Source organism: Nocardiopsis endophytica, from assembly GCF_027706725.1.
Classification (GTDB): domain Bacteria; phylum Actinomycetota; class Actinomycetes; order Streptosporangiales; family Streptosporangiaceae; genus Nocardiopsis_A; species Nocardiopsis_A endophytica.
The window spans coordinates 1-45927 of sequence record NZ_JAQFWQ010000053.1 but is presented as its reverse complement, the minus strand read 5'-3'; the positions used below and the strand labels follow the sequence as shown (position 1 = coordinate 45927).

The following is a 45927-nucleotide window of genomic DNA, read 5'->3' as shown; positions in this document are numbered from 1 at the left end:
GGTAGCCGGGTCGGCCGGGGTAGCCGGGTCGGCCGGGGTAGCCGGGTCGGCCGGGGTAGCCGGGTCGGCCGGGAAGGACGGTGGGGCACGATGACCGCCGTGACGCCTTCTCCCTCCTCCGCCCCCGCTGTCCCCTCCGTCCCCTCAGGGTCCGGCGGCGCGCTCGCCGAGGTGATCGCCGACCGCGCCGCGGGGCCCGACCCGGTCTGCCTGTTCGCCTACGACCTGGACGCCCTCGCCCGCCATGCCGAGCGGGTGGTGGCCCCGCTGCCCGAGCGGTGCCGGATGTTCTACGCGATGAAGGCCAACAGCGCCGCCCCGGTGCTGCGGGCCCTGGCCCCCGTCGTGGCCGGGTTCGAGGTGGCCTCCGGCGGCGAGGTGGCCAAGGCGCGGGAGGTGGACCCCGACATCCCGGTGATCTTCGGCGGACCGGCGAAGACCCCGGAGGAGATCGCCGACGCCCTGCGGCAGGGCGTCACCCGGCTGCACGCCGAGAGTGTGCTGGAGCTGCACCGCATCTCTCGGGCGGCGGTGGCGGCCGGTACCGAGGCGGAGGTGCTGCTGCGGGTGAACCTCGCCGGGCCGTTCCCGTCGGCGACGCTGGCGATGGCGGGGCGCCCCACCCAGTTCGGCATCGACGAGGCGGACCTGCTGGACGCGGTGGCCGCCGCCGTGGCGCTCCCGGGCGTCCGGCTCGCCGGGTTCCACCTGCACTCGATCTCCAACAACCTCTCCGCCGAGGCGCACCTGGACGTGATGCGCATGTACCGGGACAAGGCGGCGGCGTGGGAACGGGAGTTCGGCGTGCGGTGCGAGGTGCTCAACGTCGGCGGCGGCATCGGGGTCGACTACGTCGACCTCGACGCGCGGTTCGACTGGGAGGGGTTCACGCGCGGGCTGGCCGACCTGGTGGAGACGTTCCCGGACCACGTGCGGGAGATCGACTTCGAGTGCGGCCGGTTCCTGACCGCCGAATGCGGCCGGTACGCGGTGGAGGTGCTGGACGTGAAGCGCAACCACGGGACGTGGTACGCGCTGGTGCGGGGCGGGACGCACCAGTTCCGGCTGCCCGCGTCGTGGCAGCACAGCCACCCGTTCACGGTCTTCCCGGTGGAGGAGTGGGAACCGGGTCTCCCCCGGCCGGAGGTGTCCGGGGAGCCGGTGACGGTGGTGGGCGAGCTGTGCACCCCGAAGGACGTCCTGGCCCGGGAGGTGCGGGTACCCCGCGTCCGGGCGGGCGACGTCCTGGTGTTCAGCCACGCGGGCGCCTACGGCTGGGAGATCTCGCACCACGACTTCCTGTCGCACCCGCACCCGGAACAGCTGTTCCTGGGAGGCGGACAGGGGTGAGCGGCGGCCGTGTGGCCGGCGGCCGGGGCGGCCGGGCTGACCGGTGGCCGGGCGGCCGGCTGCCGGCGACGACGAAGGTCGGCGGCCCATCGGGTAGCGCTGTCGGCCGCGGCGCGTGTGCGTGGTCGCCGTCGATGGCGGCGACGGAACAAGCCGGGCGGTTCCCCGGCCCTGCCTGCCGGGCGGCGGGCCCCTCGCGGTGCGGGGAGGCGGCGCGACCGGGTGGGCGCATGGCCGCCCGCGTTCGTGGCGGCCGCCGGGCCGGTGCCCCCTGCCCGGCGATGATCTCGGGGAAAACGACGCTACCGGGCCGGTTTTAGCGTCCATTCCCCCGAGTTCAACAAGGGAACGGCGGTGCGGGGGCGCGCTGGTGTTGATCTCGGGGAAGTCGGGGTTGAACCGGACACGATAACCCCGACTTCCCCGAGATCATCGCGAAGGGGGCATATCTGACAGCCGGAGAGGGGTCCGGTCCTCCTGTGTCGTGGAATCGACGCTTTCAGGCCGATCAGGCGTCGATATCACCACGCAAGATGGCCCCGGAGCGCTGAGGGGCTGGCGCAGGGGGGGGCGGGCGGCGCTTCGCGCACCACCGCCGGGTGGGAGGCGGGGGCGGTACGAACGGGCGGTCCGGCGTCACCGTGCGGACAGACGCTCCAGCGCCGACCGGCTGTCATCGTCGGCGGGGCGGTAGACGACCAGCAGCTGGTCCGGGTCGTGGAGCGGTCTGAGCGTCTCGAAATGCACGGCGATCACTCCGGCATCGGGGTGCCGCATCTCCTTGGATCCGCGGCCGTCGGCCTTGACGTCGCCCTCGTCCCACAGGCGCGCGAATTCGTCGTCGTGAGCGATGCACTCGGTGATGAGGCCGGACAGCGCCGCATCCTCAGGGTGCGCGGCCCAGGCCGCGCGCAGGTGGGCGACCCCGTCGCGCACGACGGCTTCGCGGTCGACATAGACCTCGCGCATCCCCGGGTGCACCAGGCACAGCCACATGGCGTTGCGCCGCGAAGGCGGCAGGGTGTCGAAGTCCGGGAGCAGCACCGCCATCTCCCGGTTCCGGGCCAGGATGTCGTAGCGGCGGTTCATCAGCATGGCCGGAAGCGGCGCGAGGTCGGCGACCAGCCGGTCCAGTGGCGGCGACGCGGCGGTGGCGGGTCCGCCGGCGGTGCGGGGGCGCTGCCGGGCCAGGCCGTAGAGGTAGGCGCGTTCGCCGGGGTCCAGCCGCAGCGCCCGCGCCAGCGCCTCCACCACGTCCGCCGAGGGCCGCAGCCCGCGGGCCTGTTCCAGCCGCACGACGTAGTCGACGCTGATCCCGGCGAGCTCGGCGACCTCTTCGCGGCGCAGCCCCGGGGTCCGCCGGGACCGCCGGCGCCGCGGCAGGCCGGCCTCCCGCGGATCCAGCCGTTCGCGCCGGGTCCGCAGGAACGCGGCCAGCTCCTTCGTCGCGTCCACGGTTCCGGTTCTCGTCCCGTCCAGGGTTCCGGTGGTCATGGTCGGTCCAACAGCCGAGGGTGGGACCGGTCTTCCCAGGAAGCCCCTTCCCTTACCCCCGGCCCGCGGCGGCCGCAGGCTGGTGCCCGATGTCGTTCACGGGAACGGCACGAGCACAGGAGGACAGGATGCCGCTCACCCTCGACACCTACCGGACGCTGGGCCGCTCCGGACTGCGGGTCTCGCCCCTGGCCCTGGGCACGGCGACCTTCGGCACCGAATGGGGCTGGGGCGCCGGGCGGGACGACGCGCACAAGCTGTTCGACGCCTACGTCGAACGGGGCGGCAATCTCATCGACACCGCCGGCACCTATACCGAGGGCAGCTCCGAGCGCATGCTGGGCGGGTTCATCCGCGACCGCCGCGAGGAGCTGGTGATCGCGACGAAGTACTCGACGCTGCGCCGCCCCGGCGACCCCAACTCGGGGGGCGCCCACCGCAAGAGCATGTTCGGATCGGTGGAGGACAGCCTGCGGCGGCTGGGCACCGACCACATCGACCTGCTCTTCCTGCACGTGTGGGACTTCCTGACCCCGGTCGAGGAGGTCCTGCGCGGCCTGGACGACCTGGTCCGGCAGGGCAAGGTCCTGTACGTGGCGATGTCCAACGTCCCGGCCTGGCAGGTCTCGCGCATGCAGGCGATCGCCGACCTGCGCGGATGGTCGCCGCTGGTCGCTCTGCAGATCGAGTACAGCCTGATCAACCGTGGCGCAGAGCGCGACCTGATCCCGATGGCGCGGGCGATGGGCCTGGGGGTGACGCCCTACTCACCACTGGGCGGGGGCGTGCTCACCGGCAAGTACGGCCGCGCCGACCTGGCCGCGGAGGGGGCCGGCCCCGAGGAGAGCGGCCGCAAGCGCTTCAACGCCGGCCTCGGCATGGTCACCGAACGCACCCTCGCCATCGCCGACGCCGTGCGGGAGGTCGCCGCGGAGCTGGGGCGCACACCCGCCCAGGTCGCGCTGGCCTGGACGCTCCAGGCCCCCGGCGTGACGGCGCCCGTCGTCGGCGCGCGCACCCCCGAGCAGCTGAAGGGGAACCTGGACGCCCTGGAGGTCGACCTCACCGCCGACCAGGTGGCCCGTCTCGACGAGGTCAGCGCGATCGACCCCGGCTACCCGCACGACATGCTCGCCAGCGACCACATCCGCGCGGTGACCGCGGGCGCCATGAGGATCGAGTCCCACTGACCTGCGGGGGCCGCCGACCGCAGCCGGTCGGCGGCCCCCTGACGGTCAGGGGTCAAGGGTCAGGGCTCGTAGACGGTCACCGGGAACGACGCGCGGACGATGGTGCGCAGGTCCTCCAACGTCGCCTCGGGGGACACCAGCCCGGCGGCCCGGGCCTGCACCAGTAGGTTGCCGATGGCGGTCGCCTCCACCGGGCCGGCCACCACCCGGCGCCCCGTGCGGCGCGCGGTCAACCGGCACAGCAGCGCGTTCTGCGACCCGCCGCCGACCACGTGCACCGTCCGCGCCTTCCGGCCGGACAGCTCCTCGGCCGTGTCGATCGTGCGGGCGTAGGCCGCCGCCAGCGACTCCAGGATGCTCCGGACCACCTCGGCCCGCGACCCCGGCGGGCGCACCCCCCGCTCCTCGCACCAGTCGCGGATGCGCGCGGGCATGTCCCCCGGTGGGACGAACCGCTCGTCCGCCGCGTCGAAGACGGGGACCTCCCGCTCCACCTTCTCCGCCTCGTCGAGGAGTTCCTGCAGGTCGGCGCCGCCCCCGTCCGTGCCGGGGCGCCGGTCGGCGTCGCGCCAGGTGCGGACCGACTCGCTGAGCAGCCACAGCCCCGACACGTTGCGCAGGAACCGGACCCGCCCGTCCACGCCCCCCTCGTTGGTGAAGTTGGCCGCGCGCGCCTGGGCCGTCAGCACCGGCGCGTCGAGCTCCAGGCCCACCAGCGACCAGGTCCCCGAGGAGATGTAGGCCGCGTCGGGCGTCTCGAACGGCACGGCGGCCACGGCCGAGGCCGTGTCGTGCGACCCGACGGCCGTCACCTGTACCCGGTCCCGGTCGGCCCCGATCCGCCCGGCGACCCCGGCGGTGAGCGGGCCGATCCGCTCGCCCGGGTCGACCAGGTCGGCGAAGAGGCCGGGCGGGTACCCCAGCCGCTCCATCAGCTCCGTGTCCCAGGTGCGGTCGGCCACCGACAGCAGCCCGGTGGTCGAGGCGTTGGTGGCCTCGGTGCGGGCCCACCCGGTGAGCCAGTAGGCCAGCAGGTCCGGGAGGAGCAGCAGCCGGTCGGCCAGGTCCAGGAACCCGGACTCGCGCTCGGCGGCCAGCTGGAACACCGTGTTGAAGTCGAGGTGCTGCAGGCCGTTGCGGGCGAACAGCTCGGCCCCGTCGGCCACGGCGTGCACCAGCTCCACGCCGCGCGCCGACCGCGCGTCGCGGTAGTGGTAGGGCACCCCGAGCATGCGGCCGCCGCGCAGCAGCGCGTAGTCCACCGCCCAGGAGTCGATGCCCACGCTGCACAGCCCGGGGGCCGAGCGCAGGGCGGCGCCCAGCCCCTCCTCGACCGCGCCGTAGAGCGCCTGGATGTTCCAGTGCAGCCCTTCGGTGCCCTCTCCCTCGGTGCCGTGTCCCTCGGTGCTGCGCCTCTCAGTACTGCGCCTCTCAGTGAACTGGACAGGCGTGTTGGGGAACCGGGCGACCTGCTCCATGGTCAGCCGCCCGGACTCCAGGCGGCCGACGACCACCCGCCCGCTCGTCGCGCCCAGGTCGACGGCGGCCAGGGCCGGACCGCCGCCGGTGCGCTGCTCGGTCACCGGCATCACCGCAGGAAGGCCGCCGCGACCCCGGCGTCGACCGGGACGTGCAGGCCCGTCGTGTGCGAGAAGTCGTCCGTGCACAGCGCGAAGACCGCGTTGGCCACGTGCTCGGGCAGCACCTCGCGCTTGAGGATGGTGCGCTGGGCGTAGAACGCGCCCAGGTCCTCCTCCTCGATGCCGTAGGTCTTGGCCCGCTGGGCGCCCCACCCGCCGGCGAAGATGCCCGAGCCGCGCACGACGCCGTCGGGGTTGACGCCGTTGACCCGGACGCCGTGCGCGCCGAGCTCGGCGGCGAGCAGGCGCACCTGGTGGGCCTGGTCGGCCTTGGCCGCCGAGTAGGCCACGTTGTTCGGGCCCGCGAACACCGAGTTCTTGGAGGCGATGTAGACGATGTCGCCGCCGATGCCCTGGGCGGTGAGGATGCGCGCGGCGTTCTTGGACACCAGGAAGGAGCCCTTGGCCATCACGTCGTGCTGCAGGTCCCAGTCCTTCTCGGTGGTCTCCAGCAGCGGCTTGGACAGCGACAGCCCGGCGTTGTTGACGACCAGGTCGACGCCGCCGAAGGCGAGGACGGCCTCGTCCAGGGCGGCCCGCACGGCGGCCTCGTCCGAGACGTCCGCGGCCACGCCGACCGCGGTGTCGGGTCCGCCCAGCTCCTCGGCGGCGGCGCGGGCCTTGTCCAGGTCGAGGTCGGCCACGACGACGCAGGCGCCCTCGGCGGCCAGGCGCCCGGCGACGGCCTTGCCGATCCCGGAGGCCGCACCGGTCACGAAAGCGACCCGGGTGGCCAGCGGCTTGGGCGCCGGGCGGCGCTTGAGCTTGGCCTCCTCCAGCGCCCAGTACTCGATGCGGAACTTCTCCTCCTCCCCGATCGGCCGGTAGGAGGACAGCGCCTCGGCGCCGCGCATCACGTTGATCGCGTTGATGTAGAACTCGCCCGCCACCCGGGCGGTCTGCTTGTCGGCACCGTAGGTGAACATGCCGACGCCGGGGACGAGCACGACGGCCGGGTCGGCGCCGCGGATGGCCGGGGAGTCCGCGGTGGCGTAGCGCTCGTAGTAGGCGCGGTAGTCGGCCCGGTAGGCCTCGTGCAGCGCGGGCAGCGCTTCGAGGACCTCCTCGACGGGCGCGTCCGCGGGCAGGTCGACGACCAGCGGCTTGACCTTGGTGCGCAGGAAGTGGTCGGGGCAGCTGGTGCCCAGCTCGGCCAGCGCGGGCATCCTCTCCCGGGACAGGAAGTCGAGCACGGCGTCGCTGTCGTCGAAGTGGCCGACCACGGGCCGGTCCGCGGAGGCGATGCCGCGCAGGTGCGGGGCCAGCGCGGCGGCCTTGGCGCGGCGCTCGGCCTCGGGCAGCGGGGCGCGGCCGGGGCGGACGGCGCCGAACGGCTCGGGCGCGCCGTTCTCCTCGATGTACCGGGCGGCGGTCTCGATGATCCACCGCGAGTTGGCCTCGGCCTCCTCGGAGGTGTCCCCCCAGGCGGTGATGCCGTGCCCGCCGAGGACGGTGCCCACGGCCTGCGGGTTGGCCCGCTTGACCTCGGCGATGTCCAGGCCGAGCTGGAAGCCGGGGCGGCGCCAGGGCACCCACACCACCTTGCCGCCGAAGATCTCGGCGGTGAGCTTCTCGCCGTCGGCGGCGGTGGCGATGGCGATGCCGGAGTCGGGGTGCAGGTGGTCCACGTGCGCGGCGTCGACGAGCCCGTGCATGGCGGTGTCGATCGAGGGGGCGGCGCCGCCCTTGCCGTGCAGGCAGTAGTCGAACGCGGCGACCATCTCGTCCTCGCGCTCGACGCCCGGGTAGACGCCGGTGAGGGCGCGCATCCGGTCCAGCCGCAGCACGGCAAGGCCTTCCGGCTTGAGGGTGCCCAGGTCGCCGCCGGAGCCCTTGACCCAGAGCAGCTCGACGTCCTCCCCCGTCACCGGGTCGGTCCCGGTGCCCTTGGCCGAGGTGTTGCCGCCGGCGAAGTTGGTGTTGCGGGGGTCGGAGCCCAGCGCGTTCGACCGCGCGATGAGCTCGGCCACGGTCGGGTGGAGTTCAGGCATCGCTTTTCCGTTCTCTCCGTTCAGGGTGCACGTGCGGCGGGTGGGGTGTGGCGGGGGCGGGACCGGGGGCGCCCGGCGGGCTCAGGCGCCCCATCCGGCCTGGACGCCCCCGACGCGTTCGGCCTCGATCGCCTCCTGGTAGCCGGAGTCGAGGTAGGCCCGCATCGGGTCGGCCGGGAGCCCGCGGCCGGCGCGCCACTCGGCGAGCATGGGGCGCACGTCGGTCTGGAAGGCGTCCATGAACACCGCGTTGGCCTCCAGCACGTCCCCGGCGACCTGGGCGGCGCGCAGTGCCCCGGTGTCCAGGAGCAGCGCCCGCGCGGTCATCTCCTGCACGTTGAGCACCGAGCGGATCTGGCCGGGGATCTTCTTCTCCACGTTGTGGCACTGGTCGAGCATGAAGGCCACGTCCGGGCTGTTGAGCCCGCCGCCGCGGACCACCTCGACGAGGATGCGGAAGAGCTGGAAGGGGTCGGCCGCGCCGACGATGAGGTCGTCGTCGGCGTAGAAGCGCGAGTTGAAGTCGAACGAGCCGAGCTTGCCCAGCCGAAGCAGCTGCATGACGATGAACTCGATGTTGGTGCCCGGCGCGTGGTGGCCGGTGTCCAGGCACACCACCGCCTTGTCGCCCAGGGCGGCCACCTGGGCGTAGCTGGTCCCCCAGTCCGGCACGTCGGTGTGGTAGAAGGCCGGCTCGAAGAACTTGTACTCCAGCACGAGGCGCTGGTCGTCGCCGAGGCGCTCGTAGACGGTCCGCAGCGACTCGTGCAGGCGGTCCTGGCGGCCCCGCATGTCGGCCTGGCCGGGGTAGTTGGACCCCTCGGCCAGCCAGATCTTCAGGTCGCGCGACCCCGTCTGGTGCATGATGTCGATGCACTCGAAGTGGTGGTCGATCGCCTTCTTGCGGACGGCCGGGTCCTCGTGGGTGAGGGCGCCGAACTTGTAGTCGTCGTCCTGGAAGGTGTTGGAGTTGACGGTGCCCAGGCGCACCCCGTTCTCCTCGGCGTGCGCGCGCAGGGCGGCGAAGTCGCACCGGTCCCAGGGGATGTGCAGGGCGACGGTGGGGGCCAGGCCGGTGTGCCGGTGCACCTGGGCGGCGTCGGCGATCTTCTCGAAGGGGTCGCGCGGGGTCCCCGGGGTGCCGAACACCTTGAAGCGGGTCCCGGAGTTGCCGAACGCCCACGACGGCAGTTCGATCGCCTGGGCGGCGAGGTCGTCGGTGATCTCCTCGAAGGCGGTCACTGCGTGTTCCCTTCCGTGGTGGTGTCGGGGGCCGGGGCGCCTGCGGCCGGTGCCGCGAGCTGGTCCTCGAGGTTGAAGACCTCGCGCAGGCGGACGGGGCCCACCTCGAAGGAGCCGCCCTCGGCGAAGAAGGGCCGCATGGAGGCCTGCCACCGCGCGTTGATCTCGGTGGGCTCCATCCGGGCCCGGGCGGCCGCGTAGTCGTCGGTCTCCAGGTAGCCGATGACGGTGCCGTCGTCCTGGGCGAACAGGGAGTAGTTCGTCCATCCGGCCTCGTGCAGGGCCTGGAGCATCTCCGGCCACACGGCCCGGTGCCGTTCGATGTACTCGTCGAGCCGGTCGGGCCGCACCTGCATGCGGAAGCACACGCGCTCCACCGGTGCCTCCCTCCTCGTGTCGTGCGTCTCGTGGGTCGCGGGGTCACTGCCCGGCGCCGGCCTTGGCGGGTGCGTCCCCGGCGGGGTCGAGCACCCGGCCGTAGCGCTCGGTCTCGATCTGCTCGAGGCTCTTGCCCTGGGTCCTGGGCGCCCAGATGGTGCCGATGGCCAGGGCGGCGACCAGCAGGCCGAGGATGAGCACGCCCACCCCGTGCAGGCCGACCTGCTCGAGCATCAGCGGGAACCAGAGGCTGAGCACGCCGACCATGACGCGGACGAGCATGAACATCACGCCCTGGGCGGAGGCCCGGTAGCGGGTGGCGAACAGCTCGGCGGCCCACAGTCCGTAGAAGGCCTGGGCGCCGATGCCGGCCGACACGCCCCAGCCGATGGCGAAGAACAGCAGCGAGAACCAGCCGGCGGGGCCGTAGATGAGGACCGCCCAGGCGGCCACGCCCAGGGCGGCGCCGATGAAGTAGAGCCAGCGGCGGGAGAAGCTGTCGCCGTGGCGCATGAAGCCCCAGAACGTGGCCGCCGAGGTCAGGGTCCACACCAGGACCTGGAGGAGGTACTGGGAGGAGGCGTCGGTCAGGCCGGTGGCCTCGTAGATGCGCGGCTGGAAGATGCCCGCCTGCCCGGCGACGGTGTTCCACAGGCCGTACACGCCGACCAGGAACAGCAGCGCGGTCAGGTTCCTCTTCTCGGTGAGCAGCTGGAGGAAGCCCTTGTAGGTGCTGACGCGGTCGGGGTTGGCGTTCTTCTCCTTCCAGCGCTTCGACTCGTCCAGGCCGCGCCGCACCCACCAGGTGATCGCGGCGACGACGAACAGGTGGGCGAAGACCAGCCGGGCGCCGAGCAGGCCGAGGGGTTCGACGATCACGGCGAGCAGGAACCCGACGGCCGGGCCGATGGACCAGGCGAGCTGGGCCACGCCGACGTGCCCGGCGCGGCGCTCGTCCGGGGCCTCCTCGGCGATGTAGGTCCAGGCGGCCGTCACCCCGGCGCCCACCGCGATGCCGGTGAGCACGAACCCGGTGAGCAGCATGCCGAAGTTCAGCGCGAACACCGCGAAGAGCGTGCCCAGCATGTAGAGCAGCAGGTCGTAGGTGTAGATGAACTTGCGGCCGAACCGGTCGCACAGCGGTCCGCCGATCGCGGCGCCGATCGCCGCGCCGAAGGCGTTGGCGCTCAGGGCGCTCAGCAGGCCCACCGCCAGGCTGTCCAGGCCGAACTCGGTCTGCCACAGGCTGAGGCTGGTGGCGATCGCGATGATCGACCCGGCCTCGATGTAGTTGGACATGGCCACGGCGGTGGTGGCCTTCCATTTCGACGCTGACGTCGTCGCAGCCTTCATCTGCGCTGTTCTCCATATCGTCGTCGGCGGGGATCGAGCGGCCGTCGCCTCGCTCCCCGCCGGAAGGGGGCCGCCGCCGGTGGACGCAGGGGTGCCGTGCGAACGGGACGGGCGATCACCCTGAACGCCTCTGACCTGAACGTCTCTGAAACGATTCAAAGTGACGGGCGCTACATTCGCACGCATCACACGCGACGTCAACCCCTTCACGTGAATTCACACGATCGCGGCACGCAGGGACCCCGCCGGGCGACGACACTCCGTACCTGCGAAAACACGGGTCGACATGAGTCGAGGGGGTGGCGGTGCACCTCCGAGCGCCCGGCCGCCCCACGCTCCCGCCACCCCAGCCCCCCACAGGCGGAACGGGATCCGCCCGGGTCAGCCGCATGCACGCCCCGCACCTGCGGCACCGCGGACCGGCACCATGAAAGTGCACGTCGGGCGACACCTTGACACCGGTATGACGTGCACCATATGGTTCCCGCCACATTCTGAATCGATTCAAGATTCACGTCTCCCCGCCATCCCCGCACCCACAAGGAGACCGACGTGGCCCCTCCCCGCACGTCCGCCCGCCGCCGCGCCCTGGCCCTGGCCGCCGCGGCCCCCGTCGCCGCCGCCCTCCTGCAGGCCCCCGCGCACGCCCAGGACACGCCCGGCCTGACCCCCGCCGGCGACACCGTCCTGGACGACCGGGCGCTCTACTTCGTCTCCTACGACGGCCTGGTCAACAACTCCTCGTACCAGCAGGACGCGATCCTCACCTACGGCGGGTACCAGTACGCGGCCTGGTACACCGAGGACCGGTCGCCGGTCATCGCCCGGCGCACCGCCTCAGGAGGCGGCGGAACCGGCGACTGGGAGAGCGTCGTCCTGCCCCACTCCCTGTCGGTCGACGACTCGCACAACACCATCTCCCTGGGCGTCTCCCCCGAGGACGGCCGCATCCACGCCGCCCTGGACACCCACTCCAGCACCGTGTACTACTTCCGCTCCGAGGCCGGGCTCGCCGACGCCCCCGCCTCGGAGTGGACGGCCGAGGCATTCGGCGGGGTCCAGCGCGACCTGGAGGGCGTGGACGTCGGCACGTTCACCTACCCCCGCTTCGTCCAGAGCCCGTCGGGGGCGCTGCAGCTCAGCTTCCGGAACGGGATCTCGGGCAACGGCACCATGGAGCTGGCCGAGTACCGCGACGGCGCATGGACCAGGCTCGGGCCTTGGACGTCGGCCACCGGCACCTACCGGGACCACGGCGGCACGAGCGAACGGCGCAACCTGTACCTCCACGGCATCGACTACGACGCCGGCGGGCGCCTGCACGCCTCCTTCACCTGGCGCGAGCAGTCGGGCGACATCGCCTGTGGGCCCGGCAACGTCACCAACCACGACACCGGATACGTCTACAGCGACGACGAGGGGCGCACCTGGCACACCGACGACGGCGCAACCGCCGCCGTCACCGGGGGCGACCGGATGCTGTCGGTGGACACGCCGGGGCACGTGGTGGACCCGCTCTCGGCCGACCACGCGCTGCTCAACCAGGAGGCGCAGAACGTGGACGCGGCCGGGAACCCGCATGTGGTGATCAGCTACGTGCCGGGGCGGTTCACCCAGTGCGTCACCGACTTCACCGAGGACCGGCGGGAGCACGGGTACGCCTTCCACCTGTTCCGCGACGGCGCCGGAGAGTGGCACAAGACCGAGATCCCCGAGCCGCTCAACGCCTTCGGGCGCTCCAAGCTGGTCCTGGACGGCGACGACGACGCCTACGTGGTCATGCCCGGCGGCAGGATCATGGCGGCGAGCGCCGAGAGCGGCTGGACCGACTGGACCAAGGTGCACGACGGCCTCGGCGCGTTCGGCGAGGTGCTGGTCGACGACGACGAGGTCCGCGAGACGGGCCGGTTCTCGGTGCTGTACCAGGAGCCGAGCACGGGCACCACGCCGTCCCCGATCCACGTCGCCGATTTCCGGACCGACTGATCCCGGAGCGGCCGAGCCGTGCCGCTCCCCGGCCCGGGCTCCGGCTCCGGGGGCGGCACGGCTACACGAACAGCGTCCCGCGGGCGACGACGACCGCGGACCCCGCGACCTGGACCGCGTCGATCCTTCCCGGCGCGCCCAGGACCCGCGCGCGCATCGTCGACGGGCGGCCGATCTCGACCCCTTGGCGGATCTCGATCCACTCCCCGTGGCCGATCAGGCCGTGCCGGACCAGGTGCACCGCGAGCGCACCGGCGGCCGACCCCGTGGCCGCGTCCTCGGCCACGCCGTAGGCCGGCGAGAACATCCGCAGCCTCCACCGGCTCCCCGACCCCGCGAAGCAGTTCGCCGCGACATCGGGCAGCCTGGCCAGCACCCTCAGGTCCGGTTCCAGCGCGGAGAGGGCGTCCACGCCGTGCAGGCCGACGAACACGTGCCGGGGGCCGTTGCGGTACACCTCGACCGGCAGGACGGGGTCGGACGGCGCCAGGCCGAGGCCGGTGAGCAGCTCGGCCTCCCGCTCGTACGGCCCCCAGGTCGGGACGGGCTGCCCCATGCAGGCCGCCTCGACCCCGCCGTCCGCACCGCGCTCCAGTTCGAAGCCCACGGTGCCCATGGCCGTCTCCATCCGGATGCCCGGCGCCTCGGTCCTCTCCCCGAGCACGATCGCGGTGCCCAGGGTGGGGTGCCCGGCGAACGGCAGCTCGTTCACCGGGGTGAAGATCCGGACCCGCACGTCGCCGTCGCCCTCGGCCGGGAGGACGAAGACCGTCTCCGACAGGTGCATCTCCTGCGCGATCCGCTGCATGCGCCCGGGGTCGAGACCGGCGGAGTCCACGAAGACCGCGGTCGGGTTGCCCTCCAGCGGAACACCGGTGAACACGTCGGCCACCGCGTACTCGTACCTGCCCACAGGCGCCCCTCACTCCGATGGATGGATTCCTCGAACGGGCCGGTGCCGGACGCCCCTCACCCCTCGCCCGCGGGCTCCGGCGTCCGCGGCGCGGCGATCACGGCGGTCGTCTCCATGGGCAGGTCCGCGACCCGTTCGACGCGCAGTCCCGCCCGCTCCAGCAGCGCGGTGAGCCCGGCGAGCGTGCGGTGGGCGCCGCCGGTCGTCATCAGCAGGTGCAGGTCCCACAGGGAGGGCAGCACGGTGGGGTCCTCGTCCTCGACGAAGCGGTCCAGGACGAGCAGGCGCGAGTCCGCGTCCGCCATGGCGCCGCGGCACCCCTCGAAGAGGGCGGCGACCGCGTCGTCGTCCCAGCGGGCCAGCATCCGGCACAGGATGTAGGCGTCGCCGCCCTGCGGCACCCCTTCGAACATGTCGCCCCCGACCAGCCGGACGCGGTCCGGCCCGACGGCGGCCTCCAGGTGCTCGCGGGCCGCGGGCAGCATGTGGTCGCGGTCGAAGTAGACGCCCTCGGCCTTCGGCGCGGCGCCGAGGATCACGGCGAGCAGGTCCCCGCCCCCTCCGCCCACGTCCACGACCGTGCGGCCGGAGAAGTCGAACACGTCGGGGACCTGCGGGAAGAACATGTTCCCGGCGTTCAGGGTGTTCTGGAAGCGCCGGGCGGCCACCGGGTCCCGGCCGAGGTGGTCGTAGAACGGGCGGCCGAAGGCCGCCTCGAAGCCCGAGCTCGCCGTGCTGATCGCGTGGTGGGCGTGCCCCCAGGCCGTGTAGTAGTCCTCACCGTGGAGCAGGCACATGTCGCGCAGGGAGTGCGGCCCGTCGAGCAGGGCCCTGCTCACGCGGGTGCCCCGGTAGCCGGACGCCCCCTCACCCTCGAACACGCCCATGGCGGTGAGGAGGCGCATCAGGCGGCGCACCCCTCCCTCGTCGGCCCCGGTCGCCCGTGCGAGTTGCGCAGGGGTGTCGCACCCGGCCTCGACGTGGTCCGGTATCCCGAGTCTGACCGCGGTGTAGAGGGCCTGCGCCCGCCAACCGCCGGTGATGATGTCGATCACGTCCCGTGTGGCCTCGACGTCGGCCGCCATGCTCGCCTCCCCGTTCCGTTCTCACGCCGTACTCCGACACCCGGCCGGGACCACGGGGCCGGGCGCCCTCAGGAGGCGCGCGGCCCCGGATCCGCGGCACGGGTTCGGGGGTCCTACGTGGGAATGCCGCCGCGCTTGATCTTCGGCACCTCGATCCCCAGCGCGCGCAGCTGCTGGAACGGGTTCATGAATTCGCGGTTCTGCTTGATCCTGCCGTTGTCGAGCAGGAAGGCGTGGATGAAGTGGTTCCGGTAGTGGCCGGGCGGGTAGTCGGGGTAGCGGATCTGCCCTTCCCCGTCGCATTCGACCCAGAATCTGTTGGGGTCCTGCGTCTCGTAGATCTCGACGTTGATCCATTCCCAATCCGGGAACATCTTCAGCGACCACTCGCCGTGCGCCTTGAGCTTCTCGTGCCCCTCGGACACGATCGGCTGCCCGGTGTCGGTGGTGTACAGCCCGGCGCTGCCGTCCTCGGTGAACAGCAGGTAGCGCGTCAGGCGGTTCTCGCCCTTCCGGCTCATGTAGTCGGCGACGACCTCGCGGTGGCGGCGGCGGAGTTCTTCGTCGGCGCCGAACCCCCCGGGCCGCGCATCGGTCTCGGACATCCCGTCTCCTTTCCTCTTCGACGGCACGGGGCCGTCATCGGCCGTACCTTCCTCGGTGCTGTCATCAGGCGCCACGGCCGGAGCCGGACCGAACGCCATCCGGAGCCGTCACGGCCTCCCCTCTGCGGTGAAGGCCGGTCCTCGTTCGAGAGGGCCCGAGCAGAGGCCTTCGACGGCGGCCTCCACGTCGAACGCCATGCGGTGCGTCGGCGGGTATCCGATGAGCTCGCTCGCCCGGTTGGGCGGCAGCGGTGCGGCCGGGTCGGCCGTGGAGTCCCACAGCATCACCGCGCCCCAGCGGTCGGTGCGCACGTCCGAGATCCAGAACTTCAGGCGCAGCCCGGGGACCCGCTCCCACTGCTCGACGCCCTCCTCCCGCAGGCACTCCCGCAGGGACGCGATGGTCTGGTCGGACCGTGAAAGGTCCCACCAGGCGACGGTCGCCCTCATTCGCTCAGTGCCTCCCGGGTCGTGGCGAGCCGTTCCAGCAGTTCACCCAGGATGCGCTCGCCGTCGCGGGTGAGCACCGATTCGAGGTGGAACTGCACCGACCCGAAGAACGGCCCGCGCAGGGCATGGACCTCGCCGGTGCCGGGGTCCAGGCCGACCTCCACCTCCCCGATGCCGGGGCACTCCACGCGCCCGGCCCCCGCGACGGCGACGAAGGAGTTGTAGAACCCCACCCGTTCCCGTGAGCCGAACAGGTCGATCTCCCGTTGGGCGCCCTGGTTCGGCACGTCCCGGCGCCGCAGGGGGAGCCCGAGGTGGCGGCAGAGCAGCTGGTGGCTCAGGCAGACGGCCAGGAAGGGGGTGCGCCGGGACATCAGGTGCCCGATGGCCGAGGCGAGGCGGGCCATCCGGGGGTGGCCGGTCTCGCGCGGGTCGCCTGGGCCCGGGCCCAGGACGACGATGTCGTGGTCGTCGAGGTCGTAGGGCTCGTCGAAGCGGGCGAGCCGCACCGCCGGGCCGACGGCGCGCAGCTGGTGGACGAGCATGGAGCTGAAGGTGTCCTCGGCGTCGATGACGAGCACGCGGCGCCCGTCCAGGGCGGGCCGCGGGCGTTCCCGGCGCTCGGTGTCGTCGAGCCAGAAGCGCGCGAGGGCCCGGGTGCGCCGCTCAAGCGCGTCTCTGACCTGCGGGTGGCCGTCGAGCCGCTCGTCGGCGTCCAGGGCCGAGAGCAGCCCCGCGGCCTTGGTGCGGGTCTCGGCCACCTCGGCGACGGGGTCGGAGTGGCGGACCAGGGTCGCGCCCACGCCGATCTCGACGCGCCCGGCGCGGGGGCCGTCCGCGTGGATGTCGGCCGTGCGGATGAGGATGGCGGAGTCCATGGCGCGCCGCCCGGCCGCGTCGCGGCCGATGAGGGCGGCGACGCCGGAGTAGTACCCGCGGCCCTGCGGCTCGTGGCGGGCGATCACCCGGCAGGCGTTCTCCAGCGGGCTGCCGGTCACCGTGGGGGCGAACATCGTCTCCCGCAGGATGTCCCTGGGGTCGAGCCGGCTGCGCCCTTCGATGGTGTACTCGGTGTGGGCGAGCCAGGCCATCTCCCGCAGGAAGGGGCCGGCCACGCGGCCGCCGCCCTCGCAGACCCGGGCCATCATCTTCAGTTCCTCGTCCAGGACCATGGACAGCTCGTCGGTCTCCTTGCCGTCGTCGAGGAAGTCCATGACCTCCGACAGGACCGGCCCGGTCGGGGGGTAGCGGTAGGTGCCGCTGATCGGGGTCATCGCCGCGACGCCGCCGCGCAGGCTGACGTGGCGCTCCGGTGTGGCGCCGACGAAGGTGCGCGTGCCGGTGTGCACGAGGAAGGTCCAGTAGGCGCCGGTCTCCCGGGAGAGGAGGCGGCGGAACAGGCTCAGTGCGCTGCGCGCGGAGTATCCGGAGATCGTCGTGGTGTAGGAGCGCTTGATGACGAAGTTCGAGCCCTCCCCTGCGCCGATCTCCTCATCGAGCACCGTTCGGACGATGTCGGCGTAGTCGTCGTCCCCGATGTCGAAGCCGCCGCCGTCCAGGGCGATCGGGTCGTCGGGCAGGGCCTTCATCGCCTCGGGGAGGGAGACCGCCCCCTGGTCCGTGACCGACATGGCGATCAGCGGCGCCCCGTCGTCGGGGGCGGCGAACCCGCGCTCGGCGATCTGGCGGTGGGGCACCAGGACGAGCACGTCGTGGCGCGGCCCGCCGGGATCGGGGCCGTCGTCGGGCGGGGCGCCGAGGGGGATGTCGGCGAGCCGGGCGGGCGTTCCGACCCTGCCGCGCAGGATCTCGACCCGGTCCGGGCCCACCGCCTCGGGGCGGTGCAGGAGTGCGAAGGGTCCCGGTCCGGGGCCCAGCACGTGCTCGAAGAACCGCTCGGCGTTCACCGCAGGACCTCCTCGGTCGTCGTGACCACCGAGCAGCGCAGGGCCGCGTAGTCCAGGGCCAGGCGGTGGTAGTCGGCGGAGAAGTCGCCGAGGGCGTCGGCGACCAGGAACGCCTCGATGTCGTTGGTGAACGCCTCGAGGGCGGTGGCCAGGACCCCCACGTGCGCGTACACGCCGCAGACGATGATCTGGTCCCGGCCCGTGCCGCGCATCCGCGCCAGCAGGCCCGAGCGGAAGAAGGCGCTGTAGCGCCACTTGGTGAGCACCTGGTCCCCGGGCCGGGGCGCCAGCTCCTCGACGATCTCCCGGTCGCCGGGGTCGCTCCGCATCCCCGGCCCCCAGAAGTCCTTGAGCAGGCCGCGTTCCTCGTCCGTCATCCCGCCGGGTTGGGCGGTGTAGAAGACCGGCACCCCCTGGGCGGCGCACCGCTCGCGCAGCCGTGCGCAGTTGCGCACCAGGGGGTCGCGCACCGGCGCGGGGAACGGTGCGAGGAAGTAGCGCTGCATGTCGTGCACGAGGAGCACCGCCCGGTCCGGGTCGACGGTCCAGTGCACGGTGCCGGCGGGGAGGTCGTCGGCCGTGGGCAGGGGGTAGGCGGGGATCGGCGCTATGCCCGGCACGTGTCTCCTTCGACGCGGTCCGTCAGGGTCGGTGCCTGCCAGGCCGCGACCACAGAGGCGGCCTGGCGGGGGTTGAGCCTCGGGTCGCACAGGGTGGTGGAGCCGTCCTCGCCGGGGCGGGGGCCGTCGGCGTCGACGCACTCGGCCACGGCGTCGGGGGTGGTCTCCAGGTGCACTCCGCCCGGTGTCGCGCCGACGGCGCGGACGGCCTCCTGGAAGGCCCGCACCTCCCGGACGATGGTCTCGACGAGCCGTGTCTTGCGGCCATCGGCGGTGGTGTGGGTGTTGCCGTGCATGGGGTCGACCAGCCAGACGACGGGGTGCCCGGCGGCGCACACGGCCTCCGCCAGCGGCGGGAGCGCTTCGGCCACCGTGTCGGCGCCCATCCGGGCGATGAGGGTGAGCCGCCCGGGCGTCCGCCCGGGGTCGAGCCGCGCGCACAGGGCGAGCAGGGCGGCGGTGGTCATGCGCGGGCCGACCTTGCAGGCGACGGGGTTGGCCACGTCCGCCAGCAGGGCGACGTGGGCCCCGTCGGGCCGGGCCGTGCGGTCGCCGATCCACGGCCAGTGCGTGGAGGTGAGGACGCGGTTCCCGTGCCGGTCCCTGCGCACCATCGGGAGCTCGTAGTCGAGCAGGAGGGCCTCGTGGCTGGTCCACACCGGCGGCGCGGTGTGGACCTCCGGGGCCGTGGCGAGGTTGGCCATGACCCGGTTCGCCGCCCTGTACCCCGCCAGCAGGCGCCGGGGGTCGGGCCTGCGCGCCTCAGGGTCCGGCTCGGGGCCGTTGACCAGGTGTCCCCGGTAGACGGGGAGCTCGACGCCGCCGACCGTCTCGGTGTGCGCCGACCGCGGCTTGGCGTACTGTCCGGCGATGCGCCCCGCCCGGACCACCGGCCGGCCGGTGACCGCCTCCATGGTCCCGGCGAGCAGGTGGAGGAGGCCCGCCTTGCGGTCCACGTCGCGCGCGGTGCATTCCGCGGGGTCCTCGGCGCAGTCGCCGGCCTGCACGACCTGCGCCCGGCCGGAGGCGACCTCGGCGAGGGCCGCGCGGAGCGCGTTCGGCGAGGCGGGATCGATGAGCGGCGGGAGGGCCGCCAGCGCCTCGCGGACCCGTTCGACCTGTCCGGCGTCCTCCCAGCGGGGCTGCTGCGCGGCCGGCGCAGCCGAGACCTCGAGCGAGGCGGCGCTCAATTCCGGGCCCCGCGAACGCGCACGAAATTGTTTCCGAATGCGAATGGAACGGCGGCGGCAGGATCCGGCGACGGGGACGTGGATTTCATCATGGCATCGCCCTCGAATTGAGCATGACGACCGGAACGTTTCTACGGCGGCACGCGGACAGGACACCACACCCAGGGAGGATCCGGCGCCCCCGCACGTCGGGATCGGCCTTCCGCCCCCTTGCGGCAGCCATACAACCCTGAGTGATCTGCCGTGTCAAGGGGTATTCGGGGACATTGGTTCCCCTGTTCATCCGCACCGCACACCGAAGATCATTTCGGCTATCGAATTGCGTTCGAACTGCTCACCGGTCAATTTCTCGGCGAAATGGAAACTGGAAATCTCATTGCCGATGATCATGCCCGCGACGATGAACTGCGAGAACGCCGGAGCGGACTGCTCCCCACCGGGGCGTGGGCTCCCGGCCCGCCTGGGGGACCCAATCCACGCCTCCCCCGGCCCGGGAGGAACCGCGGTCTCCCGTGCCGACCGCACCGACCGGACCGGCCCCGGGCACGGCGGTCGGGCAGGGGCCGGAACCCGCGGTCAGCTCCGCAGCAGGGTCATGATGAACTCGACGAACGCCTTGTAGTCCTCGGCGCGGACGTACTCCTCGCCGCCGAGGATCCAGGACACCTGGCCCTCGTCCTTCCGGCCGGGGCGGATCAGGAGCACCAGGTCGTTGCCGTCCCCGGCCGCGACCGGGATGACGCCCTCGGGGTCGAGTCCGATCCGCGCCATGACGCCCTCTCCGGTGTAGACCGCGAGGAGCTGCTCGGCGACCGGCCACCGGCCCGCCCCCTGGAGCTCGGGGCTCCCGAAGAGGTCGAGGTCGTAATAGACGCCCGGCCATCCGTCTGCGTGCAGCAGGAAGTCACGGAAGTCCTGCGGGAACGGCCCACCGTGCTCCCGCTCGAGTGCCTCGAGCTCCTCCGGGGAGAGCTTGACCCGGGGAAGCGTCTCGTCGTCGCTGTCCTCGGGGTCCCGCAGACGCAATTCGCGTTTGGCGCTGATGGTCAGCCCTAGGACGACGGGCCACGAATTGCGCTCAGGCACGTTCTTCTCCGGACACTGGGCGGTGCGAGGGGGGAAGGGACGGGGGAAGGTGAAGGGACCTCTGCCCCCAGTGTGCCTCAGATCGAACGACGGGGCGGCCCCGGGACGGCCGGGGCACAGACGGCGGAACGGCCCGCCGAAAGCCCCTCAGGTGGTGCGGCCGAAGTCCTCCGGGGAGATGGTGTCCAGGAACTCCCGGAACTTCTCCACCTCGTCCTCCTGCTCGTCCGGGATGGGGACGCCCGCCTCGTCGATGACCTCTTCCTTGGCGTAGATCGTCGCTCCGGTGCGCAGCGCCAGGGCGATGGAGTCCGAGGGGCGCGCGCTCACCTCGACGCCGTTGGAGAAGACCAGCTCGGCATAGAAGATGCCGTCGTCCAGGGCGGTGATGTTGACGGTGTCCAGCGTGGCGTCCAGGGCCTCGAGGACGTCGCGGAAGAGGTCGTGGGTCAGCGGGCGCGCGGGGGTGACCCCCTGCTGGGCCAGCGCGATCGCGGTCGCCTCCACGGCCCCGATCCAGATGGGCAGGTAGCGTTCGCCGCCGGTCTCCTTCAGCAAGACGATCGGCTGGTTCGAGGGCATCTCGACCCGGACGCCGACGACCTCCATGTGCTTCACTGCGGCTCCGTCCCCACGACTGGTGTACCGGATATGGGCACCGGCCCGGCTGTGCTGTCGTTTCCGTCCCTACGGGCGAGGCCGCCGCCCCCGGTCGGGCGCCCTGGGGCCGGGGGCCGCTCCGCGCCGCTGCCGACGGTCTTCGTTTACAAGGCTGTCCGGTCGGGGGCGGGCGCAAACCTGCGTCGCCCGCCCCCTTCGGCCCGAGCGGGGCGCCCCGCCGGAGGGGCCGGTCAGCGCCTCGGCTTGGTGAGCAGAACCAGCCGGAACTTGCCGATCTGGACCTCGTCGCCGCCGCCCAGCTCGGCCTCGTCGATGCGCTCGCGGTTGACGTAGGTGCCGTTCAGGCTGCCCACGTCGCGCACCCCGAAGCCGTCGCCGCGGCGGAAGAACTCCACGTGGCGGCGGGACACCGTGACGTCGTCGAGGAAGATGTCGCTGTTGGGGTGGCGCCCGGCGGTGGTGACGTCGGAGTCGAGCAGGAAGCGGCTGCCCGCGTTCGGCCCCCGCTTGACCACGAGCAGCGCGGTCCCGGGCGGCAGCGCGTCCACGTTGCCCGTGTCCGCGGGGGCCTCCTCGGCGGCGTCCGTCTCGGCTTCGAGGGCCTGGATGCCGGCGATGGAGATGGTGGACGTGGTCTCGCCGACGGAGTCGCGGCGCTCACCGGCCCGGGCGGGCTCTTGTCCGCCCCTGCGCAGGGGGGTCCCACAGTTGGAGCAGAAACGGGCATCATCCGCAACGGCGTGACCGCACTGCGTGCAGTTAACGCTCGACATAGGTCGGCTCGGCCTCCTACCGCACGGGGGCGGTGCTCAGATTCGTATCGGCTGCTGGTCTGGTCTGCCTGGCGGCCGGAGCCGCTCACCTCCCAGGCTCTCCCTCCCTGGCAACGAAGAAGGTGCTCGCCGGTGTTCCCGGATCGCCCTCGGCGTCCTCCTCCTTCCCCGAGGCGTCCGTCCGGTGGCCCCGCCCGCGTCGCCAGTGTTGCGGGAACACTCGACTCTAAACCATATCCAGCCCCCGCCGGAGCGCCCGTGGGCCCTGAGCCGCAACGGATTTCGGCCGACTCCGGCCGCGGGGTGGGGACGGCCCGCAAGCCGTCCCCACCCCCGCCACCGGGACCGATCCCGGTCTACCCCTCGGCGCGCTCCACGACCGCGCCCCATTCGTCCAGAAGGCGCTGGGCCGCGTCCGAATCGGACCCTTCGGCCCATATCCGGGTGACCGCCTCGGCGGTGTCGGGCAGCACCAGGGCCCAGTCGCCGTTCGGCTCGACCACCCGCACGCCGTCGGTGGTGTCGACCTCGCGGTCGCCCGCGGCCTCCACCACCGCCCGCATCACGCTGCCCTTGACCGCCCAGGGGGTGGGCACCGAGCGGCGCAGCTGGTGCGCCTGCGGGATGCGCCGGTCGATCTGGCCGAGCGACAGCCGCGTGCGCGCCACCAGGCCGAGCAGCCGCACGAACGCCGCGATGCCGTCGGAGGTGCGGGAGAACTCCGGCAGGATGTACCCGCCGCGCCCGTCCCCGGCGAAGACGATGTCGTCGGCCTTGGCGGCCTTGGTGAGCTCGTCGGTGGCGGTGGGGGTCCACTGCACCTCGACGCCGTGGAAACGGGCCACCCTCTCGGCGACGCGGGTGGTGGTCACCGGCAGCGCCACGCGTCCCCCGCCGCGCTCGGCGGCCACCAGGTCCAGCACGACCAGCAGCGCGCGCTCGTTGTCGACGAGCTCGCCGTTCTCGTCGACGATGGACAGCCGCTCCCCCACCGGGTCGAAGCGCACCCCGAAGTCGGCCTTGGAGGACCTGACCAGCTCCCCCAGGTGCTGCAGGTCGCGCATCTGCTTGGCGAGGGTGTCGGTGGGCGAGGCCTCGTCCAGCCGGTTGTTCAGCGTCATCACGTCGGCGCCGACCTTGCCCAGCAGCGACGGCAGCACCAGCGCCCCGGTCCCCCCGGCGCAGTCGACGACGACCTTCATCTCCGCCTCGTCGATGCCGGAGGTGTCGATGCGCCGCAGCAGCTCCTGGGTGTACCCCTCGACGCCGCGCGAGGGGAAGGACAGCTCCGCGATCTCGCCGGGGAAGGCGCGGCGGAACTCGGCGCGCGAGTAGACCCGCTCCAGCTTCCGCTGGGCCGCCGGGGACAGGTCGGCCCCGCTGGAGTCCAGGAAGACCAGGTCCACCGACTGGGGGTCGCCGGGAGTGGTGCGGATGGCGATGCCGCCGCTGACGCCGCTGTGCGAGGTGTTGTAGCGGGCCACCGGCATCGGGACGGCCTCCAGGTCCCGCACGTCGATCGCGCCCGCCGTCAGGGCGCTGACGACCGCGCGCTTGAGGGTGCGCGCGCCGCGGGAGGCGTCCCGGGAGGTGGTGACGACCGACCCCTTCTTCAGGGTGGTGGCGTACGCGCTGGCCAGGCGGACGGCGAGCTCGGGGGTGATCTCGACGTTGATCAGGCCGGACACGCCCCGGGGCCCGAACAGGGAGCGCTGGCCGCGCGACTCCCAGATGACGTTGGTGTTGACGACCGCCCCGGCCTCGATGGTCTTGAAGGGGTAGACCTTGATGTCGTTGGAGAGGTACGCCTCGGACTCGATGACGCATTCCTCGCCGATGATGGCGCCCTCTTCGATGCGGGCCCCGGACATCACGTCGGTGTTCTTGCCGACGACGCATCCGCGCAGGTTGGTCGAGGCGCCCACGTACACGTTGTCGTGCACGACGGTGCGGTGCAGGAAGGCCTCCGAGCGCACCACGGCGTTGCTGCCCAGCACGGTGTACTCGCGCAGCTCCGCCCCGGCCTCGACCTTGGCGTAGTCGCCGACGTAGAGGGGGCCCTTGAGGACGGCCTCCGGGTCGACCTCGGCGCCCTCGCCGACCCACACCCCCGGCGAGACCTCGAACCCGTCGATCTCGACGTCCACGAGCCCCTTGAGGACGTCGGCCTGGGCGCTGAGGTAGGACTCGTGGGTGCCCACGTCCTCCCAGTAGCCGTCGGCGATGTAGCCGTAGAGCGGTTCGCCCTCCTTGAGCAGCTCGGGGAAGACGTCGCCGGACCAGTCCACCACCTCTCCGGCGGCGACCCGCTCCAGGACCTCGGGCTCCATGATGTAGATGCCGGTGTTGACGGTGTCCGAGAAGACCTGCCCCCAGGTGGGCTTCTCCAGGAACCGCTGTACGCGCCCCTCGTCGTCGACGATGATGATGCCGAACTCCAGGGGGTTGGCCACGCGCTTGAGGCCGATGGTGACCATGGCCCCGTTCTCGCGGTGGAAGCGCAGCATGTCGCTCAGGTCGATGTCGGTGAGCGCGTCACCGGAGATGACGATGAACGGTTCGCCGCGCAGGTGCTCCTCGGCGTTCTTGACGCTGCCGGCGGTGCCCAGCGGCACCTCCTCGGCCACGTAGTGCAGCTTCATCCCCAGCTCTTCGCCGTCGCCGAAGTAGTTGCGGATGAGGGTGGCCAGGAACTGCACGGTCACCACGGTCTCGTCGAAGCCGTGCCGCCTGAGCAGCCGGAGCACGTGCTCCATGATCGGCTTGTTGACCACGGGCAGCAGCGGCTTGGGCTGGTTCGCGGTCATGGGGCGCAGGCGGGTCCCCTCACCGCCCGCCATGACGACGGCCTTCATCTGGGGCACCTCCGGTCCGCCGGGGCGGTGCGCCTGCCCGCGCCCGGTCTGTGTCGCTCGTCGCTGGTCCTGCCCCCGGTCGGTCGCTGGTACGCCCTCGGGCGTGCTCTCATGGCGAGGAAGTCGCTCCCTTCCTGTCACTGCGGGGTGGCCCGGGGTCACCGGAGGAGGGGGCCTCCGGCCCCGCGGCCGTCGGCTCCCCGCCCTCGTGGGCCCCGGGTGCGCCGCACGTGGCCGCCGCGCCGGCGCCGGGGTCGTGCCCCTGGGCGATCGCGCGGTCGGCCCGCCGGGCCTGCCTGATGAGGCTCTGGCCCTGGACCGCGTACAGCAGTCCGGCCCACCAGTAGATAGCAGTTCCCCATAGGGCGAACGCCCAACCCGTGACGCGGGCGACATCGCCGACGATTCCGCCGTATCCGGCGACGAACAGCAACGGGAAGGAGTAGAGCAGGCACAGCGTGGCCGCCTTGCCCGCGAAGTTGACCGGCAGCGTCCCGTACCCGTGGTGCCGCAGCACCGGCAGCGACACGATCATCAGCACGTCGCGCAGCACCAGAACGGCCATCAGCCACCAGGGCACGACGCCGCGGACGACCAGGCCGAGCACCGCGGCGAAGATGTAGAGCCGGTCGGCCATCGGGTCGAGCACGGCGCCGAGCCGGCTGGTCTGGTTCCACGCGCGCGCGATCTTGCCGTCGAGCCAGTCCGACAGCCCGGCGAACGCCAGGACGCCCAAGGCCCACCAGTTGGCCTCGGGGACCAGGACGAGCCACAGGAACAGCGGCACACCGAGCAGCCTCAGCATGCTGAGCATGTTCGGAATCGTCCACACGCGGTCGCCCGGCGCGTTCGTACGGTTCGCCACCCCACCTCCAGAGTTCCCCGTTCCGAGCCTACCGGTCCCACCTCTGGCGGATTCTCAGCGTCCGAAACCCTTTATAGGGGTCCTTCCCCGTGTGGGGCGGGGCCGACCGGCCCATTTCGGGGCGCGTCGGCCCCGGGGGCGCGGCGGGATCGTGCGCTGGAGGAAGCGGAGGGCGCGGAGGGCGCGGAGGGCGCGGAGGGCGCGGAGGGGCGCCCGTCACACGCGGGCGGCCAGCGCGCGCAGCGCGGGCAGGCCGGTCGGCTCCGATTGGGCGAGGGGGAGTTCGACGGCGCCGGTCCGGGCGAAGCGCCGGCGCGCCGCTTCGAGCGGCTCGGGGTCGGCGTCCTCGGGGACCTGGTTGATGACGGCGGGTCCCAGTCGGAAGCCGGCCTTGGCGAGCTGTTCGGCCGCGCGCTCGGTCTCGGCCAGGACCATGCGCCTGGGGATCATCACCAGGCGCACCCAGGCGTCGCCCCGGAGGCGCTCGGCGGCGCGCTCCAGCTTGTGCCTGCGCGCGTGCAGCTTCTCCAGGAGGGGGTCCTCGGGCGCCTCGGCGGGGCCGCCGACGATTCCGGCGGCGAGGCGGTCGGCGTCCAGGACGCGTTCGCGCTGGCGTGCGAGGCCGCGCACCCACGGGGTGAGGAGTTCGGGGAGGGCGAGCAGCCGGAGCAGGTGCCCGGTGGGGGCGCTGTCCACGACGAGCCGGTCCCAGGCGCGGGGGACCTCCTCCATGGTGTCCATGAGGAGGTCGGCCAGGGCCGACTCGGCCATGCCGGGGCTGGAGGCGGCGTGCTGCAGGTGGCGGGAGACCGCGGGCATGATGTCGCGGGGCAGCGCGCGGTAGGCGTCGTCGGTCACCTCGCCGATGCGGCGCTCGACCGCGGCGTCGGCATCGGGCTCGCGCGCCCAGAGGGCGTCGGCGACCTTCACGGGCTTGTCGCCCAGGCGGGTCTCGAAGGCGTCGCCGAGCGAGTGGGCGGGGTCGGTGGAGACGACGAGCGTGCGCAGTCCGGCGTCGGCGCACTTGAGGGCGTAGGCGGCGGCCATGGTGGTCTTGCCGACGCCGCCCTTGCCGCCGAAGAAGACGATGGGCGGCTCGCGCCTTCCGGGCGCGCCCCCGTTGTCTGGGCCCCCGCCCCTGCTCAACAGCACACCCCCGGGTCGCCGAACTCCTCACGCCCCATGCGCTGGTGCCATTCGTGGAGGTCGGCGACCATGTAGGGGATCAGGTCGAGCGTCTCATAGGCCACCGGCCCCTCCACCCCCAGGGTCTCCAGGAGCATCAGGGCCCGCAGCGTGTCCTGCTGGGTGCGCGCCTCGCGGCGCATGACGTGGCGCCACCGCGTGTCGAACCAGGCGGTGTGGAACTCCTCCACCTTGTGCCAGGCCGCACGCAGCCGTTCGAGGCGCGCACCCATCGTTCGGATCTCCCGTGTTCCTCAGGCCCCGGTACCGGCGGACTCGTCCTCACCGCCTGCCCGGGCCTCGGCCGTGCCGCCCTCCGGGGCCCCGCCGGGGCGGCGCGCGGACCAGGCCTTCCACAGGGCGATTCCGGCCTCGACGATCAGCCAGAGCGCGACGACGAAGATGACCGCGTCCAGCGGGGCCAGCAGCACCCGGTCGATGAGCTGGTCGGAGGTGGCGAACTTCAGGAGGTTGGTGATCAGCGCCCAGGAGGTCATCACCATCAGGAAGACCAGCGGGATGAGCACCGCGACCGGGTTGCGGGACTTCTTGGTGACCCACACGGCCACGACGGCCAGCGCCAGCCCGGCGGTGAGCTGGTTGGTGGTGCCGAAGAGCTGCCACAGGGTGCCGAAGGCGAAGTCGCCGGGGATCATCGCCAGCGCCAGCGGCACCAGGGTGGCCACCACGGTGGCCAGGGTCAGGTTGCGCGCCAGCGGGCGGACCTTCACGATCTCGCCGATCTCCTGCACGATGTAGCGCTGCAGGCGCACGCCGGTGTCCATGGTGGTGGCGGCGAAGCTGATCACCACCACGGCGGCGAACACGGTGGCGGTGGCCGCGGGGATGCCCAGGTTGGTGGCGAACCCGGCGACGCCGTTGACGAAGTTGCCGGTGGCCCCGGCCGATGCGGTCTCCCAGTCGGCGTAGAGCGCCGACCAGTCCTGGTCGGAGACGATGACCACGCCGGCCGTGCAGGCCAGGATGGAGCACAGGGCCAGGCTGCCCTCGCCGACGGCGCCCATGTAGCCGACGTAGCGGGCGTCGGTCTCCTTGTCGAGCTGCTTGGAGGTGGTGCCCGAGGAGACCAGGCTGTGGAAGCCGGAGATGGCGCCGCAGGCCACGGTGATGAACAGCAGCGGGAACCAGTTGGGCGAGCCCTCGGGCACGTCGTGGACGACCGGGGCGGCAATGGTGTTCATCCCGACCGCGACGCCGAGCAGGATCAGCAGCAGGGCGACCAGCATCTGCTGCTGGTTGACGTAGTCGCGCGGCTGCAGCAGCAGCCACACCGGCAGGCGGGAGGCGAGGAAGGCGTAGGCGAAGATCAGCACGATCCAGACCATGCGCGGCTCGACGCCCAGCAGCCCGGCCAGCGGGTCGACGGTGATCGGGAACGACTGGCCCAGCGGGATGCAGGCGTAGATGATCACCAGCGCCACGATCGACGGCAGCAGCGCGGCGGTGCGGCGGCGGTAGACCCACTGCCCCACGGCGATGGCCAGCGGGATGGTCACCAGAACCGGCAGCACCGCCTCGGGGGTGCCCATGAACAGGTTGGTGATGACCACCGAGAAGACCGCGTTCACCAGGGTCAGCAGGAAGAAGATGATGACCAGGAAGAGCGAGCGCGAGCGGGGTCCGATGACCTCGCTGGCCAGGGTGCCGATGCTCTTGGCCTTGTGGCGCACGGAGACGGCCAGGGCGCCGAAGTCGTGCACGCCGGCGGCGAAGACGGTGCCCAGGACCACCCACGCCAGGGCCGGGCCCCACCCCCAGAACACCGCGACGGCCGGGCCGACGATGGGGGCGGCGCCGGCGACGGAGATGAAGTGGTGGCTGAAGACGATGTGCTTGTTGGTCGGGACGAAGTCCACGCCGTCCTTGTAGGCGTGGGCGGGGGTGGTGAACGCCGGGTCCAGCGCGAATACGCGCTTGGAGAGGTAGGCCGAGTAGTACCTGTAGCCCAGCGCGAAGATCGCCAGTGCGGCGACCAGCACGACGACTGCCGGCATTGTAGGGATCCTTACTGTCCGCGGTTCGTTCCCCTTGATTCGACGGCCCATCGGGGTGCGCCGCAAGGGGGTGGCTGGGAGCGGAGGAGCCGATTTGTCACGAATCGTGTCAAGATCGACTAAAGTCACCAGAAGTTAGCATGAGATCCCGATCACTACAAAGGCGTGACCTGCATGACGGCTCCAGATGACATCTCCGGCGCCTGGCGGCGGGCGGTCACCGGGGAGCTGTGCTGGACCGGCCCGTCGGGGCCGGCCGGGATCCCCGTGGTGCCGCTGGTCCTGGACGGGCGCCCGTGCGCCGCGCTCCCGGCGGCGCTCCTGGCCGAGGCCGACACCCTGACCTCGGGGCGGGCGGCGTTCGCGCTGACCTCCGAGCGGCACGGTGGCCCCGGGATGGCGGCCTCCGGCCCGGTGGAGGTGGTGGCCGACGCCGACGGGAGCCTGTTCACCGAACACCTGCTGGCCCAGGAGCTCGTCAAGCACCCGCCGACGCGGCTGCGCGCCGACAGCCTGATGGCCCAGCGGGAGAACTGGTGGTGGCTGCCGCGCGTGGTGGTCGTGCTGTCCCGGGTGGAGGCCGAGCGGGAGCTTCCGGTGCGGTCGGCCCCCGAGGACGCGGTGCTGGTCCGCCCGGCGCAGGGCACGGCCCCCTCCCCCGGCGCGGGCGCCGGGACCGCCGAGGACCCCCGGGTGGACGTGGTGACCGCGGACGCGTGGCCCGGGGACGGGGCGGATCCGGTGCGGCTCCGCCTCGCGGACGGCTCCCCGCCGGACGGCCGCGGGGAGCGGGCGTTCCTGTTCGGGCACCGGCACAGCCCCGACTTCGAGCGGTGGGAGCGGTGGCACCGGGCCGGGACGGTGACCGGCGACCGGCTGTCCGTGGAGGAGGCCGAGGGCGACCCGGTGGGCGAGGTGGCGCCGTTCGGGGTGTTCGAGCGCCTGCGCAACCACCGCGAGCTGGTGAAGGCATGCAAGGCGGGCGTCGCCGCCCTGGAGGCCCGCCGGGGCACGGGCGGCTGAGGCCGCGGGGCCCCGCCCGCCCCTGCACTGCGTCGCCCTTCCCACCGCTCCCCTTCCCCCTCGCCCCGTACCGCGGGTTTTCGCTGGTCGCGGCGGGGGCACCCTGATTGCGTCCAGCAATGCTCCGACTTCGGAGGGTAGTCGACATGGGGATGCTCCTGCGTGCGGGCGCGACGGCGGGCGCCGCCGTCCTCGCGGCGGCACCGGCGCAAGCGGCGGTCCAGCCGGCCCAGGCGGCCGAACGCGAATGCGCGACGGCCGCCGCCGCCAAGGACTCCACGGGCGCCGAGCTGTGGATCGAGGTCTGCGACCCGTACGCGGTCCGCGCCGGAGGGGAGCACCTCTCCCCCGGCGACACGATCGAGCTCCGGGAGGCGGGCAAGGGCATGATCCTGGCCGAGGCGACCGTGGCCGAGGGCGAGGACTCGGCCGTCACCGATTACTGGTCCGGCACCGTGGGCTACGGCGAGCACCCTGACCACCACGTCGTATCGGTGGACCTCGGCGACGGGGACGGGTTCATCGTCTGGGACCACTAGGTCCTGTCCGGAGTTCGGCGGCGCCCCGCCGAGCGGGCGCCCCCTCGTCGTTGATCTCGACGAAGGTGCTGCCAAATCCGCCGGAATGACAGCACCTTCGTCGAGATCAACGCCTGAGGTGCCGGGTGAGAGGGGAGTCCAGACAGGACCTACTCAGTACTGCAACGGCGGGTGCAGAGGCGGCTTGACCGCAGGCCCGCCCAGGTCGAGCCCCTGCTTCCGGCTGTGCCGCCTCCGGTCCTACTTCCCTACTTCCACTTCGACTCCGCAGGGCACGGAGTCGGCAACGGAGACCTGTCGTTGCGGTACCGGGCACCGGTGATCGGGGGACCCCGCACAAAGGTCGCCGCCGGACGGGCCCGTGGGTCGTCCGGCGGCGACCCGGTGATAAGGCGCCTTCTCCGGTGGGCCCCGACGTTCATGGAGGCCCACTCCGCCGAGCGGGGTCAGGCGGTCGCGGACGCGGTCCGCCTGGCGGGCTCGAACAGCTCGACCAGATTGCCCGCGGGGTCGGCCAGCAGGATCTGGCGCCCGCCCGGCCCCGACACCTCCTCGCTGCGGAAGGACAGGCCCTCGGCCGCAAGGCGGCCGATCTCGGCGGACAGGTCGTCGACGATGATGTGGATGCGGTTGCGCCCGCCGGTGGCGGCGGCGTCCTCGGGCGTGGCGCGGGCGCCGGAGCTGGCCGGGCCGGACAGCAGCAGCCGCAGTCGTCCCCGGGTGACCTCGGCGAAGGCGGGCGCCGCGCTCATGCCCAGGTCGAAGCCGAGGTGGGTGGTGTAGAAGGTGACGGCGGCCTGGACGTCGTCGACGATGTAGCGGACGCTCGCGTGGTCGGTGTGAGCGGTCATGACCGCACCTCCGGGTGGGGCTGGTCGATAAGCACGGGCAGCAGGTGCCGGACGCGGGCCTCGATCTCGGCCGCCGTCCGGGCGAAGCCGCCGTCCGCGCTCCGGTCCGCGTCCCCGCCCGCGGGCCGGCCTGCGGATCCGCCGCCGGCCGACGCGGGGTCGGGGACGCTCCAGTGGATCCGCCGCGGCCGCCCGGGGAACTCCGGGCAGACCTCGCGCACGCGGTCGCACAGGGTCACCACGTAGTCGAACCGGCGGTCGGCCAGGGTGTCCAGGTGCCGGGGCCGCCGGTCGGCGATGTCGATGCCGTAGCGCTCGCGCAGGACGCGCACGGCTGCCGGGTGGACGCGCTCCTTCGGCGCCGACCCGGCGTCGGCCGTCACGACCCGCCCGCCGGTGCCGTGGCGCATCAGCGCCGCCGCGATCGGCGACCGGGCGCTGTTGCCCGTACAGGCGAACAGCACGCGCGGCGGGTCGGCGAGCTCCGGGACCGCCGCCGGGCCGGGCGGCACCGGAGGCGTCAGGCGCAGGGCCGGGTGCAGGGCGCCGCCGACGGCGGCCAGCTCCCCGGCACAGCGCTCCAGGTCCAGGCGGTAGTAGGTGTCGCGGCCGTCATGGCCGCTGCGCCGCGCGGCCACCAGGCCCCCGGCGCGCAGGCGGCGCAGGTGGTAGGAGACCAGGTTCTGCGGTTCGCCGACGCCCTCCGCCAGCTCGCGCACCCGCCGGTCGCCCCCGGCCAGCGCGGCGAGCAGCCGCCACCGCAGCGGGTGGGCGGCCAGCTCGACGAACACCGGCGGGTCCGGGACCGCGGGATCCATGCCACCCAGGATATATCAAACCCATTTGACGGAATAGGGTCGTGCTGCCGCGGATCCGCGCCCGCTGAGACAGCATCCGGGGCGATCCCCGGGCCCTGCCTGCCGAGCACAGGGCCTCTCGCGGCCCGGCCGGACGGCAAGCCGACCCCACCCGCCCTTCACCCTTGACGGAACAGGGCCACGCCGCCACGGATCCGCGCCCTCCAAGGCAGCATCCGGGCGATCCCCGGACCCCGCCCGCCGGGCACAGGGCCTCTCGCGGCCCGGCCGGGCGGCAAGCCGGTCCCCACCCGCCCTTCAGCCTTGACGGAACAGGGGCGCGCCGCCGCGGATCCGCGCCCGCTGAGACAGCATCCGAGCGATCCCCGAACCCCGCCCACCGAGCACAGGGCCTCTCACAGCCCGGCCGGACGGCAAGCCGACCCCCACCCACCCTTCGGCGACCCCCTTCGGCGAGGCGACCTCCGGCCGTCGTTCGAATGCGGTCGCGCCCGACGAGACCGGCACCGCTCAGCGGAGACCATCGGGCAGGCCCCGTGCACTCATGAGGAGCCGTCCGGTGATACGGCCAGCACGGTGTCGAGCGCGTCCAATGCCGCGGCGGCCCTCGCCACCCCCAGTTCGGCGCAGAACCGGACCGCGTCGCGCACGTCGCCGGGGGCCGCCCCGGCCTCCAGTGCCATCCGCACGTGCAGCCGGAACGAATCACCGAGGGCCTGGTGGCAGACATCCGTCGTCAGGGCGATGAACGCGCGCTCGCGCTCGGTGAGCCGGTGCTCGGTCCAGGCGCGGGCCGCGCGGTCGGCCAGGAATTCGGCCATCCACGGGTCGCCTCCCCCGGCCATCGGGACATCCCGCCGGTCACCGCGTCCGGGATCGGCGGGGGCGGTGTCCAGCCCGAGCTCGGCGGCGATCCCGGCGAGCCGCGCGAGGGCGTCCGCCGCGGCCGGGTACCCCGCGTACGGGGCGGTGAAGCGCACCAGCGCGAGCAGGTCGGCATAGGCCACGCCGTGCATCACCGCGGCCTGCACGTGGAGCCGGAACGCCAGTCCCGTCTGCAGGCGGCAGATGTCGTTGGCCAGGTTCTGCAGCAGCTTCTCGCGGACGGTGGTGCCGCTCAGCCCGTAGGTCAGGTCCCCGGTCTCCAGGGCCATGCGTTCGAACTCGGGGTCGATGTCGGCCAGAGGGCGGCTCGGCAGTTCGACCATGGCCGCCTCCTCTCCTCGGTACGTCTCCGGCAGGGGGTGGTCCGGTCGGCGGTCACGGCGCGGGGCGGACGGGGTCGGCCAGCTCCGCCGACCCGCGGGCGACCATGACCGGGCCGCTGTCCGCGTCGAGGGCCTCGACCCGGAAGTCGGCCAGGCCCTCGCGGATCCTCTCGGCCGCCGGCTCGGCGGCGCGCAGGTGCTCTTCGGTGGCGAAGAGCGTGATGGTCATGACGGTGCGTTCGTCCAGGGCGATCGCCTGGTAGCCGAGGATGCCGAGGGCGGCCTGGGCGCGGTCGGCGAAGCGCCGGTCGACCGTGCGCATCAGCTCCTCGATCGTCCCGGCGCCCATCCGGTAGCGGCGGATCATCGCGTGCACGGGCCCTCCCCGAGTCATGCCAACAAGCGTTGGCCAACGAGTGTTGACTTTACGGTAGGCCCCGCGCCCACACGAGTCAACGGTTGTTGGCCTACACTCGTTGGCATGAGGAGATCCGCCGAGGAGACCAAGCGGTCCATCCTGGCCGCCGCGCGGGAGCGGTTCGCGGCCCAGGGCTACGACCGGGCCACGGTCCGGGCCATCGCCGCCGACGCCGGAATCGACCCGTCCATGGTCATGCGCTACTTCGGCAGCAAGGAGGCGCTGTTCGCGACCGCCGCCGACTTCGACCTCGCCATACCGGACCTGTCCCGTGCGCCCCGCGAGCGCGTGGGAGAGGCGCTGGCGGCGCACTTCTTCCGGCGCTGGGAGGAGGACAGCGGCCAACTGCGGATCCTCCTGCGCACCGCCGTCACCGACGAGGCGGTCACCGAACGCATCCGGACGGTCCTCGCCGAACAGATCACCCCGCCCATCGCCGAGCTGAGGGCGGCGGGGACGGACGGCCCCGCCCCTTCCGCGTCCTCCGACGCGCCGACCCGGGCCGCCATGGTCGCCTCCCAGATGCTCGGCGTCGCCCTGTGCCGGTACGTCCTGCGCCTGCCCCCGGTGGACACCATGGACGCCGACGACCTCGTCGCCCGGCTCGGCCCCACGCTCCAGGGCTACCTCGTCGACTGACGCACCCGCCTACGTCGTTGATCTCGGGAAAAGCGCCCCTAAAAGCGGCCCGGAAGCGTCGTTCCTCCCGAGATCAACGCCGAGCACACCCGCCTGTCCGCGCGCCTTCTCAGTCGCGTGAGGCGGAGGCGTCCATCCAGGCCTGCGTCCGCTCGCGCACGTCGGCGTCGGTCACCGTCACCGTCTTCCTCCGCTGCTTGCCGCCCAGCAGGCGGACCTCCGGCCCGCGCCCGCCCGGGAGGAACGCGCTGTGGAACGCGAAGGAGAAGAGCCGCCACTCCCTGTGCTCCGGGTCCTCGACGAACCGGAACCACAGCGGTGAGGCACGGCGCAGGTCCTCGCCGCCGTCGTTGGCGTTGGCGGCGATCCCCTTCTTGAACACGATCGGAAGCCCGAGCGCCCCGAGGGGGAAGCGGGTCTCATCGCCGTAGACGACGTCCTCGTACTCGGGGGTCTTGATGCAGGGGTCGTAGTCGGCGTTCGGGGAGCGGTTGGGGCGCGGCGCCCGGAAGCGGCGGTACATCTCCCCCGCCTCGGCCGCCGCCTCGCGCCAGGTGCCGCCGCTCGGGTCGCCGAGCGCGGCGATGGTCGCGCCCTCGCCGAGCACGGGGTAGGACGGGGTTCCTCCGGTGCGCCCGTTCGGCTTCGGCAGGAACGTGTCGGCGCACTCGGCCACGGCACCCGACACGGGCAGGTGCCCAAGGGCGCGGTAGTGGTCGATCCCCGGGGTGTCGGCGGAATGCCGTTGCCAGATCTCCGGCAGGGGGCCTTCCTGGTGGGTCAGGCGCACGCCCCCGAACCCCTTGCGCGTGCGGGCGCCGAACCCGCCGTAGGTGCACGCCAGCCACAGGCTCGCCATCGTCAGCGCGTCGGCGCGCTCGTCTCCGGAGAAGCCCACCTTGAGCGTGAACGTGCCGCCGGGCTTGACGAAGGGGCGGGTGTTGGAGAACTTCTTCGTCTCGCGGTTGTAGGCGACGTGGCCCTGCCCGAGCAGGTAGGCGATCCACTTCCCGTCGTCGTCGGAGAGCGGCAGCGCCCCGGCGGCGCCCCGGAAGGTGTCCCTCGGCTGCCCGCTCAGCCGGAGCCGCACGGGGCACTTGCGCTCGGTGCTCCCGAAGACCTCCTGTTCGAGGCGTGCCAGCCCTTTGACGTCGTCGCCGAACCGCGTCCCGGCCAGCGCGCGGAACCAGTACCGCATCGGGCCCTTGACCGACGCCACCCGGAGGCCCGTCTCGGTGTCGTCGTGGTTGAACAGGGGCGTCGTGGCCTTCAGTCCGAACGTCGTCCACGCCATCGGTGGTCCGCCTTCCTTGTTCTCGGGCGCCTCGTCTCCGGTGTCCCTGCTCACCGTTCCGAGCGCCAGCGCTGATGGGACAGGGGCGCGGTGACCGGCTTGTCGTCCCAGAGGATCTGCGAGAAGACCCCGGCCGCCAGGCAGACCGAGGTGGCCAGCACGAGGATCGCGGCGGGACTGCCCGGCCGCCTGGGCGGCTCCGCCGCCGGGGAGGCCTCCGCCGGAGCCTCTCCCGGGGCCGCCGCCGGGGCCTCCGGGGAGGAGGCGGCACCGCCCCCGGACCACGCGGTGCGCAGCCGGTCCCCGTCCTCGGAGAAGACCGGGGCGACGAGGACCATCCCCAGCAGGGCCACGAGGAAGGCGTGGGCGATCCCCGTCCCCGTGGCCAGGGCCGCGCGGACGACGACCCGCCTGCGGACCGGCGTCCGACCGCCGCCTTCGGGCACCTGGCCGGAGTTGTGGTTGCGGACCTGGGTGAGCAGGTAGCCGAACGGCGCGGCGGCGATGAGCAGGGCCGTCCCGGCGCTCGCCCACCCGGCGGACAGGTCCGTCCACCAGTCGGGGTGGAAGGCGACCAGCACGATCAGCCCGACCACCGCGGCCGCGGGGAAGCGCAGCATCAGGGGCATCGCCCACCGCCGTCCGTGGGCGAGCGTCCCCGCCCCGATCGCCGCGTAGGCGGCCCCGGCGAACGCGGCGGCGACGTACCAGGTGCCCAGTGCGCCGGACGCGGCCGCCGCGACGGCGGCCGATACCAGTGCCAGCAGGGCCGCGCCGGCGACGGCGCCGAACCACCCGGCCTGCCGCGGTGCGCGCCAGGCACCGGGCCTGCCCGCGACCGCGGCCCAGGCCTCCACGACGGCGAACCGGGGCAGCAGGTGGTGCTCGACGACGTCCTCGGTGACGGCCCGGTCGGCCGGGAGCCCGGTGGGACCACGCCCCGCCCCGGGCGCGCCGGCGCCTCCGGCCGTGTCACCGCGCGCGCCCGGGGCGAGGTCGGCCAGGACGAGCGGACGCCCGCTGAACCCCGACACGAACGCCAGCGCGCGCACGTCCTCCTCGGCCGAGAAGGGCGGCGCATGGTCGAACAGCGGCACCGATTGGTACCCGCCCAGGTGAGCGCGCCACACCTCACGCGCCTCACGCGCGCGCCGGATCAGCTCGACCCCGGAGTCGTAGCCGAACACCCGGCCCAGGGCGGTCGTCGACGCCCAGGACGGCTCCCACAGGCCGAGGTCCCGGAACGGTTCGGCCAGGACGAGGAAGCGCATACGGGCGATGAGCGGCTCCCAGCGGCGGATCCGGTGCGCCCCCGCCGTGTCCCCCTGGGCGTACTCCCAGAGGGCGTCCACGGTGCCCGCCAGGACGCACCACACGGACGGCCCCTGCGCCTCGACCTCCTCCTCCGTGAGGTCCGGCCGGACACGGAGGACGCGCGGCAGCCACGCGATGAACGCCTCCGGCCGGTGGACGAGGACGCGGGCGGTGTGCGGCTGCTCCTCCCAGAGCCGGAAGAGGCCCTCGCAGGCCTGCCGGTAGCCGGTCTCCGCGTCCTGCTGCGCCCTGCGGACGTGGAGCACGGCCTCCCGCAGGTCCTCCCCTCCCAGGGCGGCGGCGTCGTTGCCGGAGGCCACGCCCCCCTGGCCGGCGCCGTCGCGCCCGGCGTCGGCCACGGCCCCCAGGCCCGAGGTGAGGCGCTCCGAAAGGGCGACGAGCATCGACGGCAGCGGAGGCTCGGGCACTGCGCGGCCTGTGTCCTCGCTCCCGGAGGGGGTCTCGTTCATGGCACTTTCGTAGCCTCGGGGATCATCTCGTTCAGCGCGTACCCGAACGGGGTCAGACGCCACTCCTGCCGGTCGCCGTCGAAGTCGTAGGCGAAGCCCTGCAGGGGCTTCCCGTCGGGCGGCTCCGTCCTGAAGACCCCCTCCCCCCGTTCGACGCCCTTGAACTGGCGCGCCAGGAACTCCCTGTGGAACGACCGCAGCGGCAGTTCGACCGCGCTGCCGGAGCTGAGCTCGTGCACGGCGTACGCCTTCACCATGCGGGGACCGAGGATGCTGCGCAGCGCCTCGGCCATCCCGAGCACGAACGGCAGCGCCCCCTTGAACCCGCCCGAGGTGTGGAAGCGGACCACCCGCTCACCGGCGCCGCGGGCCTCGGCGCGTTCGACCAGGCGCCGCACGCCCCGTCCCACCCCGCCGAGGTTGCGCATGGCCTCGATGAAGCCCGCCGTGTCCCCGGCGTCGAGCCCCGGGACGCGGACGATGACGACCTCGCCGTCCAGGGAGTCCACGGCGTCGGACGGGTCGTGTAGGTAGTGGACGCGCCCGAGGTCGCCGGCGGCCATGGCGGCGGCGTTGACCAGGGCGGCCCGCAGCCCGGGGCCGGTGTCGCTGGCGATGAGCACCGCCGTGTCCTCGGCGGGAAGGGCGCACATGCCCTTGCCCTGCCCGTCGTCCGCGCGCCCCAGGTAGGCGGCCAGCGCGGACAGTTCGGCGCTCAGGCCCGGCTTCCACTCCTCCACGCGCACCTCGCGGAGCAGCGCGGCGAATTCGGCGTGGGCCTCATCGCCCTCCGCCACGGCCCGGGACAGCGACTCGGCCTGCCGGTCGCGGTCGCCGGAGTGCTCATCGGCCCGCAGGCGTCCCCTCTGGGCGTGGACGCTCTCGGCGACCTCGGGGGCGAGCCGGTGCCGCTCGGCCATCGCGGCCGGTTCCGCCCTGAGGTTGCCGAACAGGCTGAGGCCGACGCTGAAGATGTGCACGGTCCCGGTGCCGGTCACTTCCGCTTCCCCTTCTTCCTCCGCGGCCGCTCGTCCTCTCCCCCTCCTGCGGCTCCTCCCCCGGCGGATCCTCCTGCGGCGGGGCCGGGGGCCGGTCGGCACGTGAAATACCCGTACCCGGCGGTGGTCCGGCCGCCGATGCCGCTCTCGTCCCCGGCGCGCTCCAGCCACTCGGCGGCGGTGCGCAGGTCCCCCTCGTCGTCGCCGAGCAGGTCCACGTGGAACGTGCCGCTGACCGACAGGAAGGGCACGGGCACCGGGTTGTGGTGCTCGGCGGGCGGGCGCGGTGCGGCGGGGCCGCCGTCGCCGGGCATGGTGTCGGTGTAATAGGGCTGCTGGTGGGGGGTGATGACGTCGTCGTACACCTTCACCCCCTTCTCGCCGGGCAGGGCGTCCAGGAAGCGGACGCTTCCCCTGCCTTGGGGGCCTTCGCCGTCGGCCGCGGGGGCCGCGCCCGGGCGGGGGTCGCCGAGGATCCGGCGGACCTCCTCGCGGAAGGCGGAGATCCGGTCCGCCCTCTCCTCCGCCTCCGCGTCCCGCGCCTCCAGCTCCGCCTCCAACTCCCGCTCCGCGATGCGGGCGCCCTCGCCCGCCACGCCCTTGAGGGTCGAGGCGGGGATCACCGGCCACCCGTAGGTGCCGTGCATCGCCAGGCCGCTCTCCAGCTCGCCGTACTGCAGGCCCACGCCGGTGACGATGCGCCACTCGGGCACCAGTTCCAGCCGTTCGGCGTACCTCCGGGGCTCCTCCCGCGCCCTCCAGTGCTCGACGAAGGCGTGCCGACGCGCCAGCGCCCCCTTGAGGAGCCCGGCATTGCCCTGCCCGAGCCATGAGGCGGCCGCCCACGCGTTGAGCAGCCCCCGCGCCTCGGCGACCTTGAGCTTCTGGTCGTCGTCCTCCTTCTCGAACGCCAGCCGCTGCAGGAGGACGAGGGCGTTGGCGGTCCTGTCGACGTCGCCCTCGCCGTCCCTGAGGAGCGGATAGGGGCGGCCCTCCTTGCCCTTGTCGTCGACCGGGGTGCGGCGTTCGACCCGCACGCGTGCGCCCAGCGGGCCGTAGGCGGGGAAACGGTGGACCTTCTCCTCGACCGCGCCGCCGCGCGCGCCCGCGCCGGGGGTGCGCCTATCCCTGGGCATCGGCGCCTCCGTCCTCGGAGCGGTCCGACAGCGCGTCGGAGAGGCGGGAGAGCCAGATGGCCAGGGCGTCGATCTCCGCGGAGGCGCGCGCGTACTCGATCGGGGTCGCCTCGGCCAGGTGCCTCAGGCACTGCTGACGGGTCATGGTGTCGCCCGCCTTGCCGAGGATGCGCTGGTCCGCGAGGCGCTGGGCGATCTTGTCGGCGAGGAGACCGTAGGCCTGCCCCAGCTCGGCCTTGGAGTCGTTGGCGCGGGCGCAGATGAACGCGTAGGTCGCGGCCAGTCCCCCGCCTCTGAGGCGCGAGGGGAGCTGCCGCATGCGGGTGCGGACCTCCTTGGTCACCCTCTCCGGGAGGATCTCGTAGGCGATGGAGGCCAGCTCCTGGTCGATGCGCACGGCGCCGCTCACCTGGCGTCCCCCTCCTCCTTGACCAGCCGGGTCCACACCAGGCCCTTGCCCAGGGTCTCGTCGCCGCCGACCTGCAGGACCCGGCCGTCGAGGAGCTCGTCGACCCGGTCGGGCAGCCCGCCGGAGGCCGCGCCGTCGTCGCGCAGGGTCAGCACCGAGACCAGGAGCGTCTCTGCAGGCAGGTACTCACTGGTGAAGGGGCCATGCGCAACGGTCTTGCGCTTGGGGTCGAGCTGCACCCGGACCGAATGCTCGATGCACTCCCTGAGGAGCTGGCCCATGACCGTCTCGTCGACCACGATGAGGTCCTCGCGCAGCTTGCTCGCGAAGGGGGCGAAGAACGGTTCGTCGCCGATGCCCTCGCGGGCGATGAGGTCGGCCCACTCGGCCACCGGGTCGGGCCCGCCCTTCTCGGCGCCGCGCACCGGCAGCACGCACGGGCCGAGCACCTGCCGGGCGTCCTCCCACTTGTCCTTGGCGCAGACGCCGCCGCCGTCGGGCACGGCGGGGAAGGGGCGGGTGCCGCGGTCGTCGCGGACGCGGGCGTGCTTGCGGGCCAGGCGGCTGAGCGCCAGTGCCGAGGTGGCCCAGGCGAAGGTCTCCTTGAGGGTGGGCACGGGGACGGCGAGGAGCTGGGCGTCGCCCACCACCAGGCGGCCCGCGTTGGCGTTGACGCCGGGGCCGTCGTCGTCGCCGGAGGTGGCGCGGCCGAAGAGCTCGTCCAGGAGGGTTCCGCCGCCGGGGGCGCCCTCCCGCCTGTCCCCCCAGCCCGCGTCGTAGGCGGCCTGCCGGAGCGCGCCCTTGAGGCTCTGGCCCCACACGAGGGGGTAGCCGGTCGCCGCCTCGCGCTGGATGGGCAGGTCGACCGAGCCGTCGGCCTCGGCTCCCCCGGCGTGCAGGGGCGATTCGGTGTACAGGTAGAGCAGATACGTTCTCACGACCACACTCCGGTCAGGACGACTCCGAAGCCCGCGGTGTCCATGCGCTCCCGTGCGGGCGGGCCGAGCGCGCGGGCGTGGTGCTCGGCGGCCCAGGCGGCGGCCTCGTCCTCGCCGGGGAAGCGCAGCAGGTAGACCGACCCGGGCGGGACGGCCCAGGCGAGCACCCGCGTGTTCCAGAAGCCCTCGGGGCCGCGCTTGGGCGAGGCGGAGGCGACCGCCACGGGGTCGCCCACCACGGCCGAGACGAGTTCGGCTCCTGGGGGCGGCTCGGGGTGCCACCCCCGGGGCCACAGGGCCGGGGTGGCGACGTAGAGGAGGACACGACCGCCGGGGAAGCGCGCGGGGGCCCGGGGCCAGTCGGCGCCCGGGGCCGGGTCGACGTCGGCCATGCGGGCCAGCCCGCCGAACTGCACCGGGTCGGGCGGGCCGATGTCGACCTGGCGCTGCTGCTCGGGCCGGGGCGTCACGTGCGCGGCGAAGGCCCACCCCTGCTGCAGGCGCATGTGCGTGGTGCGGTAGAGCATCCCGTTGCGGACGGTGCGCGTGCGCGGGTCCAGGCCGATGCCGGTGCGCGGCTCGGGGACGACCGGGTCGTCGACCGCGTCGAGCTCGTCGTAGGACGTGGCGCTCCCTGGGGCGACCAGGGTCCCGTGGAGGTAGTCCTGGAGGGTCCGTCCGGGGAGGAGCGCGTCGCAGGACTCGGTTCTCCGGTCCTCGTCCTCCGCATCGTCCGGGAGGGCGGGCAGGCGCAGGCCGGCGATGCCGTCCGCCTCCGCGGTGCGGTGGAGGTCGGTCACCGGTGCCGCTCCGCCCCCGCCGGGGGCCGTTCCGAGGGCCGTTCCGGGGCCCGCGCCGGGCTCCGCGTCCGGACCGCCCGGCAGGAACATGCGCCAGACCTTTGTGCGCTCGGGGTCGGTGTGCAGGTCCATGGGGGCGGGGAAGTAGGGCCGCCACCCGTCGCCCGTCTCCCGTACGAGGACGGGGCCGCGCACGCTCTGCGGATCCTCGCCGCCCAGGGCGGCGGTCAGGGCCCCGGCGATGGTGGAGGGCCATGGGCGCACGCTGTGGGCGATGCCGCCGGTTCCGGCGTCGAAGGAGCGCCCGTCCCGCACCTGCACGGTGTCGTGGGGCTGCACGACCAGCCAGCGGTCGGTCACGGGCGGGCGGGATGGATGTGCGTTCACAGCACCTCCTGGCGGAGGAAGACGGCCACGCGCACGGCGTCCTCGTCGAGCAGACGCGTCCCGGGGGCCAAGCGCGCGAGGGCGGCCACGGCGTCGCGCGCGAAGGCCTGCTTCAGCTTCTTGTCGGCCTGCGGGTCGGCGCTGCCGCCGGGCGGCGGGGCGATGGTCGTGTGGCGCTCGACCAGGCGGCACATCTCGGCTTGGGCGATTTCGCGCGGCAGTGGATGGTGGTCTTCCCCGGTGCCGTCGGCGCTTCCGTCCAGCTGGGCCCGCTCGGCGATGAGGTCGGCCAGGAGCCGGGGCGAGAGGCGGATGCGGGCGCGGTCGCCCTGGGGCGTGAAGACCCGCAGGGCGTCCTCGGGCGGGGCGCCGTCCGCCCAGCCGACGACGCAGTCGGCGTGCGCGCCGCTGTTGCGGATGTAGCCGATGCCCAGGCCGTGCTTGCCCTCCTTGCCCGCTTCGGCCTTGCGCCGCTTGGCCTCCTCGAGGAGTTCATGTGCGCGGTGCAAGGCCTCGCGGAGCGAGGAGTCGTGGTGGAAGAAGAGCAGCCCGGTGCTGGCGGTGGGCAGCGGGGCACGGACGGTGTCGTGGCAGGCGCGCGCCACGTCGAGGGCGTGGGAGGCGGGGACGAGCGCCAGGAGGTCGTCGCCGCCGGCGTAGACGACCGTGCCGAGGGCCTTCTCGACGGCGGAGCGCTGCTCGGCGGCGACCTCGGACAGCATGCGGGAGATCCGGCCGTGCTCCTCCGCCGTGACCTCCAAGAATTTGCCGTCCTGGCCTCGGCCCCTGCCTGACAGGAAGTTCCCCATGGAGTCGAGGTCCTGGACGAGCACGGCGAGGTGCGGGGAGGGGGGTGCCAGACCGGCCCGTTCGCCCGCGCGCGCCAGCTCCTTGGAGGCCATCGCCCCCAGCCCTACCGCCGTCTCGAAGCCGCCGTCATCGTCCGTGACGCCGAACCGGTGCGCGAGCGAGTCGAGGTGCCACACGCCCGGGTAGACCCACTGCGCGCCCCGCCCCCGGAACCAGTCGGCGACCGGGTCGCCGGATCCGGCCTTCTTGACGTCGTCGGGCAGACCGGGCAGGGCCGCTTCGGAGATGTCGTCCCTGTCGACCTGGTCGACGCAGTCCTTGAGCTCCGCGACCGCCTCCGCGATCCCCTCCTCGTCCCACCGACGCAGGACCTCGGCGCGGTAGTGGGCCGAGGCGATCCCCTTGGTGGAGGGGAAGCCCTTCTGCTTGTCGCCGCGCCGGTGCCACAGGCGCTTGACCCAGCTCGGGACGGAGAGGTCCTCGCTCCTCATGTGCTCGGGGGCGCGCCGAGGGGGCGGGACCGACCGCCAGCGGGGCGAGAGCGTGCACAGCGGCCGGGCGGCATCGAGGGGCTGGGCGAAGTCGCGGATGTTCTTGCGTCCGGCGAGCACCCGCTGCGCCTGGTGCCACTGGGCGGCGTACCCGCCGGCCTCGGCAGGGACGCTCACCCACTGGACGACGGGCCAGCCGGGTGTGTCCAGCTCTCCTCCGGCGCGCCTGCCGTCGTCCTCTCCGAAGACCTGGCCGACCCAGTGGGCCCACACCCCGTCGAGGTGGTCGCGCACCTGCTCGGCGGCCTGCGGTCCCGCCCCGGCGGCGACGAGGGCGACGATGCGGTTGGGCATCCCGTCCTCGGCCCCGCGGGCGCGGCCCTCGACGGGGAAGACGATGCGGGCGTCCAGGCGCTCGTCCCCGGCCAGGCACTCGACACCGGCGGCGGCGAGCCCGGCGATGATCTGGCTCCCCGACCGCAGGTCGGTGGTGGTGCGGGACTCCTCGATGTAGCGCTGCACCCCCGCGAGGGCGACGACGACGAGGTCACGTCCGGTCATGGGGCGCACCTGGAGGAGTGGCTGTGGGGGGCATGTTCTCTTTCGGCGTCCGCGTCGGGTCCTTGCTCTGGCGTCCACGACCCCGGTGACCACGACGGCGCCCACCGGAGAAGCCAAACGCTAGCAAGCCCACCCGCCCCGCCCCGCCGTTTCCCCCACGGGTGGCCGGATGTGGCAGTCGCGCCCACTGATCGTGCGGAGCCTGGAGCGACCCCGCCACGTCCGGATCCGGCCGGGAGGACTCATCCGCCCCGAGAGGGCCGTTCGCCACGAGGAAGACCGCCTTCCCGCCGGGCGGCCCCTCCGCGGCCGCCCACTACTCGAGGAGCCCTTTCCGGCAACACCAGATTGCGAATCCACCGGACGAACAGAGGAGATGAAACCCTTTCGGGCGTCTCATGGACGACGGCGTTGGTCATCATGCATCTCGAGTCGGCGACAAGGCTCGCCAGCACATCTATCCGGTCCGCCAAGGCCGATTGCAGCAGTAGAGATGTGTCGAAGAGAAGTCGTTCGAGGGCATGACAACTCTCTATGCCTCTCTCCATCCCTCACCCAGATCGCCGTCGGTGATCTGGCCTCGCATCATTTCCAACGCACGGTGACGCGTGATCATGTGTTCCCGGTGGGCCGCCATCACCGCCGTCGCAAAGCGCGGCGAAACCCGCATCGATGCCAGGTCGGGCTGGGGACGCCGCCCCAATGCCTCCTTGAACTCCGCATTCGTGGGCGTGCGCTCACGCAGCCAACGCAGGACGTCCTCCCCAAGGAGCCTGATGTCCTGAATCTGGTCGAGAGTCAGATTCCACGAAACGCCATATGCCGCGGACAGCGCGACGAGTCGCCGCCGGACCGCCTCCCTCTCGCGGTCCGCCGTCCTCCCATCGTCCATCGCCATCGCACCGACGGCTTCACGCGCTTTGGCACTGGGCAGGAGGAATTCAGCGGCGAACGCGTCCACGACCTGCTCCCGTCGCTTCCAAGAGGCCCCGCCGCCGAACCGGCCGCAGACCAAGGCGGGAGGCGTGGGCCTCCCGCGCTGGTCGTTGTTCAGGCGGGGGTCAGACCTTGCGCCATTCTGGAATCCACGTGCCGTCCTCGTCGACGGTGTAGTCGCCGAACAGGGACGGGGCCTCTTCGCGGACCGTCTCGGCGATCTTGCCGAACAGGAGGCGGATCTCCTCCTCGGCGCCCGGGGCCGTGCGGGCCTCGATGGCGTGGCGCAGGGTGCGCACGTTCGCCGTCCAGACCAGGCCGGTCGCCACGCCCTCCGGGGCGAAGCGGCGCATGAACGACGTCTTGTGCTTCTTGTCCGCGAACTTCTTGCCCTCTTCGTCGAGCGCGAAGTGGTCGGCCATCCAGAGCTGGAACTCCTCCATGCGCCGCAGCATGTCGGTGGCGCGCTCCATCAGCTCCGGGTCGTCCTGGGCCCACTCGGGGAACCAGAACGGCAGATCCGTCAGGCGCACGAAGCGCAGCGACTCCTGGGAGACCGCCACGCCCGGCCGGTGCCGGATCAGCTCGTGCGTCAGTACGCGGCTCACGTTGTGCAGCACGAAGCTGAAGCTCACGTGCTCCAGCACCGACCCGTGCAGGCTGCGCAGGATGTTGGCCAGGTAGGCGTCCTGATCGGTGCGCACCCGGGTCACGTTCGGGTTCAGGCCCGGCTCCCAGGAGCGGTAGCACAGGCGCCCGGCGAACTCGGCCAGGTTCTGCGGGTCGTTGAGGTGGGCGTCGAGCTCTCCCCGGTCGAAGCGCTCCAGCCACTTCTCCCCGCCGACGTCGGCGAGGTAGGCCGCCACCTCGCCGTAGTCCAGCTGCGGCTTGGCGACCAGGTGGACCTCGGGCTCGACCTGCTTCATCGTGCTCCCCCTCGACAAACGCTCGCGCCGCGGGACCGCCTCGCCCCGGGCCGCATCGACCCTACCGGGACCTGGACCGGGGCGGGGACGGGCGGGCGGGCGGGGAGAGAGACGGGGCGGGCGGCGCCGCTCCGGGAGGTGCCCTTCGGGGCGGTGCCGCTCCGGCC

Annotated in this window: 41 protein-coding genes; 6 read left to right on the top strand and 35 right to left on the bottom strand. The window is 73.0% G+C overall.

Annotation, left to right across the window (positions count from 1 at the left end; genetic code table 11):
* Positions 1-90 precede the first annotated feature (90 nt).
* Entirely contained in the window at positions 91-1350 is a 1260-nt protein-coding gene (locus tag O4J56_RS18205; RefSeq protein ID WP_270687181.1) for a type III PLP-dependent enzyme, read from the top strand.
* A 636-nt stretch (positions 1351-1986) separates the two neighbouring features.
* Here the strand turns inward: O4J56_RS18205 and O4J56_RS18200 are convergent.
* Positions 1987-2844: a helix-turn-helix transcriptional regulator gene (locus O4J56_RS18200; protein ID WP_270687180.1), complete on the bottom strand. Its 858-nt coding sequence runs from the start codon at positions 2842-2844 to the stop codon at positions 1987-1989.
* A 128-nt stretch (positions 2845-2972) separates the two neighbouring features.
* On the opposite strand from O4J56_RS18200, the gene O4J56_RS18195 reads away from it, so the two are divergent.
* Positions 2973-4034 carry an aldo/keto reductase gene (locus tag O4J56_RS18195; protein WP_270687179.1) on the top strand — a complete coding sequence of 354 codons (1062 nt, stop codon included), beginning with the start codon at positions 2973-2975 and terminating at the stop codon, positions 4032-4034.
* Positions 4035-4093: 59 nt separating this feature from the next.
* Here O4J56_RS18195 and O4J56_RS18190 read toward each other — a convergent pair whose 3' ends face one another.
* The 5 genes from O4J56_RS18190 to O4J56_RS18170 form a co-directional block, all read right to left on the bottom strand.
* Complete coding sequence (locus O4J56_RS18190; protein ID WP_408639136.1) at positions 4094-5512, bottom strand: rhamnulokinase; 1419 nt, start codon at positions 5510-5512, stop codon at positions 4094-4096.
* A 110-nt stretch (positions 5513-5622) separates the two neighbouring features.
* On the bottom strand, positions 5623-7665 hold the full coding sequence (locus tag O4J56_RS18185; RefSeq protein WP_270687177.1) for a bifunctional aldolase/short-chain dehydrogenase: 2043 nt from the start codon (positions 7663-7665) through the stop codon (positions 5623-5625).
* An 81-nt stretch (positions 7666-7746) separates the two neighbouring features.
* Complete coding sequence (gene rhaI / locus O4J56_RS18180; protein WP_270687175.1) at positions 7747-8907, bottom strand: L-rhamnose isomerase; 1161 nt, start codon at positions 8905-8907, stop codon at positions 7747-7749.
* Positions 8904-9284, bottom strand: a complete 381-nt coding sequence (locus O4J56_RS18175) for an L-rhamnose mutarotase (RefSeq protein ID WP_270687174.1) — start codon at positions 9282-9284, stop codon at positions 8904-8906. The genes rhaI and O4J56_RS18175 overlap by 4 nt, the downstream gene beginning before the upstream one ends.
* 43 nt (positions 9285-9327) lie before the next feature.
* Positions 9328-10638 carry an MFS transporter gene (locus tag O4J56_RS18170; protein ID WP_270687173.1) on the bottom strand — a complete coding sequence of 437 codons (1311 nt, stop codon included), beginning with the start codon at positions 10636-10638 and terminating at the stop codon, positions 9328-9330.
* A gap of 552 nt (positions 10639-11190) precedes the next feature.
* Between O4J56_RS18170 and O4J56_RS18165 the strand changes: the two genes are divergently transcribed.
* Positions 11191-12624 (top strand): BNR repeat-containing protein, encoded by a 1434-nt coding sequence (locus O4J56_RS18165; RefSeq protein WP_270687172.1) that lies wholly within the window; start codon positions 11191-11193, stop codon positions 12622-12624.
* 61 nt (positions 12625-12685) lie between these two features.
* On the opposite strand, the gene O4J56_RS18160 is transcribed toward O4J56_RS18165, so the two are convergent.
* The 15 genes from O4J56_RS18160 to O4J56_RS18090 all read right to left on the bottom strand — a co-directional run bounded on the left by O4J56_RS18160 (position 12686) and on the right by O4J56_RS18090 (position 28794).
* Positions 12686-13537, bottom strand: coding sequence for a PhzF family phenazine biosynthesis protein (locus tag O4J56_RS18160; protein ID WP_270687170.1), 852 nt, complete (start codon positions 13535-13537; stop codon positions 12686-12688).
* 56 nt (positions 13538-13593) lie between these two features.
* Positions 13594-14622: a methyltransferase gene (locus O4J56_RS18155; RefSeq protein WP_270687169.1), complete on the bottom strand. Its 1029-nt coding sequence runs from the start codon at positions 14620-14622 to the stop codon at positions 13594-13596.
* A 113-nt stretch (positions 14623-14735) separates the two neighbouring features.
* Positions 14736-15227: a PhzA/PhzB family protein gene (locus O4J56_RS18150; RefSeq protein WP_270687168.1), complete on the bottom strand. Its 492-nt coding sequence runs from the start codon at positions 15225-15227 to the stop codon at positions 14736-14738.
* Positions 15228-15335: 108 nt separating this feature from the next.
* Positions 15336-15677, bottom strand: coding sequence for a hypothetical protein (locus O4J56_RS18145; protein ID WP_270687167.1), 342 nt, complete (start codon positions 15675-15677; stop codon positions 15336-15338).
* On the bottom strand, positions 15674-17584 hold the full coding sequence (locus O4J56_RS18140; RefSeq protein WP_270687166.1) for an anthranilate synthase family protein: 1911 nt from the start codon (positions 17582-17584) through the stop codon (positions 15674-15676). The genes O4J56_RS18145 and O4J56_RS18140 overlap by 4 nt, the downstream gene beginning before the upstream one ends.
* Entirely contained in the window at positions 17581-18204 is a 624-nt protein-coding gene (locus O4J56_RS18135) for an isochorismatase family protein (protein ID WP_270687165.1), read from the bottom strand. Before O4J56_RS18135 ends, O4J56_RS18140 begins: the two co-directional genes overlap by 4 nt.
* On the bottom strand, positions 18192-19394 hold the full coding sequence (locus tag O4J56_RS18130) for a 3-deoxy-7-phosphoheptulonate synthase (RefSeq protein ID WP_270687163.1): 1203 nt from the start codon (positions 19392-19394) through the stop codon (positions 18192-18194). Before O4J56_RS18130 ends, O4J56_RS18135 begins: the two co-directional genes overlap by 13 nt.
* A 576-nt stretch (positions 19395-19970) precedes the next feature.
* Positions 19971-20480 (bottom strand): SMI1/KNR4 family protein, encoded by a 510-nt coding sequence (locus tag O4J56_RS18125; protein WP_270687162.1) that lies wholly within the window; start codon positions 20478-20480, stop codon positions 19971-19973.
* Between the two features lie 147 nt (positions 20481-20627).
* Positions 20628-21098 carry a bifunctional nuclease family protein gene (locus O4J56_RS18120; protein ID WP_270676729.1) on the bottom strand — a complete coding sequence of 157 codons (471 nt, stop codon included), beginning with the start codon at positions 21096-21098 and terminating at the stop codon, positions 20628-20630.
* A 233-nt stretch (positions 21099-21331) separates the two neighbouring features.
* A complete protein-coding gene (locus O4J56_RS18115) occupies positions 21332-21874 on the bottom strand; it encodes an FHA domain-containing protein (protein ID WP_270687161.1) in 543 nt (180 codons plus the stop codon).
* A 356-nt stretch (positions 21875-22230) separates the two neighbouring features.
* A complete protein-coding gene (locus tag O4J56_RS18110) occupies positions 22231-24729 on the bottom strand; it encodes a mannose-1-phosphate guanyltransferase (protein WP_270687160.1) in 2499 nt (832 codons plus the stop codon).
* A 109-nt stretch (positions 24730-24838) separates the two neighbouring features.
* Positions 24839-25543 carry a CDP-alcohol phosphatidyltransferase family protein gene (locus tag O4J56_RS18105; protein ID WP_270687159.1) on the bottom strand — a complete coding sequence of 235 codons (705 nt, stop codon included), beginning with the start codon at positions 25541-25543 and terminating at the stop codon, positions 24839-24841.
* Between the two features lie 267 nt (positions 25544-25810).
* Positions 25811-26746: an ArsA family ATPase gene (locus O4J56_RS18100; RefSeq protein ID WP_408639135.1), complete on the bottom strand. Its 936-nt coding sequence runs from the start codon at positions 26744-26746 to the stop codon at positions 25811-25813.
* A complete protein-coding gene (locus tag O4J56_RS18095; RefSeq protein WP_270687157.1) occupies positions 26737-27012 on the bottom strand; it encodes a cory-CC-star protein in 276 nt (91 codons plus the stop codon). The genes O4J56_RS18100 and O4J56_RS18095 overlap by 10 nt, the downstream gene beginning before the upstream one ends.
* A 21-nt stretch (positions 27013-27033) precedes the next feature.
* Entirely contained in the window at positions 27034-28794 is a 1761-nt protein-coding gene (locus tag O4J56_RS18090; protein ID WP_270687156.1) for a carbon starvation CstA family protein, read from the bottom strand.
* Positions 28795-28968: 174 nt separating this feature from the next.
* Between O4J56_RS18090 and O4J56_RS18085 the strand changes: the two genes are divergently transcribed.
* Both O4J56_RS18085 and O4J56_RS18080 read left to right on the top strand, forming a co-directional pair.
* Positions 28969-29817 carry a hypothetical protein gene (locus O4J56_RS18085; RefSeq protein ID WP_270687155.1) on the top strand — a complete coding sequence of 283 codons (849 nt, stop codon included), beginning with the start codon at positions 28969-28971 and terminating at the stop codon, positions 29815-29817.
* Between the two features lie 146 nt (positions 29818-29963).
* Positions 29964-30356, top strand: a complete 393-nt coding sequence (locus O4J56_RS18080; protein WP_270687154.1) for a hypothetical protein — start codon at positions 29964-29966, stop codon at positions 30354-30356.
* A gap of 446 nt (positions 30357-30802) precedes the next feature.
* On the opposite strand, the gene O4J56_RS18075 is transcribed toward O4J56_RS18080, so the two are convergent.
* From O4J56_RS18075 to O4J56_RS18060, 4 genes are all read right to left on the bottom strand, one after another.
* Entirely contained in the window at positions 30803-31207 is a 405-nt protein-coding gene (locus tag O4J56_RS18075) for a VOC family protein (protein ID WP_270687153.1), read from the bottom strand.
* A complete protein-coding gene (locus O4J56_RS18070) occupies positions 31204-32025 on the bottom strand; it encodes an arsenate reductase/protein-tyrosine-phosphatase family protein (RefSeq protein ID WP_270687152.1) in 822 nt (273 codons plus the stop codon). The genes O4J56_RS18075 and O4J56_RS18070 overlap by 4 nt, the downstream gene beginning before the upstream one ends.
* Before the next feature lie 542 nt (positions 32026-32567).
* Positions 32568-33233: a carboxymuconolactone decarboxylase family protein gene (locus O4J56_RS18065; protein WP_270687151.1), complete on the bottom strand. Its 666-nt coding sequence runs from the start codon at positions 33231-33233 to the stop codon at positions 32568-32570.
* A 52-nt stretch (positions 33234-33285) separates the two neighbouring features.
* Positions 33286-33609 carry a hypothetical protein gene (locus tag O4J56_RS18060; RefSeq protein WP_270687150.1) on the bottom strand — a complete coding sequence of 108 codons (324 nt, stop codon included), beginning with the start codon at positions 33607-33609 and terminating at the stop codon, positions 33286-33288.
* A gap of 105 nt (positions 33610-33714) precedes the next feature.
* Here O4J56_RS18060 and O4J56_RS18055 point away from each other — a divergent pair, with 105 nt between their 5' ends.
* Complete coding sequence (locus O4J56_RS18055) at positions 33715-34290, top strand: TetR/AcrR family transcriptional regulator (protein ID WP_270687149.1); 576 nt, start codon at positions 33715-33717, stop codon at positions 34288-34290.
* 109 nt (positions 34291-34399) lie between these two features.
* Here O4J56_RS18055 and cmr1 read toward each other — a convergent pair whose 3' ends face one another.
* The 10 genes from cmr1 to thyX all read right to left on the bottom strand — a co-directional run bounded on the left by cmr1 (position 34400) and on the right by thyX (position 45760).
* Entirely contained in the window at positions 34400-35584 is a 1185-nt protein-coding gene (cmr1, locus tag O4J56_RS18050; protein WP_270687148.1) for a type III-B CRISPR module RAMP protein Cmr1, read from the bottom strand.
* A gap of 50 nt (positions 35585-35634) precedes the next feature.
* Positions 35635-37368, bottom strand: coding sequence for a hypothetical protein (locus tag O4J56_RS18045; protein ID WP_270687147.1), 1734 nt, complete (start codon positions 37366-37368; stop codon positions 35635-35637).
* Positions 37365-38366 carry a hypothetical protein gene (locus tag O4J56_RS18040; RefSeq protein WP_270687146.1) on the bottom strand — a complete coding sequence of 334 codons (1002 nt, stop codon included), beginning with the start codon at positions 38364-38366 and terminating at the stop codon, positions 37365-37367. The genes O4J56_RS18045 and O4J56_RS18040 overlap by 4 nt, the downstream gene beginning before the upstream one ends.
* Positions 38363-39502: a type III-B CRISPR module RAMP protein Cmr6 gene (gene cmr6, locus O4J56_RS18035; protein WP_270687145.1), complete on the bottom strand. Its 1140-nt coding sequence runs from the start codon at positions 39500-39502 to the stop codon at positions 38363-38365. The genes O4J56_RS18040 and cmr6 overlap by 4 nt, the downstream gene beginning before the upstream one ends.
* Entirely contained in the window at positions 39489-39911 is a 423-nt protein-coding gene (cmr5, locus tag O4J56_RS18030) for a type III-B CRISPR module-associated protein Cmr5 (RefSeq protein ID WP_270687144.1), read from the bottom strand. Before cmr5 ends, cmr6 begins: the two co-directional genes overlap by 14 nt.
* Complete coding sequence (gene cmr4 / locus O4J56_RS18025; protein WP_270687143.1) at positions 39908-40849, bottom strand: type III-B CRISPR module RAMP protein Cmr4; 942 nt, start codon at positions 40847-40849, stop codon at positions 39908-39910. Before cmr4 ends, cmr5 begins: the two co-directional genes overlap by 4 nt.
* The gene (locus tag O4J56_RS18020) at positions 40846-42036 is read right to left on the bottom strand and encodes a type III-B CRISPR module-associated Cmr3 family protein (RefSeq protein WP_270687142.1); all 1191 of its coding nucleotides are present in this window, start codon (positions 42034-42036) and stop codon (positions 40846-40848) included. The genes cmr4 and O4J56_RS18020 overlap by 4 nt, the downstream gene beginning before the upstream one ends.
* The gene (cas10, locus tag O4J56_RS18015; protein WP_270687141.1) at positions 42033-43898 is read right to left on the bottom strand and encodes a type III-B CRISPR-associated protein Cas10/Cmr2; all 1866 of its coding nucleotides are present in this window, start codon (positions 43896-43898) and stop codon (positions 42033-42035) included. Before cas10 ends, O4J56_RS18020 begins: the two co-directional genes overlap by 4 nt.
* A 532-nt stretch (positions 43899-44430) precedes the next feature.
* Positions 44431-44859 carry an ImmA/IrrE family metallo-endopeptidase gene (locus O4J56_RS18010; RefSeq protein ID WP_270687140.1) on the bottom strand — a complete coding sequence of 143 codons (429 nt, stop codon included), beginning with the start codon at positions 44857-44859 and terminating at the stop codon, positions 44431-44433.
* A gap of 100 nt (positions 44860-44959) precedes the next feature.
* A complete protein-coding gene (thyX, locus tag O4J56_RS18005) occupies positions 44960-45760 on the bottom strand; it encodes an FAD-dependent thymidylate synthase (RefSeq protein ID WP_270687139.1) in 801 nt (266 codons plus the stop codon).
* Between the last annotated feature and the right edge of the window lie 167 nt (positions 45761-45927).

Bases quoted from the DNA above. Each gene is read 5' to 3' on its own strand.
- O4J56_RS18090 (WP_270687156.1), bottom strand. From the start codon at position 28,794: ATGCCGGCAGTCGTCGTGCTGGTCGCCGCACTGGCGATCTTCGCGCTG.
- O4J56_RS18065 (WP_270687151.1), bottom strand. From the start codon at position 33,233: ATGGTCGAACTGCCGAGCCGCCCTCTGGCCGACATCGACCCCGAGTTC.
- cmr6 (WP_270687145.1), bottom strand. From the start codon at position 39,502: ATGCCCAGGGATAGGCGCACCCCCGGCGCGGGCGCGCGCGGCGGCGCG.
- O4J56_RS18205 (WP_270687181.1), top strand. From the start codon at position 91: ATGACCGCCGTGACGCCTTCTCCCTCCTCCGCCCCCGCTGTCCCCTCC.
- O4J56_RS18110 (WP_270687160.1), bottom strand. From the start codon at position 24,729: ATGAAGGCCGTCGTCATGGCGGGCGGTGAGGGGACCCGCCTGCGCCCC.
- cmr1 (WP_270687148.1), bottom strand. From the start codon at position 35,584: ATGGCGTGGACGACGTTCGGACTGAAGGCCACGACGCCCCTGTTCAAC.
- O4J56_RS18150 (WP_270687168.1), bottom strand. From the start codon at position 15,227: ATGTCCGAGACCGATGCGCGGCCCGGGGGGTTCGGCGCCGACGAAGAA.
- O4J56_RS18145 (WP_270687167.1), bottom strand. From the start codon at position 15,677: ATGAGGGCGACCGTCGCCTGGTGGGACCTTTCACGGTCCGACCAGACC.
- O4J56_RS18105 (WP_270687159.1), bottom strand. From the start codon at position 25,543: ATGCTCAGCATGCTGAGGCTGCTCGGTGTGCCGCTGTTCCTGTGGCTC.
- thyX (WP_270687139.1), bottom strand. From the start codon at position 45,760: ATGAAGCAGGTCGAGCCCGAGGTCCACCTGGTCGCCAAGCCGCAGCTG.
- cas10 (WP_270687141.1), bottom strand. From the start codon at position 43,898: ATGACCGGACGTGACCTCGTCGTCGTCGCCCTCGCGGGGGTGCAGCGC.
- O4J56_RS18085 (WP_270687155.1), top strand. From the start codon at position 28,969: ATGACGGCTCCAGATGACATCTCCGGCGCCTGGCGGCGGGCGGTCACC.
- O4J56_RS18185 (WP_270687177.1), bottom strand. From the start codon at position 7,665: ATGCCTGAACTCCACCCGACCGTGGCCGAGCTCATCGCGCGGTCGAAC.
- O4J56_RS18080 (WP_270687154.1), top strand. From the start codon at position 29,964: ATGGGGATGCTCCTGCGTGCGGGCGCGACGGCGGGCGCCGCCGTCCTC.
- O4J56_RS18115 (WP_270687161.1), bottom strand. From the start codon at position 21,874: ATGTCGAGCGTTAACTGCACGCAGTGCGGTCACGCCGTTGCGGATGAT.
- O4J56_RS18190 (WP_408639136.1), bottom strand. From the start codon at position 5,512: ATGGAGCAGGTCGCCCGGTTCCCCAACACGCCTGTCCAGTTCACTGAG.
- O4J56_RS18055 (WP_270687149.1), top strand. From the start codon at position 33,715: ATGAGGAGATCCGCCGAGGAGACCAAGCGGTCCATCCTGGCCGCCGCG.
- O4J56_RS18170 (WP_270687173.1), bottom strand. From the start codon at position 10,638: ATGAAGGCTGCGACGACGTCAGCGTCGAAATGGAAGGCCACCACCGCC.
- O4J56_RS18045 (WP_270687147.1), bottom strand. From the start codon at position 37,368: ATGAACGAGACCCCCTCCGGGAGCGAGGACACAGGCCGCGCAGTGCCC.
- O4J56_RS18200 (WP_270687180.1), bottom strand. From the start codon at position 2,844: ATGACCACCGGAACCCTGGACGGGACGAGAACCGGAACCGTGGACGCG.
- O4J56_RS18195 (WP_270687179.1), top strand. From the start codon at position 2,973: ATGCCGCTCACCCTCGACACCTACCGGACGCTGGGCCGCTCCGGACTG.
- O4J56_RS18070 (WP_270687152.1), bottom strand. From the start codon at position 32,025: ATGGATCCCGCGGTCCCGGACCCGCCGGTGTTCGTCGAGCTGGCCGCC.
- O4J56_RS18095 (WP_270687157.1), bottom strand. From the start codon at position 27,012: ATGGGTGCGCGCCTCGAACGGCTGCGTGCGGCCTGGCACAAGGTGGAG.
- O4J56_RS18075 (WP_270687153.1), bottom strand. From the start codon at position 31,207: ATGACCGCTCACACCGACCACGCGAGCGTCCGCTACATCGTCGACGAC.
- O4J56_RS18155 (WP_270687169.1), bottom strand. From the start codon at position 14,622: ATGGCGGCCGACGTCGAGGCCACACGGGACGTGATCGACATCATCACC.